The organism is Pseudomonas sp. AF32 (genome assembly GCF_022342325.2).
Taxonomy (GTDB): Bacteria; Pseudomonadota; Gammaproteobacteria; order Pseudomonadales; family Pseudomonadaceae; genus Aquipseudomonas; species Aquipseudomonas uvaldensis.
This window is the reverse complement of sequence record NZ_RQJK02000029.1, coordinates 1-55223: the sequence shown is the minus strand read 5'-3', so window position 1 is coordinate 55223 and position 55223 is coordinate 1. Positions and strand designations below refer to the sequence as shown.

The following is a 55223-nucleotide window of genomic DNA, read 5'->3' as shown; positions in this document are numbered from 1 at the left end:
ATCATCGTGCGCCTGGCCAATGGCCTGGCGGCCATCGAGCCGGGGGACGAGATCACGGCGATCAGCTTGTGTGGCATGGGCGGCGAGACGATTCGAGACATCCTGGACAGCGGCAAGTCGCGCATGAGCGGTCAGGAGCGGCTGATCCTGCAGCCTAACGGTGGTGAGCGGCCGCTGCGCCAATGGTTGATGAAGAATGACTACCGCATCCTCTTCGAGGACGTGCTGCGGGAAAACCGCTTCGACTACGAAATCATCGTCGCCGAGCGCGACGGGCCGGTGACGTACACCGCCGAGGAGCTGTACTTCGGTCCGCTGCTGATGCAGGCCCGCAGTCCGGCGTTCCTGCTCAAATGGCAACGCCTGCTGCGCCTGAAGGAAAAGACGCTGGTCCGCCTTGCCAAGGCGCAAGCCGTGCCCAGGGAGACGGTGGAGGACATCGCCCGGCAGGTTCGGTGGATCGAGGATTTATTGGCCTGAAGACAGTAGAAATAACGTTCTGGGGCGAGAAAAGTCAGATCATCCAGTGCTCAGTGACATGTCACTTCTTTGTGACAATTGGACTAATGGTCTATAGCTCAAAGCATGTCTGCCGATAGGCAAGTCAAATCCCGTACAAGGAGTGACCCCATGCAGTTCTTCGCCGACTTGGGCTTTCGCTGGAAGATCGCCCTGCCAGTCGCTTTCCTGGCTCTGCTGCTGGTGCTGATGGGGTGGTCGGGCATGCGAGGCATCGATCAGGTAACGGATTCCAGCACACGCTTGACCAAGCGTTATCTGCCGGCCATCAGCCTGTTGCTCAATGCCGACCGTGATCTCTACCAGGCGTTCGTGGCCGAGCGCAGTCTGCTGGCGGGTAATGCGGGCGATCATGCGCAAGCGCTGCGCACCAGCCATGCCGAAAACCTGAAGCAAGCCTATGACCGCGTGCACAAGTATGCCGCGATGCAACCGGGTGCCGAGGCGCAAGTCTTGGTCAAGCAGTTCGATGACAGCTATGCACAGTGGTCGCAGGTTTCGCGCCGGGTGGTCGAGCAGGCCGAAAGCAATCTACAGGCGGCCAGCGCTTTGAGTTTCGGTGATAGTGAACGCCAGTTCGATACCATGCGCGACGCCATCGACAAGTTGGGCGAGCTGGAAGACCAGGCTTCGAACCAAGAGGGGCAGGCGGCGATTGACCATGGCGAGGCGGTAGGCGTGCAGCAGGGGGGTATTCTGTTGGTCGGCCTGTTGGGCTGCATCCTGCTGGTGGTGGTCCTGCCGCTGGTGGTGTTGACGCCGATGCGTCGGTTGCTGCACCGCGTCGAGCAGATTGCGGAGGGGGGCGGCGATCTGAAAGGGCGCCTTGAGGTCCGTTCGGCTGACGAGTTGGGGCAGTTGGGCGGCGCCTTCAATCGTTTCCTCGACAAACTTCAGCCTCTGATTGCCGAGGTTGGTCGAGTGACGGGCGAGGTCGATGCAGCGGCACGTACCATGGCCAGCATGGCCGCGACCAACGATCGACTGATCAGCAGCGAACATGCGGCGCTCGATCAAGTCAGCACGGCCGCGACCCAGATGAGTGCGGCCGTGCATGAGGTGGCCCATAACGCGGTGAGTGCGTCGGACGCTGCGCAGCAAGCCAGCAGCCAGTCCCGCAATGGCACCGAAGTGGTCAGCAGCACCATCGAATCGATCCGTCAACTGGCCCTTGAGGTGGAAAGCGCCTCGGACACCATCGAGGCGCTGGCTCAGGAAACCTCCAGTATCGGCGCGGTGCTCGAGGTGATTCGCGGTATTGCCGAGCAAACCAACCTGCTTGCGCTGAACGCAGCCATCGAGGCCGCACGGGCCGGTGAGCAGGGCCGTGGCTTCGCTGTTGTGGCCGATGAGGTGAGAGCCCTGGCGGCGCGTACCCAAGACTCGACCAAAGACATCCAGGTTCGTATCGAACGATTACAAAGCGGCGTCTCGAAGGCTGTGCAAGCCATGCAGGTAGGCAGCAGCAAAGCCCGCGACAGTGTCGAGCGCGCTGCCGGTGTCGATCAGGTACTCAGCGGCACCAGCGGTTCTATACAGCGAATCAACGATATGGCGGCGCAAATTGCCAATGCCTGCGAAGAACAGAGCAGTGTGACCGAGGAGATTGCGCGCAATATCTCCGACATCCGCGACCTGTCCAACGAGGCGGCGGAGAACTCCGCCCAGAGCATGCAGGCCAGCCAGCAGCTCTCCAGTCTGTCGAGGAATCTGGCCGAATTGACTGGCCGCTTCCGCGCCTGAGTTGGACGCGAACGTGACCACACCCAACTCCCCATCGGCGCTCATCCAAGAGCGCCTTCGAGCCTTGCATGGGGACGGTTACGTTCTGTTGCCTGCTGTGCTGAGCCCTGCGCAGATCGCCAGTCTGCGTCAGGCAATCGATCACCTCACACCCATGCACTGGGACTACAGCGGCGTCATCGACCACTACAAATGTGTCTTCAATCGCGACCCGTTGTGGCTGCCATTTCTGGATATGGACGGGGTGATCGAGCTGGCCGAAGCTGCGCTGGGGGATGATTGTCACATCATCGGCCAAACAGCCTGGCGCTGCCATCCCGGTTTCGTCGGGGCTCCGTTGCACGTGGATTATCTGGCGATGGCATTGCCGCCGGGCCTGCTCGCGGATCCAGCCTTCGAGCTGCCGATGCAGATTGTCACCGCACAGTTTTATCTGGATGACATCGATGCCGATTTGAGCCCAACGCGTGTCATTGCTGGCAGCCATCGGGCGGGGCGGGCGCCTATGGCGGGTGAGACGCAATGGGCGGGACATTCTGCGCAGCCGGTCTTATGCAAGGCGGGCGACGTGCTGGTGCTGCGTAGCGAGTTGTGGCATGCGGGCAGTGACAACCGGACCACCGATCGCACCCGTTACCTGCTGCAAGTGCATTATGGCCGGCGTATGGTCGCGCAGAAGTTTTCGCCTTACTTGCACTGGCAGTTCAACCCTGTCGTCCTGGCTGCCGCAACACCTCGCCAGCGGCGCCTGTTGGGCGATCATCGTGAAGCGGAATACGATTGACGCCTTGCCGGGCTGCCCGTTCAGACCCAGACATCGTTGTCCGCGGTTCGCTCATGGGCTTCGCCTGTGTTGATGACCCCGCGAGGTTCGATCAGCAACACCTTCACTTCCCGAGCGGCGCTGGGCCGGTGCTCGACGCCTTTCTTGACCACATACATTTCGCCTGCGCCCAGTGTCACCGAGCCGTCGCGAAAATCGATACGAAGCTCCCCCTCCAGCACGATGAAGGTTTCATCGGTGTCGGCATGGGAGTGCCAGATGAAATCGCCTTCAAGTCGGGCGACCTTGAATTGGTAGTCGTTCATTTCAGCCACGACTTTCGGTGCCCACTGATCCTGGAACAGGGCGTATTTCTGGATGAGGTTGATGGGTGAGTGCCTGGTCATCGAGGGGGCTCGCTTTGGACTGGAGAAGGCCGTAAAAAAGTTGTTCGCCAGGCGTGGAGCCCGGCGGAGCAGCTAGTAGGACGTCGGCGTAACGCTGCGTCAGATTTCCTTCACAGGCGTCTCGCCCTGCACATTCTTGATCAACCCGATGACGTGAAGGCAGTCTGCCTTGTTCACATAGGATTCGCCGCTGGCGATCGTTTCGTGGTTGCCGGCCCTCAAGCGCCAGCGCCATTGGCCTTTGCCGCTGCTCGGGGTACCTCGGGTCTGTCTGTAGATTTCAAAATACATCGGTTCGCTCCCTGCGATTTACTTGTTCAAGACATGTTTTGAACATGACGTCGAAAGACTAGCCAAGATGAAAATTTTCGCTATCGCAAATACGTTTCCAAGGGTTATGAGATATTGCCATTGATGACAGCATCAGGGGGGCGACGGATGAACCGTAACGAATTGCGCAAGGCCGATATCAATCTGATGGTGGTTTTCGAAACACTCATGCTTGAGCGCAACGTGACCCGGGCGGCGGAAAAACTGTTTCTCGGCCAGCCGGCCATCAGTTCGGCCCTCAATCGGATGCGTGCGCGGTTCAATGATCCATTGTTCATTCGTATCGGCCATCGCATGGAGCCCACGGCCCGCGCCGAGGAGATCTTCCAGCATCTGTCGCCGGCGCTGGATTCACTCTCGGCAGCGCTGAGCCTGACCCATGATTTCGATCCCGCCAGCAGTAGCATGACCTTCCGCATCGGCCTGTCGGATGATGTCGAGTTCGGCCTGTTGCCGCCGTTGTTGCGCAACCTGCGGCACGAAGCGCCGCAGGTGGTGTTCGTGGTCCAGCATGTCGATTATTGGCGAATCCCGGATTTGCTGGCGTCGGGCGACATTACCGTGGGCATCAGCCAGACTCGGGGTCTGCCGGCCAACGCCAAGCGAAAACTGTTGCGACAGATTCAGCCTCGGGTATTGCGCGCCGATGTGTCGGATACGCCCCTGACGCTGGACGAATACTGTTCACGGCCTCACGTGCTGGTTTCCCATACCGCCAACGTTGCCGGTCTCGCTGATGAATGGCTGGCCGAGATCGGACGCAAGCGGCACGTCGTCCTATCGGTGCCGCAATACAGCGCGTTGCCGGCATTGCTGGCCGGTACCGATATGATCGCCAGCCTGCCGGACTATACGGCCGTCGCAATGGCCGCCTCGGGTCAGCTGTTCAACGAACCCTTTCCCTTCAAGACCCCGACCCTGGATTTGTCCATGGTCTGGCTGAGCCATGTCGACAATGACCCGGCTGAACGCTGGCTGCGCTCCCGGCTGGAGGCGTTCATGGGGGACGCCGAGGCTGTGGGTGCGGGAGCAAGGTATGTTCGCGATGAAGCCAACCAGGTTCCCGGGCAGACGCGCTAACCCCATCGCGGGCAAGCCTTGCTCCCACTCTCGCTCGATCCCGCCAAAGTGTTCTGTGCTTGAGAATTAAGTCGGGGTATGGTGGCGTCGACTGGAATTCACACCGCCCCTTTTCGAACCGGAGTCGAACACATGCCTCACCTGCACCTTGAGTACACCGCCAACCTGCCCGAGCTGAATGCCGATGTGGCGTTGCTGCGCTTGAACAACGCACTGGTCGCCTCCGGTCAGTTCGCAGCCGAGTCGGACATCAAGAGCCGAGCCACGAAGCTCGAGCACTTCCGGGTTGGTACCGGTTTGGGCGAGCGGGGATTTGTACACGTGAAACTGTCCTTGCTGAGCGGCCGCTCTCCAGAGATAAAGAAGCAATTGGCGGACAGCCTGCTCGTCGTGGTCCGGGAGCTGGGCCCATGGCCGACTGGCCTCAACGTGCAGTGCAGCGTAGAGATCGTCGACTTGGACCGGATACCTTACGCGAAGGCCGTCATCGACAACTGACGCGCTGTCGTCACGTCCGGTGCAAGCCTGGAGCATCTGTTGATGCAGCCAGACCGTCTGGCGGCGAGCCGCTCGTACCGGCGTGACATGAATTGATGCTTTGCAGGATGGTGCGCACATGGTCGTACATGCCTACGGCTTTATAGGTAGGACGCATGCCGCTGCGAGTATTGATGAACAGTTCGTCCTTGAAACAGGTCCGCAGTTTCTTCAGGCAGTAGCTGACCGTTGACTGACTGACACAGAGTGCTTCGGACACGCCGGTGACACTGCTTTGCTCGTACACGGCGCTGAACACCATGAGGTCCTGCATATCGAGCTTTCTGAGGGCGTTACTGTTCAGCATCCATTGCTTCTCGCTGTGCTCCTTGCGCGGATCTTGCGCAAACCAGATCGGTGATCCTAACGGAACGATGGTCCCAAGTGAATGCCGCGCAGGCGGTTTCACGGTCGGGAACGGGACAGATAATGTAGGGAATACGACAGGCACGATAGCGGTCGGGACCTGGTTCGGTTGTCGACCAGGCGCCTGGGGTGTATCGCTTAAAAAATAATTTAGTAGCAACTTTTTCACGAAAAATTGATGGTGGCTTACCTAAAGTTCAGGTTGCCGTGAAAACGAGTTTTTCACACTTTATTCCGGCAATTATTTTCGAAAAGCAACTTTCAGGAAACCGTCAATCATCATGCTGCCTATTAAAGCCGTGCGCCCCGAGTGGGTGACGCTGATCGCCAGTGCCTTCTTGTTAGTTGCCTTCAATATTGTTTTGTGGGAACACCTGCTGACCATCACGGCGGCCGATGGTCGGGGTGTGCTGGTATGCCTGGCATTCGGCGCGATGATTCTCGGGGCTTTCAACCTCGTGCTGACCTTCGTGGCGTTCCGTCCACTGCTCAAGCCCTTGCTGGTATCGCTGTTTTTAATCAGCGCCGGTGTCACCTATTTCATGGCCCAATACGGCGTGCTGATGGATGCTGGCATGTTTCGCAACTTCGCGGAAACCAACGCTACGGAAGTTCGCGATCTATTGTCATTTAAGTTGTTTGCCTACTTGGGGCTGCTGGGCGTAGTGCCGTCCTGGTTATTGTTGAAGACACCTGTCGAATATCGCCGGTGGCCCAGAGAGTTGTTAAGCAAGTTGATCGTCGGCGTGGCGTCGGCGGCGATCATCGGTGTGGTTGCCCTGGCCAACTATCAGGGGCTGTCGTCGTTGTTTCGCAATCATCACGAGTTGCGCCTGATGCTCGTGCCAAGCAACTACATCGGCGCGGCGTTCGGGTACTTGCACGAGCAGGTCGCTTCCGCCGAACAGCCGTTCATCAAGCTGGGGGAGGATGCGAGTCGTAACCCGGCCTGGCAAACCCACGCCCGCAAATCCCTGACAGTACTGGTGGTGGGTGAAAGCGCCCGCGCCGAGAACTTCGGCATCCTTGGCTATAACCGCGACACCACGCCGAAACTGAACCATGAGGCGGGCCTGATCGCCTTTACCGATGTGCATTCCTGCGGTACCGAAACCGCCGTGTCAGTGCCGTGCATGTTTTCCAACATGGGACGCAAGGGCTATGACGCCAGCAAGGCGAGGAACGAAGAGGGCTTGCTGGACGTTCTCAAGCGTGCGGGCCTGGAAGTGATCTGGCGGGACAACCAGTCCGGCTGCAAGGGCACCTGCGACCGGGTGACCGTGCAGGACGTGAGCAATCTCAAGGACCCGGACCTGTGTGCCAACAGTGAATGTCGCGACGAGATCCTGTTGCAGGGATTGCAGCATTTCATCGATACGCTGGACAAGGACACGGTGCTGGTATTGCACCAGATGGGGAGCCACGGACCGGAATACTTCAAGCGCTACCCCAAGGAATACGAGCATTTCACTCCGGTATGCGAAAGCAACGCGTTGAACAATTGCAGTCGCGAAAGCATCGTCAACGGTTACGACAACACGCTGGTGTACACCGATCATGTGCTATCGACCCTGATCGACCTGCTGCGGGCCAATCAGGATAAGGTCGACACGGCAATGTTGTATCTGTCGGACCATGGCGAGTCCCTGGGCGAATACAACCTGTTTCTTCATGGCACGCCCTACATGCTGGCCCCGGAGCAGCAGAAACACGTGGCGATGCTTGCCTGGTTCTCCGATAGCTATCAGAAGTCCTTTTCGGTCGACACCCACTGCCTGCAACTGAGTCGGGACAAGCCTCTGACCCAGGACAACCTGTTCCACTCGATGCTCGGGTTGCTGGAAGTCAGCAGTCAGGTCTACAACCCGGACCTGGACATGTTCGCCAACTGTCGCGGCGCCGTGATCGACGGTGTGCTGGCTCGCCAATGACATTATTTCTCGCAGGATCGTTCTGTTCTTCATCAAACTGATCCTGTGAGTCGCACGCGGCATCACCTGTCGTGCGATAAATCCGAATGTAGGACTATTCTTGCCGTTGCGAAGGCGATTTCTCTCAGGCTCTTGCTCTATGGATGCTCGCAATCGCTGACGGCGATATATACTGCGCGCCATTCTTCAAGGGAGAGCCGTGTGGCCATCGATATTCACTGGATTCGCGACAACGATAGCCTCGATCGGTTTTGCGCCGAATGGCAACAGTTGCCCTTCGTCGCTCTAGACACCGAATTCATGCGGGTCGACACCTTTTACCCTATCGCCGGTCTCCTGCAGATCGGCGATGGCACGCGTGCCTACCTGATCGATCCCTTGACCATCGATAACTGGCAGCCCCTGGCGGCATTGCTGGAAAGCCCGGCAGTGCTCAAGGTGTTGCATGCCTGCAGCGAAGACCTCGAAGTGCTGCTGCGCCTGACGGGCAGCCTGCCCGCGCCGTTGTTCGATACCCAACTGGCCGCCGCCTATCTGAACCTGGGCTTCTCCATGGGGTATTCGCGGCTGGTGCAGGACGTACTGGGCATCGAGTTGCCCAAGGGGGAGACCCGTTCCGATTGGCTGCAGCGGCCACTGTCCGAGACGCAGATCAGCTACGCGGCTGAAGATGCCGTGCACTTGGCGGAAGTTTTCGTACAACTACGCCCCAGGCTCTCCGACGAGAAATACGCCTGGGTCCTGGAGGACGGCGCCGAGCTGGTTGCTAACCTGCGCCGCGAAGTCGATCCCTACGAGGTCTATCGCGAAGCCAAGCTGGCCTGGAAACTGTCCCGGGCGCAATTGGCCGTGCTGCGCGAGCTGTGTGCCTGGCGTGAGCGGGAAGCGCGGGCTCGGGATCTGCCGCGCAATCGCATCATTCGCGAACATTCGCTGTGGCCCCTTGCCCGTACGCAGCCGGATAACCTCGGTGCGCTGGCAAAAATCGAAGACATGCATCCGCGCACCGTGCGTCAGGATGGCGAATTCCTGCTGAACCTCATCCAACGTGCCGCCAGTGTGCCGCCCGAGCAGTGGCCGCCGGCCGTACCCGAGCCGTTGCCGATCGAGGCCTCGGCGCTGGTCAAGCGTCTGCGGGCGCTGGGGCAGGCTGAAGCCGAACGGCTGGGAATTGCCCCGGAGCTGATGCTGCGCAAGAAAACCCTCGAAGCGCTGATCAAGAGCGGCTTCCCCGAGGGGCCTTACCAATTACCCGATTCGCTGCGTGGCTGGCGCCGCGAATTGATGGGCCAGGCGCTGCTGGACAGCCTGGCCACTGCCGGAGAACAGCCTTGAAACGAATCTGCTCCATTTACCGCAGCTCGAAGAAGAACGAGATGTACCTGTATGTGCTCAAGAGCGATGCGCTGGCGCGTGTACCCGAGCCCTTGCTGGCTGCCTTCGGCAAAGCGACCCACGTGTTCGACCTGGTGCTGAGCCCCGAGCGGCAGTTGTCCCGGGAGGACATCAACAAGGTGCTGGAAAACCTCGATACCCAGGGGTATCACCTGCAGATGCCACCGGCTGAAGACGAGTACATCGAGCATCTGCCAGAAGAGTTGCTGCGACGCAACGATCCGGTCTGACGCGCTCCTGAGGCGCCCGTCCTGGGGCCTCTTGAAACACATTGGATTTTTTTGACGTTCGCCGCATGGATGGCGCGACACTCTGTCGGCGGTCGTTTGCACTGTTTTTGAAAGGTTTGATTCATGCGCGTTCTGATTGCCGAACACGACCACGCGGTGTACGCCCAGTTGCTGCGTCAGGCTGCACCCGATATCGAAGTCCTGACCAGCGGTGACTCCGCCGAACTGTCGCGCCTGGCCACCGACTGCCCGGTCTGGCTCGGCCAACCCGATCTGCTGGCGACCCTGCTGCGCCAGGGCCATCGACCCCGCTGGCTGCAGTCAACCTGGGCGGGCATTACGCCGTTGCTGGCCGAGGGCCTGACCCGGGACTACCGCCTGACCCGCGCCGTGGGGATCTTCGGCCAACTGATGGCCGAGTACGTGCTGACCTATATGCTCGGCCACGAACGCGAGGTGCTGGCGCGTCTGGTCAGCCAGGTGGAGCGCAAGTGGGACAATCGCCAAGGGCAGGGCCTGGCGGGTCGCAAGGTGTTGATCGTCGGGACCGGTGATATCGGCCAGTGCGTGGCAAAGTTCCTCGTACCGTTTGGTGTGCAGCTCTATGGCATTGCCAGCGAGGCTCGGGAGTTGGCGCCTTTTGTCGAAGTCGGCACGATGAAGGACCTGCCGCGCCTGGTGGGCGAGGTGGACTATGTCATCAACCTGCTGCCCAACACGCCCCAGACCCATGATGTGTATGACGCGGCGCTGTTCAAGCAATTCAAGCCTACCGGACTGTTCATCAATGCCGGACGCGGGGTGGCCGTGGTGGACGCGGACCTGGTGCATGCCTTGAAGGAGGGGCACCTGGCCGGTGCGGTGATCGACGTTTGCCGCCAGGAACCGCTGCCGCAGCGTCACCCGTTCTGGACGGCCTGGGGCCTGTTGTTGACTGGCCACAGTTCGGCTCCGACCTCGCCACCGATGATGGCGCAGTTATTTCTGGAGAACCTGCGGGCTTACCAGGCGGGCGAAGCTCTGCGCGGGGAAGTGGATTTCGCCCGGGGGTACTGACGCCCCCCCGACACATTGTGGGGATGCCACAGAGTTTGCGCACGCCACAGATCCCATTGTGGGAGCGAGCCTGCTCGCGATGGCGGTGCATCAGTCACCACCGTGCTGGCTGGTCTGATGCTATCGCGAGCAGGCTCGCTCCCACAGTTCGGACTACGCAGGGTCAGAGGGTGAAATCGCCTTCGGCCACCAGCTCGCTCAGTGGCCGGCGCGGGCTTGGCGTCTCGCGGGCCTGGAGGTATTCGGCCAGGGTGGATTTGTCCCCCAGCTTGCCGATCGCCACCGCCGCGTGCAGCGCGTAGCCTTCGGGAATCTTCAATTCCTGGCGGGTCAGTTCGTGGTCGAAGCCGGCCATGCCGTGGGTGTGCCAGCCACTGAGGCTGGCTTGCAGCGCCAGGTGGCCCCAGGCTGCGCCCGTGTCGAAGGTGTGGCACAGCGCCGGGGTTTCTTCGCTGGCGCCAGGGACGGCAAAGGTGGTTTTTGACGCAACGATGACCAGCGCCGAGGCATGCTGGGCCCAGCCACGGTTGAATTCATTGAGCAGGCCCAGGAAACGTTCCCAGTTCGGTGTGTCGCGACGTGCAAAGAGGAAGCGCCACGGTTGCGAGTTATAGGCCGACGGCGCCCAACGTGCCGCCTCGAAAAAGCCCAGCAGGGTTTCTTCGGCGATCGGCTCGCCGGTAAAGGCGCGGGGGGACCAGCGCTCGATGAATTGAGGATGGATGGTGTAATCGGCAATGCGAGGATTGGCGCTCATGGGGATTACCTGACGGGGTTCGGGAAGGGGAATGACGAAACCTACTTCCCGACGCACGGCCTGACAAGTCCCGGCCTACCGACAGTCGCCAATGCTTGGCCTGGCGAGGCCCCGGCACTAGACTGTCGGCCTTTTCACCACTTGATGTCGATGCTCGAACCATGGCCGCCAAAGTCGAACCCTTCTGGATACGCAAGACCCTCGATCAGCTCGATGCGCAGGAGTGGGAATCGCTGTGCGACGGCTGTGGCCTGTGCTGCCTGCAAAAGCTCGAAGATGAAGACGACAACAGCGTCTACTACACGCGCATCGCCTGCAAACTGCTGGATCTGAAGACCTGCCAGTGCACGAACTACCCCAACCGCCGTGAATTTGTTCCTGATTGCATTCAACTCACGCCGGGCAAGGCCGATGAATTCAAGTGGCTGCCGCCGACCTGCGGTTATCGCCTGGTCAGCGAGGGCAAGGATCTGCCGTTGTGGCATCACCTGGTTTGCGGTGACCGCGACGCCGTGCACCATGAACGCATTTCTCAGTCCGGGCGCATGTTGGCCGAAGGCAGCGTGGCCGAGGAATACTGGGAAGACCATCTGATTTTTCGCGCCGGCTGAACCGCCGGGCGTTGCATCACCGGGGAGCCTCCATGTCGGCAGTATTTCAGCCCGGCTGCGGTGGCCAAGGCCGTGTTGCTGCAGGAGCTGGACCGGGAAATCCGCTTGAAAAACCGCAACAAGTGTTCGCTCGATGATGTGTTGAGGGGGGCGATGCGACCATCGAGGGCCCATCCAGAATGCTCTCACTAAGCTGCACGAATTCCTTGGTATCCACCGTCATCGCGAGCAGGCTCGCTCCCACACTGACCGAGTCGAACGCAGATAATGTGTCAACACAGCCCCCATGTGAGAGCGAGTCTGCTCGCGATGAGGCCATCAGCCCAAACGCAAACCATCAGAGCCCGGCTTTCGGCGAAACCAGCGAATCATTTCCCGTCACCGTAGCCGTGCCAGTCGCCGCTTCGGCGTTGGCCTTCATGCGGGTCAGTTCATCACCGGCCTGCTCGATTCTTGCCCGAGCATTGCGCAGGTTCTGACGATTTTTCTCCAAAAGGGTCTTTGCCGAGCAGTGCCCGGTAATACCCCGCGCCAGCGCCATGCCGCCAATGGCCAGTTGAGCCAGACCGATGATGCCGCCACGACGCAAGCCCTTGCCCATCATCAGCACACCGCCGGCCAGCGAGCCAGCACGCTCCCAGCCGTGTACGTTCTGCACGGGGTGGGACTGGAAAGGGGTGGTCTCGATCGGCTCGAACGGATTGTTAACGCTCATGGTCTGTCTCCAGTGTGGGAATGTGTATAAAACTGACTGCCAGAGCGAATCCGTCGTTCAATGGAATTTCACACCGGTCAGCGGAATTGCGGGCCCGAGCGGGTGTTGTTGCCTTTGGCCATGCGGTCATACAGCACGACGTTGACGGTGGCGGCCAGGTTCATGCAGCCGTTGGTGGGTATGTAGATCACGTCTTCGCACCAGTCGCGGATGTCTTTATCCAGCGAGCCGTCTTCGGGGCCGAAGATATACAACGCCCGGTCCGGGTGAGTGTATTCAGGCAGGGGACGGGCGCCCTCCACCAACTCCACGGCCACTGGCACGCAGCCCAGGGGCAGGATTTTTTTCAAGTCGTCGATGCCGATCAGCGGGATGTCGTAGTGGACTTTCTTGGTGTCGGTGACGAAGTCGGCGGCGCGTTCATAGCGCTTGCCGGTGTAGAACACCGACGCCACGCTGTAGCAGCCGGCGGCACGCATGACCGAGCCGACGTTTTCCGGTGACTTGGGGTTGAACAGACCGATGCAGCTGTAGCGTTTGTTGGCCACGGGCGGAGTGCCTTTGGGGAAAAGGCGCGATTATACGGGGAATGGGGAGAGGGCGGCAGGTTCGAGATTGGCGGCGGATGTCGGACCGCTTTCGCGAGCAAGCCCGCTCCCACAGTGGAATGTGTCCCCTGTGGGAGCGGGCTTGCTCGCGAAGAGGGTCTGCCAGACCCTGCAGATGGCTCAGTGCCTTGCCGGCTACTCGTCTTTCTTCATCAACCCAGCCAGCGCCGCAAACGGGTTGTGCGTCGCCTTGGCGATTTTCGGCGTGCTCAGGGAGCCGTCGCCGAAATATTGCTGGTCGGTGTAGCGCGAATGTTCGTTGTCGTGGCAATACAGGCACAGCAGTTCCCAGTTGGAACCGTCCTGTGGGTTGTTGTCGTGGTTGTGGTCGCGATGGTGGACGGTCAGTTCGCTCAGGCGCTTGCCGGAGAACTCACGGGCGCAGCGGCCACACACGTGGGGGTACATTTTCAGGGCCTTGTCGCGATAGCCCATCTCCCGGTCGCGCTGGGCGTTGGCGAGGATCCGGTCCAGCTTGGAGGTGTTGGACGGCGGCGTTGACGAACTCATGGATTCACCTTGCAGATAAAGACTGATGACGGTTGAACGAAGTTTAGCTCAGCCCTTGAGCTTCTCGGCAATCCAGATGGTGTGACGGGTGCCTTTGTTGCCATGGGCGAACACTTGCACCTCTTCGGCTTTGAAACCGGCTTTTTTCAGCTTGGCCGAAAACTGTCGATCGGCACTGGCCGACCAGACCGCCAACACCCCCTTGGGCCGCAGTGCCCTGGCGCAGGCGACCAGGCCAGCGGCCGAGTACAGCCAACTATTGGCTTCCTGGGTCAGACCTTCGGGGCCGTTGTCGACATCCAGCATGATCGCGTCGAAACCCTGGGGCTCGCTCTGGAGTACCTTGGCCACATCTTCCATGCGGATCACGGTGCGCGGGTCCGACAGGGGCCGGCCGGCCTTTTCACCGAGGGGGCCACGATTCCACTCCACCACGCCGGGTACCAGCTCGGCCACCACCACCTCAGCGTTCTTGCCCAGATGCTTGAGGGCCGAGGCGAGGGTGAAGCCCATGCCAAGGCCGCCGATCAACACGCGCGAGCCCGGCCGGCCGGCGACTTTGCGGCAGGGGATCTCGGCCAGGGCATCCTCGGAACCGTGCATGCGCGTGTTCATCAACTGCCCGCCGTCACCGCCCTGGATCTTGATGACGAAGTCTTCACCGTATTCGAACAGGCACAGGGCGCCGCCGTTGTCGGGAATGGGCGTGGTATCGAGCAGAACGAAACGTTTCATGGAAGTCTCATGAGAAGGGCGGATCGGCGCAGTTGGGACTAGCCTGAAGGTGACAGTAGCCACGGAGCCATTGATGAAGTGCATCATTGTAACGGCCATTGCCTTGGCGGCGCTCTCGATAAGTGACGCGCAGGCCCAGCAGCCGACGATTCCAGTGAGCCCACCGAGCATCCCCGGTTCGCCCGGCACCGCTACCCCCATGCCTTATCCACCCATCACTCCCGGCGGCGTGCCCAAGGCCGGACCCGGAAGCGCCGGACCGCCCTTACTGCCACCGATCGAAATGCCGAGGCCGCCCAAGGATCAGCCGATACCGGGGATGGAGCCGATAGCGCCGAAGATCAAGTCGCCCGGCGGATGAAGCAAGGTGGGTGAAAAAAACCTGTGGGAGCGAGCCTGTGGGAGCAAAGCTTGCTCGCGATTACGGCGGCCCATCCAGCATCGATGTAACTTGACCCACCGCTATCGCGAGCAGGCTCGCTCCCACAATGGCCTGCGGTGCCACAGACTCGCGGTCACACCTGCTGCGACAGCAACTGCCCATCCGCCATTCGCAGGCGCTTGGACAGGGATACAGCGAGGGCGCGGATGATTTTTGCGGCCACCTTGGGGGCGTCGTTGATCATTTTTTCCAGGGAGTCCTTGCCCAGGTTCAGCAATTGGCAATCGCTGGCCGCGATGCAAGTGGCCGAGCGCCGTTCGCCGTCCAGCACGGCCATTTCGCCGAATGCCCGGCCGCTGCGCAGGGTGGCGATGGTCACGGGTTGGCCGTCTGGGCCGATTTTCTGCACGGCCACCTGGCCGGTGTGGATGATGCACATGAAGCTGCCGGCATCGCCCTCGCGGAAAATCGCTTCGCCCTGGGCGATGGTACTGATGCTGAAGTAACCCGACGCCGCGGCAAAGTCGACAGGCAGCAACGGGTCGAACAGACCGCAGTCCATCAACCATTCGCGAATTTCGTTGTTCAGTAAGGTGGGTTCTGGCATGTCGTCACGGTCTTTTTCTTGTGTCTGTTGCGGTTTTGGGTTGATTGTCAGGCCGGCGACTGCCCTTTGTGGGAGCGAGCCTGCTCGCGATGACGGTGTGTCAGTCAACCATGAAGCTGGCTGATCGAGTCTCATCGCGAGCAGGCTCGCTCCCACAGGGGATCATGTCACTGGCGGGGCGGCGTGAGTTTAAGACTCGTAAGCCGTGCGAAGTTCCTCACCCCCGCCCCAGAATCTTCAACACAAACGCATATTCGAGCGCTACGTCACGCAACCCCTGGTAACGTCCGCTCATTCCACCGTGGCCTGCGCCCAGTTCGGTCTTGAGCAGCAACGGATTGTCGTCGGTCTTGGTGGCCCGCAATTTCGCCACCCACTTGGCTGCTTCCCAATATTGCACACGGCTGTCGTTGTATCCGGCGATGACCAACATCGCGGGATAAGCCTGGGCACTGACGTTTTCGTACGGGGCGTAGGCCTTGATCCGATCATAGACCTGAGGATCCTCGGGGTTGCCCCATTCGTCGTATTCGGTGACGGTCAATGGCAAATCCGGGTCGAGCATCGTGTTGAGCACATCGACGAACGGCACTTCGGCGATGGCGACCTTGAACAATTCCGGGCGTTGGTTGAGCACCGCGCCGATCAGCAGTCCACCGGCGCTGCTACCACTGATTGCCAACTGGTCGGCGGTGGTCAGCCCGTTGGCGATCAGGTGCTCGGCACACGCGATGAAGTCGCTGAAGGTGTTGTGCTTGTGCGCTTGCTTGCCGGCGCGATACCAGGCTTCTCCCAGCTCGCCGCCTCCGCGTACATGGGCAATGGCAAACGCCACGCCCCGGTCGAGCAGGCTCAGTCGTGCATGGGAAAACCACGGGTCGAGGCTTTCGCCATAGGCGCCGTAGCCATACAGGTACAGCGGCACCGGCTGGCCGAGGGCTTCGCGCTTGATCACCAGGCTGATGGGCACTTGCGTGCCGTCCGGGGCCGTTGCCCAGAGCCGTTGGCTGACGTAGGCATCGGCGTCGAACGGGCCCAGTACAGGGGTTTGCTTGAGTACGATCTGCTCCCCGCTGGCCAGGTCCAACTGGCGAATCTGCGCCGGACGGTTCAAGGCTTCATAGCGCAGGCGGGTGCGGTCGCTGGAGAATTCCAGGCTGTTCTGCACGTGCAGGCTGTAGGCCGCGTCGGGTAACTGCACCCGATACGCGGGCAGACCCTGTGGGTGAACTTCAATGATGGGCAGGCCACCTTCGCGCAGGCTCAGGGTCATGGCGCCCGCGTTCAGGCTCAGACCGTCGATCATGACCGTGTCGCTGTGGGGGATCAGGTTCTGCCAGTCGGCTTCGACCGGCGCCACGCCGGTGTCAGGGGCCTGGTACAGGGCGAAATTGATCCCATCGCGGTTGCTGCGGATCAGCCAGGTCCATTGTCCATCGAGCAGGCCGTGGTCGACGTCGTATTCATGGTTTTCCACCCGGGGCGCCAGGCAGGTGAACGGCTGCTGGGGTTGCGTCGCGTCGAGTACCCAGACTTCACTGGTAGTCTTGCTGCCCAGGGACAGAATCAGCTGGCGTTCGGAACTGGAGCGGTAGCAATGCAGGAAAAAGCGTCCGTCCGGTTCATGGAACACTTGCTCGGCGGCGGTGCCATCGAGCCGATAGCGCCAGAGCTTGTGAGGGCGATGGGTGTCGTCCAGCTCGCCGAAAAACAGTGTCAGGCTGTCATTGGCCCAGGTCATGCTGCCATCGCAGTTTTCGAAAGACAGTTCGCTGACCTTGCCGTTGGACAATTCCTTCACGAACAGGGTGTAGATCTCATCGCCCGAGGTGTCCTGGCTGTAGGCCAGGCGCTGATGATCGGGGCTGATGCTGAAAGCCCCCAGGGAAAAGAACCCGCCACCGGCCAGTTCGTTGGGGTCCAGCAGCAATTGCTCGCGGCTCTCGTCCACCGTCAGGCTGTCGTCGGCCGGACGTGGGCAACGGTAGTGGCGCGGGTATTCGTCACCGGCCGTGGTACGGGTGTAATACAAATACGGGCCCCAGGGTGAGGGCAGGGACAGGTCGGTCTCGAGGATCCGGCCCTTGATTTCCTGGAACAGGGTTTCGCGCAGTTCGGCCTGGTCGGCGAGTTGCGCCTCCTGGTAGCTGTTTTCAGCCTTGAGGTAATCGAGCACGGCCTCGGTGTCGCGCTCCTGCAGCCAGGCGTACGGATCGACACCGATATCCCTGCGGGCCATCGGGGCGTTGGAAACGTGGGCGGATAAGGGCATGAAAGACTCTCGAACGTTGTACGAAAAAGGACAGGTGGACGTTGCGTTTAGTTCTGTGGGTCGGTCGAACTGTCCACAAAGGTCACCGGGCAGACGCCGGGGCAGCCTGAAGAGCGAAAAGCCGTTACTATAAGCGTCTATTTGCCTGCCTTGCCATGGACACCATGACCGAGAACGACTATCTGATTGCCTGGGGCCTCTACGCCTTCGCCGCGCTGGGCTGCCTGCTGGTATGGATGCGCATGACGCGCTGGATGTGGCGTTGGTTGCGCGAGCCGTTGCGGCTGCTGATGGCCGTGTTGCTGTTCAGCCCCACCATTGTCGACCCGGTGAAGGCAAAGGTTGCTCCGGCCCTGGCCATCGTTGCCCTGGACGTCTTGTTCAAGGTCGGCAACAACGCCTGGCGGGCGGTGTCCGATCTGTTCATGTACGGCATGATCGCCTTTGGCCTCTACCTGATCGTCGTGCTGATCCGCTTGCCCATCGAGCGTGCAGCCAATGCCCGCAAGGAGCGCGACGCTGCCGCGAAAGCCGCTGCCGCCGCCGATGACGCGCAGGATGAGCCGCCCTTCGGTGTGGCCGGCGACGATCGCTACGGTCGACCGCCGGTGCCCAGCAACCCCCAGCGTTCGCGTATCGAACCGCGTCTGTAAACAGGCCTGCCTTCAAGCGAGAGTTCGAGCATGTGTGAGTTATTGGGCATGAGTGCCAATGTGCCGACCGACATCGTGTTCAGCTTCACCGGGCTGATGCAGCGCGGTGGCAGGACCGGCCCGCACCGGGACGGCTGGGGCATCGCGTTTTATGAGGGCCGTGGCCTGCGCCTTTTCCAGGACCCGGCGGCCAGCAGCGAGTCGGAAGTGGCGAACCTGGTGCAGCGTTATCCGATCAAGAGCGAAGTGGTGATCGGGCACATCCGCCAGGCCAACGTCGGCAAGGTCTGTCTGTCCAACACCCATCCGTTCGTGCGCGAATTGTGGGGCCGCAACTGGTGTTTCGCCCATAACGGCCAGCTTGCCGACTTCCAGCCTCCAACCCGCTTCTACCGTCCGGTGGGCGATACCGATAGCGAAGCGGCGTTCTGCGATCTGCTCAACCGCGTGCGCCAGGCCTTTCCGGAACCGGTGGAGGTGGAACAGTTGCTGCCGTCACTTATCCAGGCCTGCGCCGAATACCGCAGCAAGGGCGTATTCAATTGCCTGCTCAGCGATGGCGACTGGCTGTTCTGCTATTGCTCGACCAAACTGGCCCAGATCACCCGTCGTGCGCCGTTTGGCCCGGCGCGGCTCAAGGACGTGGACGTGATCGTGGATTTCCAGGCCGAAACCACGCCCGACGATGTGGTCACGGTGATCGCCACCGAGCCCCTGACCGAAAACGAAACCTGGACCCGCTACGAACCGGGCCAATGGAGCCTGTGGCGACGCGGCGAATGCGTCAGCCAGGGCCGCACCGAATAAGGACGTCACGTTATGTTGCTCAGTTATCTACGGCTTGTGTTGTTTGCGGTGGGCCTGCTGGTGGGCGTGCAGGTACCGGGTTTCGTCAACGATTACGCCAAGCGGGTCGAGGCGCACCTGATCGAGGCGCAGACCGGCCTGCGCGGCTTCCAGGACACCGCCAACCAGTTTTTCAAAGGCGACATGCAGGCGCTGGTGGCCCATTACCGTGCCAGCGAAGACCCGATCTTTCGCAGCGATGCCGACAGCCTGAACACCTTGCTGGTGCGCCAGCAGGCGTTGGACAAGCAATTCCAGGCGATGCAAGGGCCGTGGTACATCCGTTTGCTGCAAGTAGCGTTGGCCGCTGATCCGGAGATCCGCAAGGAAACCTGGAACGGTTACAGCTACCAGATCCTGCTGACCCCAGAGGCCATGATCTGGGGCATTGGCGGGGCCATGCTGCTGTCGTTCGGCCTGGAATGCCTGTTCCGTCTGATCGACTGGGTGGTGCTGGGCGGCAAGCGCCTGCGCCAGAGCCGACCGATCGAAGAGCGCGACCTGCGCGGGCTCTGATGTGGCGAGGGGATTTATCCCCGCTGGGCTGCGAAGCGGCCCCCTGTGCAGCAATGGAAATGATCCTGCCTGACACACTGTGGTGGCCCTGCAGGGGCCGCTTCGCGCCCCAACGGGGATAAATCCCCTCGCCACAAGGGCCCAGCCAGACCCGTCATCCTGACCCATCAAATTTTTCTTATGACCCGGCCAGGGATTTACTCGTTGGACGCGACGGCGCGCGCGCTCAAGAATCGGGGGAACCGGTCTCTGCGCTTTGCATCGTCGAGGCCCGATAACAATAAAACCGTGGAGAACCACCATGAGTGCACCCGACACCCTCGGCGTCCCCAAAACCCAGGCCCGCTCCGGCCCGTTCGACTGGTATCGCGACATCAACCAGCAGGAGCGCCGCACATTCTGGAGCTGCAAGATCGGCTACGCCCTGGACGGCATGGATACACAGATGCTCAGTTTCGTGGTGCCGACTCTGATCGCGATGTGGGGTATCACCACCGGTCAGGCCGGGCTGATCCACACCAGTACCCTGATTGCCTCAGCCATTGGCGGCTGGGTGGCGGGCATTCTGTCGGACCGTATCGGTCGGGTGCGCACCCTGCAGCTGACGGTGTTGTGGTTCGCCTTCTTCACTTTCCTGTGTGGATTCGCCCAGAGCTATGAGCAACTGCTGATCGCCCGTACGCTGATGGGCTTCGGCTTCGGCGGCGAATGGACGGCCGGCGCGGTATTGATGGGGGAGGTGATCCGGGCCAAGGATCGCGGCAAGGCGGTAGGCATGGTGCAGTCGGGTTGGGCGCTGGGCTGGGGCATGACAGCGATTCTGTATGCGCTGCTGTTTTCGGTGTTGCCGCCTGAGGATGCCTGGCGTGCCTTGTTCATCCTCGGCATCGTCCCGGCGGTGTTCGTGATTTTTGTTCGTCGGCTGGTCAAGGATCCGGAAATCTATAACCAGACCAAGGCCCGTGAAGCGTCCAGCAATTCTGCGAAATTCTACGAGATTTTCGCCCCTGGCATCCTGTTTACCACCGTTCGTGCTTCGCTGTTGACCACTGGCGCCTTGGGGGGCTATTACGCCATCACTTCCTGGCTACCGACGTTTCTCAAGAATGAACGCGGCTTGAGCGTCCTGAGCACCGGCGGGTACCTGGCGATGGTGATCGTCGGTTCCTACGTCGGCTATGTCATCAGCGCGTACCTGTCGGACATCCTGGGGCGCAAGAAGAACTTCGTTCTCTACGCCATCGGCTCGTTCACCATCGTGTTGCTGTATACCCAGGTGCCGGTGAGCAATGATGTGATGCTCTGGCTGGGCTTCCCCCTGGGATTCTTCGCTTCCGGTATGTTCAGCGGCATGGGCTCGTTCCTGACTGAGCTGTTTCCCACGCGCATCAGGGGCTCGGGCCAGGGTTTTTGCTACAACATCGGCCGTGCGCTGGCGGCATTGTTCCCACTGTTGATCGGCCTGCTGAGCCAGAAAGTGCCACTGAGCGTAGGCATCGGTGCTTTCGCGGCGGTGTCCTACGGCGTGGTGATCCTGGCGGCCCTGAGCCTGCCGGAAACCCAAGGCAAGCAGCTGGAAGCCAAGTAACGGTTAATCTGTGGGGCACCGGCCCCTGCTTAAATCTACAGGAGCGTTCACGTGAACCGCCTGCTATTGAATTGCGACATCGGCGAAAGCTTCGGCAGTTGGACCATGGGCCTGGACGCCGAGGTGATGCCTTTCATCGACTGCGCCAACATCGCCTGCGGTTTCCACGCCGGCGACCCGAGCACCATGCGCAAGACCGTCAGCCTGGCCCTGAGCCATGGTGTGCGGATCGGCGCGCACCCGGCCTATCAGGATCTGGTGGGGTTCGGCCGGCGCTCCATGGCCTATACCGCCCAGGAACTGCAAGACCTGCTGCATTACCAGATCGGTGCCCTCGACGGTACCTGCCGGGCCCAGGGCGGTCGGGTCAGCTACGTCAAGCCTCACGGCGCGATGTACAACGACATGATGGCCAATCCGGCGCAACTGCGCGCCGTGATCCAGGCGGTCGCCGCCTATGACCGGGAACTGCCGCTGATGCTGATGGCGACCCGGGACAACAGTGCCGCCCAAGCCCTGGGGGATGAATACGGCCTGACCCTATGGTTTGAAGCCTTCGCCGACCGTGCCTATGACCGCGCTGGGCATCTGGTCTCGCGGCAATTGCCAGGGGCTGTGCATCACGAGGCCGAGGTCATCATCGCTCAGGCCCTGACCATTGCCCGTGGCGGTGCGCTGAGCGCCAGTGACGGCAGCGAGTTGAGCCTGAATGCCAACACATTGTGCGTGCACGGTGACAACGCCAGCTCGGTGGCTGCCGTACGGCGCATCCGCGAGGCACTGGATCGGCAGAGCGCACCATGAAGCCATGTGTGGAGGTGGTGGCGGTGGACTGCCTGATGGTGCGCCTGTTCGATGAAATCGCCGAGGCCAACATGCCCTGGATGCTCGCCGCCGGTGAGCGCCTGCGGGCGGTGTTCGCCGAGCGTCTGATCGACCTGGTGCCGTCCTATACGACGCTGATGGTGCATTACGATCTGCTGGCGCTGAGCCCGGCCGAGGCGAAGGAATTGATCGACGAGGCGCTGAATAACCTGTCGCCCGACGATCGCACCGCCGGCCAGCGCCATGTACTGCCAGTATGGTACGACCTCAGTGTCGGGCCGGAGCTGGCGCTGCTGTCCCGACGTAGCGGTCTGACGGTGGACCAGGTGATCCGCACCCATAGCGACCGTGAGTACCAGGTGTTCGCCCTGGGTTTTGCACCGGGGTTCGCTTTCATGGGGCTGGTGGACGAAGTGCTGGCCGCGCCACGCCTCGGTACGCCACGCAAGCGGGTGGCGGCGGGCAGTGTCGGGATCGCCGAGCGTCAGACCGCTGCTTACCCGGTGGTATCGCCCGGCGGCTGGAACCTGATCGGCCGCACGCCGGCCCGATTGTTTGACCGTGAACGTGATGGCTACAGCCTGATGCAACCCGGCGACACGGTGCGTTTCTCACCTGTGGAGCACGCCGAATTCATCGCCCTGGGGGGTGATGACACACCGCTGGAGGCCCAGTCATGAGCCGTCTGTCGATCGAGGCCAGCACCCCGCTGTGCCTGTTGCAGGATGCCGGCCGTTTCGGGGTGAGGCATCTGGGCGTGACCCAGGGCGGCGCGGCAGATTGGTTGTCGATGAGTTGGGCCAACTGGATGCTGGGCAATGCGCTGGACGCCGCAGTGGTGGAGATTACCCTCGGCGGCTTCACGGTGGTGGCCGAAGAGGATTGCGTGTTGGCGCTGGCGGGGGCAGACCTGGGGGCGCGGATCGATGGCCAGCCGGTCGCATCGTGGCGATTTTTCAGCCTGCGCAGGGGACAGGTGCTGTCGCTGACCCAACCGGTGCTCGGAGCCAGGGCCTATCTGGCGGCCCCCGGCGGGTTCGATGCGCCTGCGGTGCTCGGCAGTCGGGCGACGGTGGTGAGGGAAGAACTCGGTGGCCTGGACGGACAGGGGCGGGCGCTGGACCGCGGTGAGCAGCTGAGTTATTGCGGCTTGGCGACGTGCCGACCCATGCCGCACTCACGGATTCCGGATTTCCAGCAGCAGGCGCCGCTGGATCTGATCCTCGGGGCGCAGAATGGCGCATTCAGTGGACGGAGTCTGTTCGATGCGTTCAATACGGCCTGGACGCTGGACAGCCGCGCCGACCGCATGGGCATCCGGTTGTTGGGCACGCCGTTGGAGTATCAGGGTAGTGCGATGATTTCCGAAGGCATTCCCCTTGGCGCCGTGCAGGTGCCGCCGGACGGCCAGCCGATCGTGCTGCTCAACGACCGGCAAACCATCGGCGGCTATCCGCGCCTGGGGGCTTTAACGCCATTGGCATTGGCTCGACTGGCGCAGTGCCTGCCGGGGGCGCAGGTGCGGTTGCGGCCGGTGGTGCAGGAGGTTGCGCATTGGCAGCAGGTCCAGTATTTGCGCAGTCTTCAAGGTAGCTAGGAGCTTCGCGAGCAAGCCCGCTCCCACACTGGATCTTGTAGACGACATAGATCCACTGTGAGAGCGAGCCTGCTCGCGATGAGGCCAGATCAGGCGCCCAAAACTACTTGGACAAAAACCGCATCCCTTCCTCCAACCCCCGCAACGTCAGCGGATACATCCGGTCCTCCACCAGCTCCCGCACGATATTGGTCGAGGCGGTATAGCCCCAGGTGTCCTTGGGGTAAGGATTGATCCAGATGAGCTTTTTGTACGTCTCCATGAAGCGCTGCATCCACACATAGCCCGCTTCTTCATTCCAGTGCTCGACACTGCCGCCGGCCTGGGTGATTTCATAGGGCGCCATGGCCGCGTCGCCGATGAAGATCACTTTGTAGTCGGCACCGTACTTGTGCAGTAGATCGTGGGTCGACGTACGCTCCGAGGTCCGGCGCAGGTTGTTCTTCCACACCGACTCGTAGATGAAGTTGTGGAAGTAGAAGTATTCCAGGTGCTTGAACTCGGTCTTGCAGGCCGAGAACAGTTCTTCGCAGATTTTTACGTGGGCATCCATCGAACCGCCGATGTCGAACAGCAGCAGCAACTTGACGGAGTTGCGCCGTTCCGGGCGCATCTGGATGTTCAACAGACCGGCATCCCGGGCGGTATGGTCGATGGTGCCATCGATGTCCAGCTCTTCGGCCGCCCCCTGACGGGCGAACTTGCGCAGGCGGCGCAGGGCGATCTTGATGTTGCGAGTGCCCAGTTCCACCTGGTCGTCCAGGTTCTTGTACTCGCGCTGGTCCCAGACTTTGACCGCCTTGCCCTGGCGCTTGCCGGCGTCACCGACGCGGATACCTTCGGGGTTGAAGCCGCCGGAGCCAAACGGGCTGGTGCCGCCAGTGCCGATCCATTTGTTGCCGCCGGCATGGCGCTCCTTTTGTTCCTCCAGACGCTTCTTGAATTCTTCGATCAGCTTGTCGAGGCCGCCCAGGGACTGAATCTGTGCACGCTCTTCGTCGGTCAGCGAGCGCTCGAATTCCTTGCGCAACCAGTCTTCGGGAATCAGTGCCTGAAGGTGATCGTCGAGTTTCTCCAGGCCATTGAAGTAGGCGGCGAACGCCCGGTCGAACTTGTCGAAATGCCGCTCATCCTTCACCAGGATTGCCCGGGACAAGTAATAAAACTCGTCCATGTCAGCGAAGATCACCCGCTGTTTCAGTGCGTTGATCAGGTCCAGCAATTCGCGCACCGACACGGGCACCTTGGCCGCGCGCATTTCATTGAACAGGTTGAGCAGCATGGCAATCGCCCTCGCTCTTGTTAAACGAAGAGGGTTTCAGCGAGTGCCGCGACGGCTCATGAACGCCAGGCGCTCGAGCAGTTGCACATCCTGCTCGTTCTTGACCAGAGCACCGGCCAGCGGCGGAATCGCCTTGGTCGGATCGCGCTCGCGCAGGACTGCTTCGCCGATGTTGTCGGCCATCAGCAACTTGAGCCAGTCCACCAGTTCGGAAGTGGAAGGCTTTTTCTTCAGGCCCGGCACCTTGCGCACGTCGAAGAACACGTCCAGGGCTTCGCTGACCAGGTCTTTCTTGATGTCCGGGTAATGCACGTCGACGATTTTCTGCAGGGTGACACGGTCGGGGAAGGCGATGTAGTGGAAGAAGCAGCGACGCAGGAAGGCGTCCGGCAGCTCTTTTTCGTTGTTGGAAGTAATGATGATGATCGGGCGCTGCTTGGCCTTGATGGTTTCATCGGTCTCGTAGACGTAGAACTCCATCTTGTCGAGTTCTTGCAGCAGGTCGTTGGGGAACTCAATGTCGGCCTTGTCGATCTCGTCGATCAGCAGGATCACCCGTTCCTCGGACTCGAACGCCTCCCAGAGCTTGCCCTTTTTCAGGTAGTTGCGCACGTCATGGACCTTGTCCACGCCCAGTTGAGAGTCCCGCAAGCGGCTGACCGCATCGTACTCGTACAAGCCCTGGTGGGCCTTGGTGGTGGATTTGATGTGCCAGGTGATCAGGCGCGCGCCGAAGGACTGCGCCAGTTGCTCGGCCAGCATGGTCTTGCCGGTGCCCGGTTCGCCCTTGACCAGCAGCGGGCGCTCCAGGGTGATGGCGGCGTTGACGGCCAGTTTCAGGTCATCGGTGGCGACGTAGGCGCTGGTGCCTTCGAACTTCATCTGCAATTCCTCGAGCGGTGACGCCGGCCTGGACGAGGCGGGGCGCGTAATAAAATGCCATGCCCGACTATAACGCGACGTCCCGCCGACTGTGAACGCAGACGCCGTATTCAGTCTCTGAATGGAGCGTCACATGTTGACTCAGTCTCGGCCGCTTGCCAGTATTGCATATCGCCAATTTGGCGATATGTTGGGGTGCATGTTATCTGGATGCGTTGGCGCAGAACGCGGCGGACGAAAACACCCGCATCTTCGTTGACTGGCGTGCCCGCACCGGTCTGCCATTGAATAAAGCGGCCGAAGCCCTTGGGGTCAGCGCTCGCAGCATCAGTCGCTATAGCAGCGGCCGTGAAGCCGTTCCGCGTTCGCTGGCGCTGGCGTGCCTGGGGTGGGACTCGCTGCAGCGTGGATCAGGGGTGGTGGCGGCAGAGCAGACGGGGCGCTACACCGTCACACGTAAGCCCTAGGCTCTGTCTGAAAAGCCTTGATACTCGTTGATGCTGCGTTGAAAACCGGCTCGTGCGCGAGTCCGATCGGAATGCTCATTTACTCTAGTAAAGTCGAGCGCGACCCCGGCCGTTCCTCGCCGTTTTTCGCCTTGCCTGACCTTCGTCTCAAGACTTTTCAAACAGAGCCTAGTCGGTGGAGGGTGCCGGTTGTTCATAACGAGCATTGAACGCCTGGACGAAACCGTTGCGCAGTATCTGCAGGAAGGCTTCGAAAGCGCTGATGTCCTGTTGATGCACATTGCCGCTGAGCTCTACGCGGGTGGCGAACTGGTTCTTGCGCTGGTTCTTGAGCGCCGTCTCGCCGGTGCCGACCAACGCTTCCCAGATTGAGCGGAAGATGTTCTTTTTCTCGTTCTCCACATCCTGCTGCCAGTCGAAAACATCCACATCACGCAACAACGGCTTGATGTAGCCACTGAGCCTGGCGTTGTTGGCCTCCGCCTCGATCACCAGGTCGCCGTGGCCCGCGTTGAAGTCGAATTTGCCGTAGGCTGCGGCAAAATCATTCAGGCGCTTGAGTTCGATGTTCCGGGCCCGCAGGCGGAAATCGAAATCCTCGAAATTGCTCAACGGGTCGAACGTGGCCTGTACCTCCAGCGGAGCATGTTCGGCCACCAACGCCTTGCCTTCGAATCGGGCGTCGCGCTTGCCTTCGGTGTCGACCACATTGGTCAGGTTGTAAATGCTGGCATCGACGTTGGTGGCCCGCAGATTGACCGGTGGTTTGGAGTTGAAATTGCGGAACGTGACCTTGCCGTCATTAATGCGGACTTCATTGAGGGTGATGGGCAGCAGTTTGCTCAGTTGTTCGCGCCAGTCGGTGCCCTGGCCCGTCTGGGAGTTCTGCCGGTTGCCACCGCCGTCGACGAAGTTCACCTCCGGATGGGCGAACGTCACTTCGGCCACCACCGCATGGTCGTACCACAACGAATGCCAGCTCACGGACAAATCGATCAGCGGCGCATCGACGAACGGCACCGGAACCTTGCCATCGACCTTGACGATTTTCAGCCCGTTGATCCGATAGGCCCCGCGCCAGAGTGCCAGGTCCACATCGGTGATTTGCCCGCGGTAATCGCCCATGTCGGCCAGCCGCTCGTTGAGGTAGTCGCGTACCAGATAAGGCAGGGCCAGATGCAAGGCCACCAGCAGCGCGACGATGGCGGCCACGGTCCACAGTGGCCAGCTGTATCGACGTTTCATGTCATTGAGTCTCCAGCATGTTCTCCAGAACACCCCCAAAGCCATTGACTGTTGTAACACCTGGACGTTCGGTGCAACTGGACGCCCACCGGCAACAGGCATACCTTTAGGCGCTTGAATTCACGCCGCATTAAGGACCCCGACATGAGCCGCATATACGCTGACAACGCCCATTCCATCGGTAATACGCCCCTGGTGCAGATCAACCGGCTCGCCCCGCGCGGTGTGACCATCCTGGCCAAGATCGAAGGGCGGAACCCGGGTTACTCGGTCAAGTGCAGGATTGGCGCGAACATGATCTGGGACGCGGAAAGCACAGGCAGGCTCAAGCCGGGCATGACCATCGTCGAACCCACGTCGGGCAACACCGGCATCGGCCTGGCGTTCGTGGCCGCCGCCCGTGGCTACAAGCTGATGCTGACCATGCCGGCCTCCATGAGCATCGAACGTCGCAAGGTGCTCAAGGCCCTCGGCGCCGAGCTGGTGCTGACCGAGCCGGCCAAGGGCATGAAAGGGGCCATCGAGAAGGCCGCCGAGATCGTGGCCAGCGATCCAGCCACCTATTTCATGCCGCAGCAGTTCGATAACCCGGCGAACCCGGCCATCCACGAAAAAACCACCGGTCCGGAAATCTGGAACGATACCGACGGCGCGGTGGATGTGTTGGTGGCGGGCGTGGGCACGGGTGGCACCATTACCGGAGTGTCGCGGTACATCAAAAACACCTGCGGCAAGCCGATCCTGTCGGTGGCCGTAGAACCAGAGAGCTCGCCAGTGATCACCCAGGCGATGGCCGGCCAGGAAATCAAGCCCAGCCCCCACAAGATCCAGGGGATCGGCGCGGGGTTCGTGCCGAAGAACCTTGACCTGACGATGGTCGACCAGGTGGAGCGGGTCACTGACGAGGAATCCAAGGCCATGGCTTTGCGCTTGATGCAGGAGGAGGGGATACTTTGCGGAATCTCCTGTGGCGCGGCGATGGCCGTGGCCGTGCGCCTGGCGGAAAAACCGGAAATGCAGGGCAAGACCCTGGTGGTGATCCTGCCGGATTCCGGCGAGCGGTACCTGTCGAGCATGCTGTTCAGCGACCTGTTCACCGAACAGGAGACCCAGCAGTAACGCCCCATTGAATGAAGGTCCTGAGCTGGCGCGAGGTTTGATTGGCGTCAGCCCGGGTTCAGCTCACCCGTGTTAGAAGGGTTTGTTGCGGTAGTTGGCGTTGCGTAAGTTGTTTTTTGAAAAGGAGTTTTGAAAATGACCGTTTCGTTTGTCGCCAAGGCGTCGGTCTTGCTGCTTTTCCTGGGCAGTACACTTTATGTGCACCTGCGCGGTAAGGCTCGCTTGCCGGTGTTGCGACAGTTCGTCAACCACTCGGCGTTGTTCGCCCCTTACAACACCTTGATGTACCTGTTTTCCGGGGTGCCTTCCAAACCTTATCTGGACCGCAGCAAATTCCCGGAGCTGGATACGCTCAAGGATAACTGGCAGGTTATCCGCGACGAAGCCATGCGCCTGTTCGATGAGGGATACATCCGCGCTGCAGAGAAGAACAATGACGCCGGCTTCGGTTCGTTCTTCAAGAAAGGCTGGAAGCGCTTCTACCTCAAGTGGTACGACAAACCATTGCCATCGGCGCAATTGCTGTGTCCCAAAACCGTCGAACTGGTCAACCGCATTCCCAACGTCCGGGGCGCAATGTTCGCCCTGCTGCCGGGTGACAGCCACTTGAACCCGCATCGCGACCCGTTCGCCGGCTCGCTGCGCTATCACCTTGGGCTTTCCACGCCCAATTCCGACGATTGCCGGATCTTCGTCGACGGCCAGATCTATGCCTGGCGCGATGGCGAAGACGTGATGTTCGACGAAACCTATGTGCATTGGGTCAAGAATGAAACACCGCAGACCCGTGTGATCCTGTTTTGCGATGTCGAACGGCCGCTGAAAAGTCGGCTGATGACCCGCCTCAACCGTTCCATCAGCGCCTTCCTTGGGCGTGCCACTGCACCGCAGAACCTGGATGACGAACATGTCGGCGGTATCAACCGGGCCTATGCCTGGAGCAAGTCATTCAGCGATGGCATCAGTGGCCGGGTCAAGCAATGGAAGCGCAAGCATCCCAAGGCTTACCGTGTGATGCGGCCGGTACTGGCGGTAGCGGTGCTGACGGCATTGGGCTACTGGTTGTTCGTTTGAGCATTGCATTACGCCTCGAGCGCTGGTTATAGTCGGCGCTCTCCGGGTCCTCGAACCCATCCTTTCCAGAGATCGGCTCATGCCTGTATCCCCAGTTGTCGCGGTTGTGGTTCCAGCGTTGAACGCTGGCGTCGTGCCGTGGGGGAATCAGCAACGTGGGCAGGTCGGTCAATACCCTCCACCTGTCAGTAGCCCACCGGTGTGCGCCGTCGTATCACCGCCGGGTGTTGGCGTCCAGGGCTGATCGGCAGTCGTTGCCGTTTCCTGCGCCCGCCTGAAAAAACTACTGAATTTCAGCTCCGGCTGAGTTGGCTTTTGCCTGATAACAGGTGGTATTCATGTTTTCCCTATCCAGAAACGCCTTATTGGCGGCGGCTTCCACGAGCCTGTTCGTTCTGCTGTGGAGCAGCGGGGCGATCTTTTCCAAACTGGGCCTGGCCCATGCTTCGCCTTTTGCTTTCCTGCTGATCCGCTTTTCCATCGCCCTGTGTGCGCTGGTGCTGTTGATCCCGGTGTGCAAGTTCAAGTTACCCAGAATCGGCAAGCCGATGCTGTACGCGGCGGCCACCGGGTTTGTGCTGCTGGGGGCCTATCAGATTTTCTATCTGTTGGCGTTGCAGATGAATGTCACGCCGGGTGTCATGGCGACGTTGATGGGCGTACAGCCGATCCTGACCGTGGTGCTCATCGAGCGCCAGCGTTCCTGGCAGCGGATGTCCGGTCTGATGCTGGGGTTGGCGGGTCTGGTCATGGTGGTCTACCAGGGCATCGGCCTGGCCGGTATGTCCCTGGCTGGAATGCTGTGTGGACTGCTGGCGCTGCTGAGCATGACGGCCGGTTCGATCATGCAGAAACGCATCACCGAAAATCCCCTGGGCACGCTGCCCGTTCAATACCTCGCCGGGCTTGTGCTGTGCGCGGTGTTCGTGCCGTTTCAACCGTTTCACTTCGAGCACAGCGCGGGTTTCATCGTGCCGGTGGTGTGGATGGCGCTGGTGGTCTCAGTGCTGGCAACGCTGTTGCTGTACCGGTTGATCGCACGGGGCAACCTGGTGAACGTCACCAGTCTGTTCTATTTGGTACCGGTGGTGACGGCCATCATGGATTACCTGGTGTTTGGCAACCGGTTGGCGTTGCTGAGCGTACTGGGGATGGGGCTGATCATCGTTGGATTGGTGTTCGTGTTTCGTAAAAGTGGCTGACCGTTAGAGTCTCGTCAGCCGGACGATCGCTATCGCGAGCAGGCTCGCTCCCACAGGAGGTACGCGTTACTGATGTGGGAGCGAGCTTGCTCGCGATGGCATTTTCAGCTGCGCCGATAAACTACCGGCCAGCCGCCTCGACCGGCTTCACCGCCCCAGGCTTCAACACCAGCCACAATGCCGCCGCGATCAGCACTCCGCCATACAGATGCGCCATGCCCAGCGGCTCATCCAGCAGCAACGCCCCCCACAGCACGCCGAACGGCGGTATCAGGAAGGTCACGGTCATGGATTTCACCGGGCCGATGGCACTGAGCAGCCTGAAATAAAGGATGTAGGCCAGTGCGGTACACACCAGGCCCAAGCCCAACAGCGACAGCCAGACGCTCCAGCCCCCCCAACTGGCCGGTGGCTGGCTGATGACGCTGTAGCCGAACAATGGCAGCAGAAACAACGTGGCACCGAACATGCTGCCCAGGGCCGAGAGGCGGCTGTCGAGCCCGCCTTGATGATCGAGCCAGCGACGGGTCAGGAAGCCGGCGAAGCCATAACAGGTGGTTGCCATCAGGCAGGCGAGGGCGCCCATCAGCAGTTGCAGGTCGAAGGCCACTGGCCCTGCGCCGGTCAGGATGCCCACGCCCAAGAGGCCGAGGAACACGCCGCTGACCTTCGCCACGGTGAGCTGTTCGCTGAAGAACAGTCCGCCGATCAACACGCCCATCAGAGGTGTCGTGGCGTTGAAGATCGCTGAATAGCCGGCCGGCAGCACCTGGGCCGCCAGGGAATAGAAGGTGGCCGGGATGCCCGAGTTGATCAGGCCCAGTACCATCACCACTTTCAGCTTGCCACGAAAATTCCAGTCGACACGCATCAGCGCCAGGATCACCAGCAAGCCGACGAAGGCGATGGAGACGCGAAAGAAGGCGGTGGGGATCGTGCCGATGACCGGGGCGATGATGCGCATGAACAGGAAGCTCGCGCCCCAGATGGCAGCCAGTGACAGCAGGCGCAAGATGTCGACGAGGTTCACAAGTCATTCCTTCCTTGATGGGCTGGCCAGTGTCGCCGTCCTCCAGGCCGATGGCAACGGTTGCGTTGCCGCCTGATTGGCCTCTAAGCTCAGTCGCCAATAACAAGATGACCCGTCGAGGTTCCCGATGCCCCAGCCATGGCCCGCCACCGAAATCGCCCGTTCGATTCTCGACGGTTTCGACGATTATCGTGAGCATTTCCGGCAAATCACCGATGGCGCCCGGGCCCGGTTCGAGCAGGCCCGGTGGCAGGAGGCGCAAGCGGCTTCGGCGGCGCGGATCAATTTGTATGAAGAGAAAGTCTTCGAAACCGTCGCTCGGCTGCGCAAGGCTTTCGACCCCGACGCGCTGATGGACGTCAGCTGCTGGCCTCTGGTGAAAAGCGCCTACATCAGCCTGATCGACCTGCGTTTCGACGATGAACTGTCCGAAACCTGGTACAACTCGATCTTCTGCGGCCTGTTCAGCCACGACCTGATCAGCGACGGCACGATGTTCATCCACACCACCCGGCCCAGCCTGCGCCGGGCCCGTGCTGCCCAGACCCGCACCTACAAGCCTCAGGGCCAACTCGACCGGATGCTGGCGCAGATCTTCGCCGATTACCGTTTCAGCGAGGACTATGCCGACCTGCCGGGTGATTTGCAGCGTCTTGAAGCCCAGCTGCGAGAGAACCTGCCGGACTGGGTCTGCAAGGACCCCGAGCTGACGGTGGAGCTGTTTTCTTCGGTGCTCTATCGCAACAAAGGCGCCTACCTGGTGGGCCGGATCTACACCCGCGATGACCAATGGCCCCTGGTCGTTCCGCTGCTGCATCGCGAAGGCCGGGGCATCCAGATCGACGCGCTGATCACGGACGAGGCCCAGGTGTCGATTATCTTTTCGTTCACGCGCTCCTACTTCATGGTGGATGTGCCGGTGCCCGCGGAGTTCGTCGGCTTTCTCAAGCGCATCCTGCCGGGCAAGCACATTGCCGAGCTGTATACCTCCATTGGTTTCTACAAGCATGGCAAGTCCGAATTCTATCGGGCCTTGATCAATCACCTGGCCAATACCGACGACCAATTCATCATGGCCCCCGGTGTGCGCGGCATGGTCATGAGCGTGTTCACGCTGCCGGGTTTCAATACCGTTTTCAAAATCATCAAGGACCGTTTTTCCCCCTCGAAAAACGTCGACCGGGCCACGGTGATCGAGAAGTACCGACTGGTGAAAAGCGTCGACCGGGTAGGGCGCATGGCCGATACCCAGGAGTTCGCTGACTTTCGCTTCCCCTTGAGCAAGTTCGAGCCAGCGTGCCTGGAGGAGTTGCTGGAGGTCGCGCCGTCGACGGTGTCGGTGGAGGGCGACACGGTGTTGATCCGCCACTGCTGGACCGAGCGGCGCATGACGCCACTGAACCTCTACCTGGAGAACGCCAGCGAAGCCCAGGTGCGTGAGGCACTGGAAGACTATGGCCTGGCCATCAAGCAATTGGCGGCGGCCAATATCTTCCCCGGAGACATGCTGCTCAAGAATTTCGGCGTGACCCGTCACGGCCGCGTGGTGTTCTACGATTACGATGAAATCTGCTTCCTGACCGAAGCCAACTTCCGCCATATTCCCCAGCCGCGCACGCCGGAGGATGAAATGGCCTCCGAGCCCTGGTACTCCATCGGACCGCTGGACGTCTTTCCCGAGGAGTTTCCGCCGTTCCTGTTCGCCGACGCGGGGCAGCGCAAGTTGTTCGACCAGATGCACGGCGAGCTGTACAACGCCGACTACTGGAAAGGCCTGCAGGAGGCGATCCGGGCCGGGAAGGTAATCGATGTGTTCCCGTACCGGCGTAAGGGATAGAAGCAGCGTCAAGCTTCAAGCGGCAAGTTTTGAGTTTCCGGTCAACGCAGCTTGCAACTTGCCGCTTGCAGCTTGAAACTTGCCGCTGCTCCTTTTCCCCCTTGCGTACCTGATGACTGACCAAGCCCCCGCTATCGACAAGCTGCTGAAAAACCTCGACCACGCCATGCTCGCCGACCGTCACCGGTTGCGGCGCCAGTTGCTCGAGCTGCGCAAGAAACCCGATGAGGCGAAACTCGCCCAATGGGTGACGCGCATGCAGGCGTCCTGTGATCAGGTGCTGGCGCGCAAGGCCAGCCTGCCGGTGATCCGCTACGACGACAACTTGCCGATCGCCGCCAAGCGCGACGAGATCAAGGAGGCGTTGCTCAAGCATCAGGTACTGATCATCGCCGGTGAAACCGGCTCGGGCAAAACCACCCAACTGCCGAAGATCTGCCTGGAAATCGGTCGCGGCCAGCATGGCTTGATCGGCCATACCCAGCCACGCCGTATCGCTGCCCGCAGCGTCGCCAGCCGCGTGGCCGAGGAACTGGGCACGCCGCTGGGCGCGTTGGTGGGTTATCAGGTGCGGTTCGAGGACCAGAGCGACGCCAACACGCTGGTCAAGCTGATGACCGACGGGATCCTGCTGGCCGAGACTCAGAATGACCGTTACCTGGAACGCTACGACACCATCATCGTCGACGAAGCCCACGAGCGCAGCCTGAACATCGACTTCCTGCTGGGTTACCTGAAAACCCTGCTGCCGCGCCGTCCGGACCTGAAGGTCATCATCACCTCGGCGACCATCGACCTGGAGCGCTTCTCCAAACACTTCGATGACGCGCCGATCGTCGAGGTTTCCGGCCGTACCTTCCCGGTGGAAACCTGGTATCGCCCACTGACCCTGGAGCAGGACGAAGAGGGCAATCGGGTCGAGGATGACCTGACCGTCGACCAGGCGATCCTCGCCGCCCTCGATGAAATCGCCGCCCATGAGCGCAGCGAGCGCCGCAGCCCGGGCGATGTGCTGGTGTTCCTGCCGGGCGAACGGGAAATCCGCGACGCGGCGGAGATGCTGCGCAAGGCCCAGCTCAAGCACACCGAAATCCTGCCGCTCTATGCGCGTTTGACGCCAGCCGAGCAGCAGCGGATTTTCCAATCCCACCCGGGGCGGCGCGTGGTGCTGGCAACCAACGTCGCCGAAACCTCGCTGACCGTACCGGGTATCCGTTACGTGATCGACAGCGGTACCGCGCGCATCAGCCGCTACAGCTATCGCGCCAAGGTCCAGCGCCTGCCCATCGAGGCCATTTCCCAAGCCAGCGCCAACCAGCGCAAGGGTCGCTGCGGGCGGGTCGAGCCGGGGATTTGCGTACGTTTGTACAGCGAGGAAGATTTCCTCGGCAGGCCGGAATTCACCGATCCCGAGATTCTGCGTACCAACCTGGCGGCGGTGATCCTGCAGATGCTGCACTTGCGCCTGGGCGAGATCACCGACTTCCCGTTCATCGAACCGCCGGACGGCAAGGCCATCAGCGACGGTTTCAACCTGCTGCAAGAATTATCGGCAGTGGACCGCAACGGCCAGCTGACACCGCTGGGCCGCCAGTTGGCGCGCTTGCCGGTGGATCCGCGCATGGGTCGCATGCTGCTGGAAGCGGCGAAGCTTGGCAGCCTTCAGGAAGTGCTGATCGTCGCCAGCGCCATGTCGATCCAGGATCCGCGCGAACGCCCACCCGAGCGCCAGCAGGCCGCGGATCAGGCTCACGCTCAATGGAAAGACACGGATTCGGATTTCGCCGGGCTGGTCAATCTGTGGCGCGGTTTCGAAGAGCAGCGTCAGGCCCTGACCGCCAGCCCGTTGCGCAACTGGTGTCGCAAGAACTTCCTCAATTACCTGCGCCTGCGGGAGTGGCGCGATTCCCATCGTCAACTGAGCCTCATCTGCCGCGACATGCAGTTGAGCCTCAACAAAGAGCCGGCGGACTATCCGAAGTTGCACAAAGCGGTGCTGTCGGGCCTGCTCAGCCAGATCGGCCAAAAGACCGAAGACGGCGATTATCTCGGTGCTCGTCAACGGCGCTTCTGGGTTCACCCCTCGTCGGGCCTGGGCAAGAAACGTCCGCAATGGCTGATGACCGCCGAACTGGTAGAAACCACCAAGCTGTATGCACGCATGGTCGCCAAGATCGAGCCGGACTGGATCGAACCGCTGGCCGGACACCTGATCAAGAAAAACCACTTCGAACCCCATTGGGAGAAGAAGCGCGGGCAGGTGGTGGCGTATGAACAGATCACCTTGTTCGGGCTGATCGTGGTCGGACGCCGGCCGGTGCATTACGGCCCGGTGGACCCGGTGGTGTCGCGGGAGCTGTTTATCCGCGAGGCGTTGGTGCGCGGCGAGATCCAGTCCCGGGCCAAATGCCTGGGAGCCAACACCAGGCTTCTGGAACAACTCGACGAACTGGAAGCCAAGGCGCGCCGCCGCGACATCCTGGCGGACGAAGAAACCCTGTTCGCCTTTTACGACGCACGGTTGCCGGCCGAGATCCACCAGACGGCGACCTTCGACAGCTGGTATCGCATCAACAGCCAGAAAGACCCACAGTTGCTGATCATGCGCGAAGAGGACGTGCTGGCGCGTGACGCCAGCGAAGTCACCGCCGCGCATTTTCCCGACACCTTGCGCGTCGGCGACCTGACCTTGCCGCTGAGCTATCACTTCGAACCCAACCACCCCCGCGACGGTGTGACCCTGCGGGTGCCGGCGCCGCTCTTGCCGATGCTGCCGCCGGAACGCCTGGAATGGCTGGTACCCGGAATGATCGAGGCCAAGTGCATCGCCCTGGTGCGCAACTTGCCCAAGGCCCTGCGCAAGAACTTCGTGCCGGTCCCGGATTTCGTCAAGGCCGCGCTGCAACGCATCACTTTTGCCGAAGGCTCATTGCCCCAATCCCTGGGCCGCGAATTGCTGCGCATGACCGGGGCGCGGGTGAGTGACGAAGCCTGGGCTGAGGCGGCGCAGCAGGTGGAAAGCCACCTGCGCATGAACCTGGAGATCGTCGACGGCCAGGGCAAGTTTCTCGGTGAAGGCCGCGACCTGGCCGAATTGACGGCGCGGTTTGCCGAAGCCAGCCAGGCTGCGTTGGCCGTGCCGCAAACGGCCAAGAGCCAGGCGCCCGTGGAGGCGAAGGTCTTCGCGCCGGTGGCGGAAAAAACCCAGCAGAAGATTGCCGGGCTGTCGATGACAGTGTATCCGGCGCTGGTGGAAGAGGGCGGCGTGGTCAAGGAGGGCCGTTTCCCGACGCCCGCCGAAGCCGAATTCCAGCATCGCCGCGCCTTGCAGCGCTTGCTGATGCAGCAACTGGCGGAGTCGGCCAAGTTCCTGCGGGGCAAGTTGCCGGGACTGACCGAGCTGGGCCTGCTCTACCGCGAGCTGGGGCGTATCGACAGTTTGGTGGAAGACATCCTGCTGGTGAGCCTCGACAGTTGCGTGCTGGAAGGCGAGGCGAGCCTGCCCCGCGACGGCGCCGCGCTGGCTTCCCTGGCCGAGCGCAAGCGTGGTGGCTGGACGGAGCACGCCGAGCGCCTGGCGAAGCTGACCCTGGACATCCTCAAGCTCTGGCACGGCCTGCAAAAACGCTTCAAAGGCAAGATCGACCTGGCCCAGGCCGTGGCCCTGAATGACATCAAGCAGCAGCTCAGCCATTTGGTGTACCCGGGTTTCGTGCGCGAAACCCCGCATCAATGGCTCAAGGAACTGCCACGTTATCTTAAGGCCATCGAACAGCGCTTCGAGAAACTGGGCAGTCAAGTACAAAAGGATCGGGTCTGGAGCGGCGAGTTGTCGACGCTCTGGACCCAATACCAGGCCCGCGCGGGCAAACATGCCCAGGAAGGCAAGCGTGATCCGCAACTTGAACTGTACCGCTGGTGGCTGGAGGAATACCGGGTGTCGTTGTTCGCCCAACAGTTGGGGACCAAGGTGCCGATTTCGGACAAGCGCCTGAGTAAGCAGTGGGGGCAAGTGGAGCCTTGAAGCTGACGCAAACTCTGTGGGAGCGGGCTTGCTCGCGAAGGCGTAGTGTCAGTCACCCGATAGGCTGAATGTGCCGCCGTCTTCGCGAGCAAGCCCGCTCCCACAGGGGTTTTGTGTCTGGATCGATGGAGAATGGGCCAAACGCCAGCGTTTATGGCAAACTTCGCGCCTATAAGTGCCGGTCCCGTGGTTTTGAGCTTCAATGCCTACGGGCGGATCGGAATAAAGCGAGGCCAGGTCTGCTTCCCCGGGATGGGAAAAGACCCTTTGCGTGTTGGCACGATTGTGCCAATGCTTTCTGCCTGAACAGATCAGAGACACGACCATGCATAACGTCGTCATCAGTGGCACCGGCCTGTACACCCCGGCCAACAGCATTTCCAATGAAGAGCTGGTGCAATCCTTCAACACCTACGTCGCGCAATTCAATGCGGACAACGCCGAGGCCATCGAGCGCGGCGAAGTGGAGGCCTTGACCGAATCCAGCGCGGCGTTCATCGAGAAGGCCTCTGGCATCAAGAGCCGCTTCGTCATGGACAAGGACGGCATTCTCGACCCGCAACGCATGACCCCACGCCTGCCGGAGCGCTCCAATGAGCAGTGGTCGGTACTCTGCGAAATGGCTGTCGGCGCCGCGAAACAAGCCCTTGAGCGTGCCGGGCGCACCGCCGCCGACATCGATGGCGTGATCGTCGCCTGTTCCAACTTGCAGCGCGCTTACCCGGCCATCGCCATCGAAGTGCAGGAAGCCCTGGGCATCGACGGTTTCGGTTTTGACATGAACGTGGCCTGTTCCTCGGCAACTTTCGGCATCCAGGCCGCGGCCAACAGCGTACAACTGGGCCAGGCGCGGGCGATCCTGATGGTTAACCCCGAAGTGTGCACCGGCCACCTGAACTTCCGCGATCGTGACAGCCACTTCATTTTCGGTGACGCAGCCACCGCCGTGATCATCGAGCGGGCGGACCTGGCGACTTCGCCGTATCAGTTCGACGTGGTCAGCACCAAACTGCTCACCAAGTTCTCCAACAATATCCGTAACAACTTTGGCTTCCTCAACCGGGCGGCCGAGGAGGGGATCGGCACGCGGGACAAGCTGTTCGTCCAGGAAGGTCGCAAGGTCTTCCGCGACGTCTGCCCGATGGTGGCCGAGCTGATCGGGGTTCATCTGGAGGAAAACCAGCTGGACGTCGGCGAAGTGAAGCGCTTCTGGCTGCACCAGGCCAACCTGAGCATGAACCACCTGATCGTGCGCAAGCTGCTGGGCCGCGAAGCAACCGAAGAGGAAGCCCCGGTGATCCTCGACACCTACGCCAACACCAGCTCGGCCGGTTCGGTGATTGCGTTCCACAAGTACCAGGACGACCTGCCCAGCGGCGCGGTTGCGGTACTCAGCTCGTTCGGCGCCGGGTATTCAATTGGTAGTGTGATTCTGCGCAAGCGTTGATCTTGTGGTTAGAGATCTTTCTGTGGTGAGGGGATTTATCCCCTCGCCACAACGACATTTGCCATGTGAGAGGTGGAATGACCGCCAGCGGCGACACCCAACTGCTCAAACGCCTCCTGGCCGGCGAGCAGCAGGCCTACAAAGAGCTGGTCAGCACCTACCAGGACGCGATGCGCGCCGTGGCATTCGCCATTGTAGGCAGCCGCCATGCCGATGAAGTCGTGCAGGACGCCTGGCTGTCGGTGGTGCGCAATCTCGGCGGGTTCCAGGGGCGTTCCAGCCTCAAGACCTGGCTGCTGACCATCACGGCCAACGCGGCCAAGGGACGCTACAAACAAAATCGCCGCGAAGTACTGCTCGACGATCTGCCGTCGCCTCACGGCAGCCTCGGCGATGATCGCTTTGCCGCCGATGGGCACTGGCTGCTGGCGCCGTTCGCCTGGCATCAGGACACGCCGGAAGCGCTGCTTATGGAGAGCGAATTACGTGATTGCCTTGAACACACCGTGCTCAGCCTCTCGGAGCTGCAAGGCAGTGTGTTGACCCTGCGCGAGCGCCAAGGGCTGGAGTTGGAAGAAATCTGTAATCTTCTCGACCTCTCGCTCTCCAACGTACGTGTGCTGTTGCATCGCGCCCGACTGAAGGTCTTCGCAACTGTTGAACATTTCGAGGAAACCGGCGAATGCTGACCTGCAAGGAACAAGTAGCGCGCTCCAGTGATTACCTCGACGGACAACTGACCTTCCGTGAACGTCTGATGGTGCGCCATCACCTGATGTTCTGCCCCAATTGCCGGCGATTCATCCGCCAGATGCGCCTGATGCAGGCGACCCTCAGGAAGCTTCCCGAAGCACCGGTGCCGAACCTGGACCACCTCGCCGAAAAACTCGCCGCCGAGCGTCGTAGAGACCATCGCTAGACCCCGGGACACCCCGATCCTTGTGGGAGCGGGCTTGCCCGCGAAGGCGTAGTGTCAGGCACCTGATAGGCTGAATGTGCCGCCGTCTTCGCGAGCAAGCCCGCTCCCACAGGGCCGTCGCTGTCTTTGATTATTCACTTTCGAAGTAAAAAGTTCCGCTGTCATGAAATCTTTATGTGATGGCAACCTGCCTGACACAACCGGCCGCCAAGATCCCCTCCCAACACCAGCGGGCCCGTTTCCGCGTGTTTTCTAACGCATAGACTACCAACAGGGGAATTCTTCGATGATCCGTAAGCACTTCGCAGGTTTTGCCGCCAGCGCGCTGGCAATGGCAGTAACCGCCCAGGCTTTCGCCGGCACCGTCACCACCGACGGCGCCGATATCGTGGTCAAAACCAAGGGCGGCCTTGAAGTCGCCACCACTGACAAAGAGTTCAGCTTCAAGCTTGGCGGTCGTTTGCAGGCTGACTACAGCCAGTTCGATGGGATCTACACCGACAACGGCAACTCGGCCGACGCCGCTTACATCCGTCGCGCTTTCCTGGAACTGTCCGGCGTGCTGTACACGGATTGGGCCTACACCATCAACTACGACATGTCCCACAACAGCGGCGACTCCGACAACGGCTACTTCGACGAAGCATCCCTGGCCTACAACGGCTTCAAGCCAGTCTCGATCAAAGTCGGTCGCTTCGACCCCGATTTCGGTCTGGAAAAAGCCACCAGTTCCAAGTGGGTGACTGCGCCTGAGCGTAACGCCGCCTACGACCTGATCGACTGGACCAACAGCCACCAGAACGGCCTGGGTCTGCAAGCGTCCAGCACTTTCGCCGATTCGTTCTACGCCTCGGCCGGTGTGTTCAGCAAGGACACCGACGACACCGACGGCGACAGCGTCAAGCAAGTCAACGGCCGTTTCGTATTCGCCCCGATGCATGACGCCGGCAACGTGCTGCACTTCGGTGTGAACGTGGCATCGCGTGACGTTTCCGACACCGTATTCGACGCACGCTATCGTTCCCGCCTGGGCATGCGTGGTGTTGAAACCCTCGGCGGCAACGATGCCGGTCCGAACGGCAACCGTCCTGTACTGGGCGGCGCCAACAACTCGCCAGCTGGTTCCTACGACCGCGATACCGCGTTCGGTCTGGAAGCCGCCTTTGCCATGGGCCCGGCCTCGATCCAGGGTGAATACATCACTCGCAAGACCAAGGCTGACGCCGACGGTTTCGAAGACATCAAGGGCCACGGTTTCTACGTTCAAGGCGCCTACACCCTCACCGGTGAGGCCCGCGGTTACAAGGTCGGCAAGTTCGACGCCATCAAGCCGCAGAACAAGTCCATCGGCGCCTGGGAAGTGTTCTATCGCTACGACAGCCTGACCGTCGAAGACGACAACATCACCACCGCCAGCGCAACTCGCGACGTGGGCGATGCCGAGGCCAAGGTGCACAACCTGGGCGTGAACTGGTACGCCAACGAGGCTGTGAAAATCACCGGCGCCTACATCAAGGCCAAGACCGACAAGGTCACCAACGCCAATGGTGACGACGATGGTGACGGCTTCGTGGTCCGTGCCCAGTACGTGTTCTGAATCGCGCTGACCTGATACAGAGCTCTTTCTTCATCCGTTAAAGCTCCTTTCAACCCCGCTACGGCGGGGTTTTTTTATCGTGTGCCGGTCAAGATCGGCGATACTCGCCCCATCCGCAGTCTGGAGATCGGGGAACCGCATGCCGCTACACGTCCTGGACAACCTGTCCGCCATCGCGCCGCATGAGTGGGACGCGTTGGTGCCCGTCAATCAACCGTTCCTGCGTCACGCTTTCCTCGGCGCATTGGAGGACAGTGCCAGCCTCGGGCCGCAATCCGGCTGGCAACCCGAGCATTTGTTGCACATCGAAGAGGGTCGTCTGATGGCGGCCTTGCCCAGCTATCGCAAGTGGCATTCCTACGGTGAATACGTGTTCGATCACGGCTGGGCCGACGCCTGCGCTCGGGCCGGCATCGACTACTACCCCAAGCTGTTGACGGCGGTGCCGTTCAGCCCGGTCAGCGGGCCGCGGCTGCTGGCGGCGCGGCTGGAGGATGGTCTGGAGCTGCTTGGCTGCCTGCCGGGTTACCTGGAGATCGAGGGGCTTTCCAGCGCCCACATCAACTTCACCGACACCTTTACCGACACGGCGCTGGCCGGGCGGGAGGGTTGGCTGCAGCGGATCGGCTGCCAATATCACTGGCAGAATCGCGGTTACCGCGACTTTCAGGATTTTCTCGACGCCCTCAGTTCCCGAAAGCGCAAGCAGATGCGCAAGGAGCGCGAGCAGGTGGCGGGGCAGGGGATCGAATTCGAATGGCTTGCGGGGCATGAACTGGACGAGGCGCTGTGGGATTTCGTCTACGCCTGTTACGCCAATACCTACGCGGTGCGTCGCCAGGCGCCGTACCTGACCCGCGCGTTTTTCAGCCTGTTGGCCGAACGCATGCCCGAGGCGATTCGCGTCGTCCTGGCCAAACAAGGCCCCCGTCCCGTGGCGATGGCGTTCAGCCTGGTGGGCGGCGACAGTTTCTATGGGCGTTACTGGGGTTGCCTGGCGGAGTTCGACCGCCTGCACTTCGAGACCTGTTTCTACCAGGGTATGGATTACGCGATTGCCCAGGGCTTGCAGCGCTTCGATGCGGGGGCTCAAGGTGAGCACAAATTGATACGCGGGTTCGAGCCGGTGATTACCCGGTCGTGGCATTACCTGCGCCATCCGGGGTTGAAAGCGGCGGTGGAGGATTTTCTCGTCCGTGAACAGGAAGGGGTGTTGGCCTATGCCGAAGAGGCGAGGGCAGCGCTGCCGTATCGGCAGTGCTGATATCCCGAGGCTGATACCCGAAACCGTGGGAGCGGACTGTCTGATCTAATCAGTCAATCCCCACAAAACCTCCGGTCTGATGCTGCCACAACCGCGCATATAACCCGCCATGGGCCAGCAGTTCGGCATGGCTGCCGGTTTCGGCGATGCGGCCGTTCTCCAGCACTACGAGGCGGTCCATCCGGGCGATGGTCGAGAGGCGGTGGGCGATGGCGATCACGGTCTTGCCCTGCATCAGCGTTTCCAGGCTTTCCTGGATCGCGGCCTCCACTTCCGAGTCCAGCGCCGAGGTCGCTTCGTCCATGATCAGGATCGGTGCATCCTTGAGCAGGACCCGAGCAATGGCGATGCGCTGGCGCTGGCCACCGGACAGTTTCACGCCGCGCTCGCCCACATGAGCATCGAAGCCGGTACGGCCCTGGGCGTCGGAAAGCAACGGGATGAACTCATCGGCACGGGCCTTGTGTACCGCTTCCCAGAGTTGCGCGTCGGTGGCGTTGGGTTTGCCGTAAAGCAGGTTGTCGCGAATCGAGCGGTGCAGCAGGGAGGTGTCCTGGGTGATCATGCCGATCCGCTCGCGCAGGCTTTCCTGGCTCACTTCGGCGATGTCCTGGCCGTCGATGAGAATGCGGCCGCCTTGCACGTCATAGAGACGCAGCAGCAGGTTGACCAGGGTGGATTTGCCCGCACCGGACGGGCCGATCAGGCCGATCTTCTCGCCGGCCCGGATGGTCAGATTCAGGTCGCTGATCACGCCGCTTTTTTTGCCGTAGTGGAAGTCCACATGCTCGAAACGCACCTCGCCACGGGCCACCGCCAGCGGCTTGGCGTGTTCGCGGTCGGTGACACTGACCGGCTGGGCGATGGTCTCCAGGCCGTCCTGGACCATGCCGATATTTTCGAAGATGCCGTTGACCACCCACATGATCCAGCCGGACATGTTGACGATGCGGATCACCAGGCCGGTGGCCAGGGCAATGGCGCCGACGCTGATCAGCGACTGGGTCCACAGCCACAACGCCAGGCCGGTGGTGCCGACGATCAACAGCCCGTTCATGCTGGTGATGACCACGTCCATGCTGGTCACTACGCGGCCGGCCAACTGGGCCTTTTCGGTCTGTTCCTGGATGGCTTCGCGTGCGTACTGTTGTTCGAAGTTCGTGTGGGCGAACAGCTTGAGAGTGGTGATGTTGGTGTAGCCGTCGACGATCCGGCCCATGAGCTTGGAGCGGGCGTCGGACGACACCACGGAACGTTCCTTGACCCGCGGCACGAAGTAATAGAGCGCGCCGATGTAGGCGGCGATCCACAGCAGCAGCGGGATCATCAGGCGCCAGTCGGCTTCGGCGAACAGCACCAGCGAACTGATGGCGTAGATCAGCACGTGCCACAGCGCGTCCACGGCCTGTACCGCTGAGTCGCGCAGGGAGTTGCCTGTCTGCATGATGCGCTGGGCGATGCGCCCGGCGAAATCGTTCTGGAAAAAATTCAGGCTCTGCTTGAGCACGTAGCTGTGATTCTGCCAGCGGATCAGGCTGGTCATGCCGGGGCTCAGGGTCTGGTGCACCAGCAGGTCATGCAGCGCCACGAAGATTGGCCGCAAGATCAGCGCCACCACCGCCATCCAGGCCAGTTCCAGGCCGTGGATCTTGAAGAAATCGACGTTGGGCGTGCCTTGGGCCAGGTCGATGATGCGGCTCAGGTAGCTGAACAGCGCGACTTCGATCAATGCGCCGACCAAGCCCACCACCAGCAGGACGGCGAAGCTTGGCCAGACTTGTTTCAGGTAATACGTGTAGAAGGGCAGGACGCGGTTCGGTGGGGCCGAGCTGGGGGCGTCGCGGAAGATGTCGATCAGTTTTTCGAAACGGCGGTAAACCATGAATTAACAGCCCGGGCAGGGCTCTCCTTTGTGCTGTGAGCGGCGCATGATCAGCCGCCGCTCAGGCTTGCCCTGTGTGTTCAGTCGATGCGTTTGGCCGACTTGATGATCACAGGGTCGATCGGCACGTTTTGCATGCCTTGTTTGGTGGTGGACTGGGAGTTGACGATGATGTCCACGACATCCATGCCCTTGACCACTTTGCCGAAGACCGCGTAGCCGGCGTCACGGCCCGGATCAAGGAAGGCGTTGTCTGCCACGTTAATGAAGAATTGGCTGGTGGCCGAGTTAGGGTTGGACGTGCGAGCCATCGCCAGCGTGCCGCGAACGTTATGCAGGCCGTTGCTGGCTTCGTTCTGAATCGGGGCCTTGGTGTCCTTCTGTTGCATCTGCGGGGTAAAGCCACCGCCCTGGGCCATGAAGCCCGGGATCACCCGGTGGAAGATCGTGCCGTTGTAGAAGCCGCTGTCCACGTACTCAAGAAAATTTTTCGTACTGGCGGGCGCCTTGACCGGGTCCAGTTCGATTTCGATCTGGCCGTTGGTAGTCTCCAGCAGTACGTGCGGCGCCTTGGCCGGCTGCGCCGCCATCAGATTGGCGGCAAACAGAACAGTGCCGGCGGCGAGGGCGATTTTTTTCAGCATGGGTCAGTGATCCTGATGGGTAGAGTCGACTGCGATCAGAAAGTCGAGCAGGGTTTGGTTGAAGCGTTCGGGTTGATCCAGCGGGGTAGCGTGCCGTGAATCGGCGATCACTACCAGCCGTGCATCGGGCAGCAGCTTTACATAGGCTTCTTTCACTGCCACCGGGGTGTAGTCGTGATCGGCACAGATGACCAGGGTTGGACAGGCAATTTGCGAAAGTCGTTCCTGAACCCCCCAACCCACGACGGCATCGAAGCTGGCGAGATAAGCATGTTTGTCGTTCGTTGCCCAGCGCCGGGCCATTTCCAGTCGTAACTCGGTCTGTTCGGGTTTGGGAAACAGTTTGGCGCCCAGGGCCTTGCCGATGGTTTCCAGACTGAGGAGGCGCATCAGGCTCCAGCGCTTGAACCATTGCCAGCAATCGTCGAGCGTACGGACCTTTACCTGGGGCGCGCTGTTGACGATGCACAGGCTCTTGACGAGACCGGGCTCGTCCACCGCCAGCTGGAAGGCGATCATGCCGCCCATGGACCAGCCCACCAGATGCACCGGACCCAGGCCGAGGTGTTCGATCAAGGCGATCAGGTCGGCGCTGAAGCCTTCAATGCTGTAGTGCCCGCGAGGTTTGTCGGAGCGGCCGTGGCCGCGCACGTCCACGACGATCAGGCGGTAGTGGGCGGATAACACCGGAATCTGTTTCTCCCAGTCCCGCGTACTGGAGCCCAGCCCATGGACCAGCAGCAAAGGTGCGCCATGGCCGTACTCCTCGTAGTGCAGGTTGCAATCTTCATGAGCGAAATAGGCCATGGGCGAAGTCCTTGTCAGGCTTGTTCAGGGGCGGCGAACGGCGCATCCAGCGGCGCGGTGTCGAAGGTGCGCAACAGTTCGATGAGAATCTGGGTAGCCGGGCCCAGGGGTTTTTCCTTGTTCGAAAAAAGATAGAAGGTGGAGTTGCGGCTGCCTCCCTGTTCCAAGGGTAGACGCTTGAGCAAACCCTCCTTGAGCTCGCGCTCGATCATGTGCCGGGGCAGCCAGGCGAAGCCCAGGCCACTGCCGACGAAGGTCGCGGCGGTGGCCAGGCTGCCGACGGTCCAGCGCTGTTCGGCACCCAGCCAGCCGACGTCCCGAGGCTGCTGGCGACCGGAGTCGCGGATGACCACCTGTAGCTGGCTTTCCAGGTCCTGGAAGCTTAGCTCGCGATTGAGTCGATGCAGAGCATGTTCGGGATGGGCCACCGCGACGAACTCCACGTCGCTCAATTCCGCCCCCAGGTAGCCGGGGATGCTGAAGCCGCTGATGGCCAGGTCCGCTACGCCTTCGAGTAACACTTCCTCGACCCCCGACAGCACTTCTTCTCGCAGGCGCACCCGGCAGCCGCGGCTCTGCGGCATGAACGCCGTCAGGGCTCGCACGAGGCGCGCGGAGGGGTAGGCAGCATCGACCACCAAGCGCACTTCGGCTTCCCAGCCTTGCTCCATATGATGGGCGAGGTCCTCCAGTTGGCTGGCCTGTTTCACCAATTGCCGGGAACGACGCAGCAACACGCCGCCGGCTTCGGTCAGTACGGCCTTGCGTCCATCGATGCGCAGCAGCGGCACGCCGAGCTGATCCTGCATGCGCGCCACGGTGTAGCTCACCGACGACTGGGAGCGATGCAACACTTCGGCGGCCTGGGCGAAACCGCCGTGGTCCACCACGGCTTGCAACGTTCGCCATTGATCAAGGGTCACGCGGGGCGCTTTCATATTGAGCTCCTCTTGTCCTAAGCTGGCGGTCCCTGGGTGGAGACTGCCGAATGAAGAAAATCTGTTGCGCGTTGCTGGCCCTGTTGCCGCTGACTGCCTTTGCCTACCCCATCGATGTGGAAAAACACCTCGAAGGGGTGAGCATCGACTACACCCCCTACGACACCGATGCCGATATCGGTTCCATCCAGGTCAACAACTACGGCAACACCGACGCGGCCTGTACCGTGCTGTTCCGCAATGGGCCCGAGGCGCCTCGCACCCGCAAGATCGAAGTCGCCGCGGGTAAATTCAAGAACGTTACCGCCAAGTTCAACCGTGACATCATCAAGCTGCGTATTGTGCTGACGTGTAAGCCGAAATGACCGGATGCAAGGCGGCGACACAACGCTTGCCTAGCTTATAAACGAATTTATCGATTGTTTGCAGCAGTTATTTGCGCTTTTTCATCGATAAGGTCACGTTTAACCTTCACTCCATCGACTGACAACATTTTCCGATGGAGGCTACATCCCATGTCCCGCGTTCTGATCATCGAAAGCAGTGCTCGCCAGCAAGACTCGGTTTCCCGCCAACTGACCCAGACGTTCATCAACCAGTGGAAAGCCGCCCATCCGGCCGATGAAATCAGCGTCCGCGACCTGGCCGTCAACCCGGTGCCTCATCTGGACGCCAACCTGCTGGGTGGCTGGATGAAGCCTGTCGAGCAGCGCAACGACATCGAGAACGCGTCGCTGGAGCGCTCCAACCAGTTGACCGATGAGCTGCTGGCCGCCGATGTCCTGGTCATGGCCGCGCCGATGTACAACTTCGCCATCCCCAGCACCCTGAAAGCGTGGCTCGACCACGTGCTGCGTGCCGGCGTGACCTTCAAGTACACCCCAACCGGCCCGCAAGGCCTGCTGACCGGCAAACGCGCCTTCGTCCTGACTGCCCGCGGCGGGATCCACGCCGGTGCCAGCTCCGACCACCAGGAACCCTACCTGCGTCAGGTCATGGCGTTCATCGGTATCCACGACGTGACCTTCATCCATGCCGAAGGCATGAACCTGGGGGGCGACTTCCAGGAGAAAGGTTTGAATCAGGCCAACGCCAAACTGTCCCTGGTCGCTTGATCCGTTAATCCTCGGGTAATCGTCAGGTGGCCTACTGACCTGGCGCTTCCCTTCAAACCGTTTTGCGCATCGAACCTCCCTTTGCACTTATTGCTCCTGAGTGCCGTAGCCCGATCGAACGCTTTAGCGAGATCGGGCTTTTTTTGCCCGCGATCCCGCAACGACGCAGATCCCTTGTGGGAGCGGGCTTGCTCGCGAAGGTGGTGGGTCAGTTGACACCTGATTGACTGACCCACCGCTTTCGCGAGCAAGCCCGCTCCCACATGGAGGGTGTGGTGTTCATGGGACTTGTGTTCGCCGCCAATCTTTTTGGGAACTGAGCAGGCTCGCTCCCAAAGGTCAAAACCGCTATCTTCGCCGCCATCCGAAACGAGGGGCGTATGGGCTATCTACTTTTTGTGACCTTGATCCAGGCATTTTCCTTCAGCCTGATTGGCGAATACTTGGCCGGACATGTCGACAGTTACTTTGCGGTGCTGGTGCGGGTGGTGCTGGCGGGGCTGGTATTCATCCCGTTGACGCGCTGGCGTCAGGTGGAACCGTCGTTCATGCGCGGCATGCTCCTGATCGGCGCGTTGCAATTCGGCGTGACCTACGTGTGCCTGTACCTGAGCTTCCGAGTACTGACCGTGCCCGAGGTGCTGCTCTTCACCATTCTCACGCCGCTGCACGTTACGTTGATCGAAGACGCCCTGAATCGCCGTTTCAATCCCTGGGCGCTGATCGCGGCGCTGGTGGCCGTGGCCGGTGCGGCAGTGATTCGTTACGACCGGGTCAATCCGGATTTCTTCATGGGCTTCCTGTTGCTGCAACTGGCCAACTTCACCTACGCGGCCGGGCAGGTGCTGTACAAGCACTTGGTCGCCCGCCACCCCAGCGACCTGCCGCACTACCGACGGTTCGGTTATTTCTACCTCGGCGCGTTGGCGGTGGCATTACCGGCCTTTTTGCTGTTCGGCAAGACCAACTTCTGGCCCGAAGCCCCGCTGCAATGGGGCGTGCTGGCGTTCCTCGGCCTGGTGTCCACCGCGCTGGGGCTGTACTGGTGGAACAAAGGTGCGTGCCTGGTCAGCGGCGGGACGCTGGCGGTGATGAACAATCTGCATGTGCCGGTGGGGCTGTTGCTCAATTTGCTGATCTGGAATCAACACGAGGAGCTGGGGCGGCTGTTTCTCGGCGGTGCTGTCATCCTGGCGGCGGTGTGGATCAGTCGGTTGGGCCTGCGCAACGCCCAGGCTACTTAGTCGCCAACTGCTCCACCAGAAACTCAACGAACGCTCGGGTTTTCTGCGGCAGGCGCCGGGCTGACGAATACACCGCATTGATGCTGATCGCCGGTGCCTGCCATTCGCACAGCACCGGCACCAGGCGCCCGGCAGCCAGGGCGTCTTCGACGATGAAGTCCGGCAGCAGCGCAATGCCCATACCGGCCTCGGCGGCCTGGGCCAGCAAGTCGCCGTTGTTGACGTGCAGGGGACCTGTGACCGTCACCCGTTGCGTCTCCTTGCCATTGCACAGTTGCAGGCTCACACCACTTTGCAGATAACCGTAGTTGAGGCACTGATGGGCGCGTAGGTCCTGGGGTGTCTGGGGGACGCCTGCGCGCTCCAGATAGGCGGGGGCGGCAACCATGATTCGCGGTGCCGGGGCCAGTTGCCGGGCGATCATGGTCGAGTCGGGCATGCTGGCGATGCGGATGGTCACGTCGAAGCCGCCGCGCACCGGATCGACCTGCTGGTCACTCAGCACCACTTGCAGCTCGATGTTCGGATGCCGCTCGTGGAACAGCGGAATCAACTTGCCCAACCGGCGCAGGCCGAACGACATCGGCGCGTTGACCCGCAACACGCCGCGCAACTCACCAATCCCGTCCCGTGCCCGTTGTTCGGCTTCATCCAGTGCCGCCAGGACTTCCCTTGCCGCTTCGAAATACTCTGCACCCGCTTCGGTGAGGTGCAGGCTGCGGGTGGTGCGTTGCAGCAGTTGCACGCCAATCGCTTCTTCCAGCGCCTGGATCTGTTTGCTGACTTTCGACCTTGGCACGTCCATGGCACGGGCGGCTGCGGCGAAGCCATTCTCGCCGACCGTGACGACGAACGCGCGCATGCATTCGATGCGATCCATGATTGTCCCTTTTTTAGAATCAATGATTCTCGATTTTAGGTAATTGTCCCTTTAAATGCGAGCCCCTAAAGTAGCACCCATGCCGACGACATCACCGCCGAAGCGAACGTCGACTTACCTTAACCACTTGAAATCTCGACATTAAAAAGGAACACACCATGTCTAACCGCGAACTGCTGAACTCAACCAACTCCGCCCTGATCCTGATCGACCACCAGCCACAAATGGCCTTCGGCGTGCAATCGATCGACCGCCAGACGCTGAAGAACAACACCGTGGGTTTGGCTAAAGCCGCAAAGATCTTCAACGTGCCGACCATCTACACCTCGGTGGAAACCGAAAGCTTCAGTGGCTACATCTGGCCTGAACTGCTGGCGGTGCACCCGGACCAGAAACCCATCGAGCGCACCTCGATGAACTCCTGGGAAGACAAGGCCCTGGTAGACGCGGTGAAAGCCACCGGTCGCAAGAAACTGATCATCGCCGCGCTGTGGACTGAAGTCTGCCTGACCTTCCCGGCGCTGGAAGCCCTGGCTGAGGGTTACGAGGTGTACATCGTCACCGACGCCTCTGGCGGCACCACCAAAGAGGCTCACGACATGTCGGTACAACGCATGATTCAGGCCGGAGCGGTGCCGGTGACCTGGCAGCAAGTGCTGCTGGAATACCAACGCGACTGGGCGCACAAAGAGACTTACGAGGCGGTGATGCAGTTGGTACTGGAACACAGCGGCGCCTACGGCATGGGCGTGGACTACGCCTACACCATGGTCCACAAGGCCCCGCAGCGCCAGGCCAAATAATTAGCCAATAGCCACCAACCCCTGTGGGAGCGGGCTTGCTCGCGAAAGCGGAGTATCAGTCGATATCTGATTGACTGACCCACCGCCTTCGCGAGCAAGCCCGCTCCCACAAAGGGTTCCGGGTTTCAGATGACCTCTTTCTGTGGTTCGGGAATATGACTCGCCCCCAACACCGCCGGCAACACCCCCGAACGCAAATCCATGCCGCTCGGCTGCTGATACAGGTGCAACCCGAACTCCGGCATCACCGCCAGCAGGTAATCGAAGATGTCCCCCTGGATACGCTCGTAATCGGCCCACACGGTGGTGCGGGTGAAGCAGTAGATTTCCAGCGGAATACCATGGGCCGTGGTCTGCAGTTGCCGGACCATGCACGTCATGTTCGGCTGGATCTCGGGATGGCTCTTGAGGTACGCCAGGGCATAAGCTCGGAACGTACCCAGGTTGGTCATCCGCCGGCGGTTGGCCGACATCGCCGCGACGTTGCCCTGGGCTTCGTTCCAAGCCTTGAGTTCGGCCTGTTTGCGGCTGATGTAGTCGGTCAGCAGGCGCACCTGGGTCAGGCGCTGCTCTTCCTCATCGTGCAGAAAACGCACGCCGCTGGCGTCGATGAACAGGCTGCGCTTGATCCGTCGCCCACCGGACTGCTGCATGCCGCGCCAGTTCTTGAACGATTCGGACATCAGGCGCCAGGTAGGAATCGAGACGATGGTCTTGTCGAAGTTCTGTACCTTGACCGTGTGCAACGTGATGTCCACCACATCACCGTCGGCGCCGACCTGGGGCATCTCGATCCAGTCGCCGACCCGCAGCATGTCGTTGCTGGTCAGTTGCACGCTGGCGACGAACGACAGGAGCGTGTCCTTGTATACCAATAGAATCACCGCCGACATCGCACCCAGGCCCGAGAGCAGCAACAGCGGCGAACGGTCGATCAGGGTGGCGACGATGATGATCGCGCCGAATACATACAGCACCATTTTCGTCAGCTGTACGTAACCCTTGATCGAGCGGGTACGCGCATGCTCGGTGCGGGCATAGACATCCAGCAGGGCGCTGAGCAAGGCGCTGATGGCCAGCAGCATGAACAGAATGGTGAACGCCGTGGCGACATTGCCGAGGAACACCAGGCTGGTCTTGTTGAGACCGGGCACCAGGTGCAGGCCGAACTGGATGATCAACGAGGGCGTGGTCTGTGCCAGGCGATGAAAGACTTTGTTCTGGCGCAGGTCGTTGACCCAGTGCAGGGCCGGTTGGCGACCGAGCAGCTTGGCGCCATGCAGGATCAGGTAACGCGCCACGCGTCCGAGGACCAGCGCAATGACCAGCAACAGCGCCAGAGCGAGGCCCGAATGCAGGAGCGGGTGCTGGTCGAGGGCACCCCAGAGGTCTTGAAGGTTGAGCCAGAGCTGTTTGATATCCATGGGCGAAACGGTTCTTCTGTGAGCGCGACGAAGCGAATTAGAGCATTTAACCCCGGTGAAGTGACCGTTGATGGCGGACTCGTTGATAAAAACACGCTGATTTGTCGCCGTTTGCACAAAGAAACTCGGCCTTCGCGCTCGAAACCGTTACCCTATGCAGCTGTTTTTTTGCATTTCTTCGAGGTAGCACCCGTGTTTTCCGAATTCGCCCTGCACGAACGCCTGCTCAAAGCCGTGGCCGAGCTTAAATTTGTCGAGCCAACGCCCGTGCAGGCAGCGGCCATTCCGCTCGCGCTGCAAGGGCGTGACCTGCGGGTGACGGCGCAAACCGGCAGCGGCAAGACCGCCGCGTTCGTGCTGCCGATCCTCAACCGCCTGATCGGCCCGGCCAAGATCCGCGTCAGCATCAAGACCCTGATCCTGCTGCCGACCCGTGAACTGGCCCAGCAGACCTTGAAGGAAGTGGAACGCTTTTCCCAGTTCACCTTCATCAAGTCCGGCCTGATCACCGGCGGCGAAGATTTCAAGGTTCAGGCCGCCATGCTGCGCAAGGTGCCGGACATCCTGATCGGCACGCCGGGACGGATGATCGAGCACCTGAACGCCGGCAACCTCGACCTCAAGGAAGTCGAAGTGCTGGTGCTGGACGAAGCCGACCGCATGCTGGACATGGGCTTTGCCGAAGACGTGCAACGTCTGGTGGACGAGTGCAGCCAGCGTCAGCAGACCATGCTGTTCTCCGCCACGACCGGCGGCTCGGGGCTGCGGGAGATGGTCGCCAAGGTGCTGAACAACCCTGAGCACTTGCAGCTCAACGCGGTCAGCCAGTTGAACTCCACCACCCGCCAGCAAATCATCACCGCCGATCACAACCAGCATAAAGAACAGATCGTGAACTGGTTGCTGGCCAACGAGACCTACGAAAAAGCCATCATCTTCACCAACACCCGGCTCATGGCCGACCGCATCTACGGCCGCCTGGTGGCTCAGGAATACAAGGCCTTCGTGCTGCACGGCGAGAAGGACCAGAAGGATCGCAAGCTGGCCATCGACCGTCTCAAGCAGGGCGGCGTGAAAATCCTCGTCGCCACCGACGTTGCTGCCCGCGGCCTGGACGTGGAAGGCCTGGACATGGTCATCAACTTCGACATGCCCCGCAGCGGCGATGAATACGTACACCGCATTGGCCGTACCGGCCGCGCCGGTAACGACGGTCTGGCGATCTCGCTGATCTGCCACGGCGACTGGAACCTGATGTCGAGCATCGAACGCTACCTCAAGCAGAGCTTCGAGCGTCGCACCATCAAGGAAGTCAAAGGCACCTACAGCGGACCGAAAAAGGTCAAGGCTTCGGGCAAGGCCGCCGGCACCAAGAAGAAAAAAGTCGACGCCAAGGGCGACAAGAAGAAAACCGCCGCCAAGGCCCCCACCAAGCGCAAAACCGCCAACCGCCCGAAGACCGAGGCCCCGGCGCTGGTCAGCAAGGACGGCATGGCCCCGCTCAAGCGCCGCAAGCCACAGGCGCCGGCGGCGGAGTGACACGGCGATAAGCTTCATAAAAAAACCGGACCCTGGGTCCGGTTTTTTTTATGGGGGTGATGGAGCGCTCAGCCAGCCTTCCTTTCCGCCGCTTCCAGCTCTTGCAGACGCTTATCGATCAACTGGCATTTGTCCGGCAGATCCTGGCTGGACGTTCCCAGGTCCATGGCCTGCAATTCGTCGTTCATTTCCTTGGCCTTGGCCGGATCCTGCTCGGTGAGCTTGGCGACCTTGTCGGCCAATTGTTCGCGTTTGATGGTCGCTTCCTCGGGCGTGCAAGTGGCCCAGGCGGGCAGGGCGCAGGTCAGGGCGGCGGCGAGGGTGAGCTTCATGAGGGTTTTCATGGGGTGGGCCTCGTATTCCTTGTTGGGCGGTAATGGGTTGAGGCTCGGGTTGGGTTGAAAGTTCATTAGCCGGAGGGGGGCGGTGCGGCTGGCGGAGATGTCTGTCGACTTCAGGGGCAACTTCCGGCTTTCAAACGGGACGTTTCGTACCTGAAAGACCGAGGGGGCTGATTCCCGATAAACGGTCGGGGTTATACCTTGGGCGTCCCACTATTTAATTGACGTCAAGATGATGGCTATCTAATATCGCGCCGCTATTTTGATATCACTTCCGCTCGAGGGATCGAACATGTCCTCACCCGCCCTTTGGGCGAGGTTGTGCCTGGCTTTGCTGTGCCTTTCTCCGCTGACATGCGCTCAAGCTGCCCCTACGCCTGGTGACACCGACCTGATCCGCGAACGCCAGAACCGTTTGCTCGAAGAGCAGCGCCGTCGTCTGGAAGAACTCAAGGACCTGCCCGGTCAGGAAGTGAAGCCGACTCAACCGACGGCGCCGGCCGATACCCGTTGCTTCCCCATCAAGACCATCGAACTCAAGGGCGCCGACAGTCTTTCCGCCCGTGAGCGCGAGCAATTGCTCAAGCCCTACATTGGCCAGTGCCTGGGCGTGCCGCAGCTCAATGAACTGCTCAAGG

General features: G+C 61.0%; 54 protein-coding genes and 3 pseudogenes (1 of these 57 running past the window's edge). 36 read left to right on the top strand and 21 right to left on the bottom strand.

Going from position 1 to position 55223, the window contains the following annotated elements:
* From EGM97_RS23390 to EGM97_RS23375, 4 genes and pseudogenes are all read left to right on the top strand, one after another.
* Nucleotides 1-480: the 3' portion of a tRNA (adenine(22)-N(1))-methyltransferase gene (locus EGM97_RS23390; RefSeq protein ID WP_238964236.1), read on the top strand. It extends 213 nt beyond the left edge of the window; 480 of the gene's 693 nt are visible here — the last part of the coding sequence; its start codon lies beyond the left edge, outside the window; its stop codon occupies nt 478-480.
* Nucleotides 481-585: 105 nt separating this feature from the next.
* Nucleotides 586-1404 (top strand): annotated as a pseudogene (locus EGM97_RS23385) (HAMP domain-containing protein); the annotation flags it as partial.
* Nucleotides 1405-1473: 69 nt separating this feature from the next.
* The gene (locus EGM97_RS23380) at nt 1474-2262 is read left to right on the top strand and encodes a methyl-accepting chemotaxis protein (RefSeq protein ID WP_477788858.1); all 789 of its coding nucleotides are present in this window, start codon (nt 1474-1476) and stop codon (nt 2260-2262) included.
* 13 nt (nt 2263-2275) lie between these two features.
* Complete coding sequence (locus tag EGM97_RS23375; protein WP_238964234.1) at nt 2276-3046, top strand: phytanoyl-CoA dioxygenase family protein; 771 nt, start codon at nt 2276-2278, stop codon at nt 3044-3046.
* Between the two features lie 20 nt (nt 3047-3066).
* Here the strand turns inward: EGM97_RS23375 and EGM97_RS23370 are convergent, their stop codons facing one another.
* Both EGM97_RS23370 and EGM97_RS23365 read right to left on the bottom strand, forming a co-directional pair.
* Nucleotides 3067-3432 (bottom strand): cupin domain-containing protein, encoded by a 366-nt coding sequence (locus EGM97_RS23370; RefSeq protein ID WP_238964233.1) that lies wholly within the window; start codon nt 3430-3432, stop codon nt 3067-3069.
* A 99-nt stretch (nt 3433-3531) separates the two neighbouring features.
* On the bottom strand, nt 3532-3723 hold the full coding sequence (locus EGM97_RS23365; RefSeq protein WP_210643310.1) for a YegP family protein: 192 nt from the start codon (nt 3721-3723) through the stop codon (nt 3532-3534).
* A 147-nt stretch (nt 3724-3870) separates the two neighbouring features.
* On the opposite strand from EGM97_RS23365, the gene EGM97_RS23360 reads away from it, so the two are divergent.
* Complete coding sequence (locus EGM97_RS23360; protein WP_238964232.1) at nt 3871-4842, top strand: LysR substrate-binding domain-containing protein; 972 nt, start codon at nt 3871-3873, stop codon at nt 4840-4842.
* A 132-nt stretch (nt 4843-4974) separates the two neighbouring features.
* On the top strand, nt 4975-5340 hold the full coding sequence (locus tag EGM97_RS23355; RefSeq protein WP_238964231.1) for a 5-carboxymethyl-2-hydroxymuconate Delta-isomerase: 366 nt from the start codon (nt 4975-4977) through the stop codon (nt 5338-5340).
* Nucleotides 5341-5398: 58 nt separating this feature from the next.
* On the opposite strand, the pseudogene EGM97_RS23350 reads toward EGM97_RS23355, so the two are convergent.
* Nucleotides 5399-5686: pseudogene (locus EGM97_RS23350) on the bottom strand (LysR family transcriptional regulator); the annotation flags it as partial.
* 340 nt (nt 5687-6026) lie between these two features.
* On the opposite strand from EGM97_RS23350, the gene EGM97_RS23345 reads away from it, so the two are divergent.
* The 4 genes from EGM97_RS23345 (at nt 6027) to EGM97_RS23330 (ending at nt 10357) form a co-directional block, all read left to right on the top strand.
* On the top strand, nt 6027-7676 hold the full coding sequence (locus EGM97_RS23345; protein WP_238964230.1) for a phosphoethanolamine transferase: 1650 nt from the start codon (nt 6027-6029) through the stop codon (nt 7674-7676).
* 201 nt (nt 7677-7877) lie between these two features.
* Nucleotides 7878-9011, top strand: coding sequence for a ribonuclease D (gene rnd / locus EGM97_RS23340; protein WP_238964229.1), 1134 nt, complete (start codon nt 7878-7880; stop codon nt 9009-9011).
* Entirely contained in the window at nt 9008-9301 is a 294-nt protein-coding gene (locus EGM97_RS23335) for a YcgL domain-containing protein (protein ID WP_053155846.1), read from the top strand. Before rnd ends, EGM97_RS23335 begins: the two co-directional genes overlap by 4 nt.
* A 123-nt stretch (nt 9302-9424) precedes the next feature.
* The gene (locus EGM97_RS23330; protein WP_238964228.1) at nt 9425-10357 is read left to right on the top strand and encodes a D-2-hydroxyacid dehydrogenase; all 933 of its coding nucleotides are present in this window, start codon (nt 9425-9427) and stop codon (nt 10355-10357) included.
* A gap of 163 nt (nt 10358-10520) precedes the next feature.
* Here the strand turns inward: EGM97_RS23330 and EGM97_RS23325 are convergent, their stop codons facing one another.
* Nucleotides 10521-11114 (bottom strand): nitroreductase family protein, encoded by a 594-nt coding sequence (locus tag EGM97_RS23325; protein WP_238964227.1) that lies wholly within the window; start codon nt 11112-11114, stop codon nt 10521-10523.
* A 161-nt stretch (nt 11115-11275) separates the two neighbouring features.
* On the opposite strand from EGM97_RS23325, the gene EGM97_RS23320 reads away from it, so the two are divergent.
* Nucleotides 11276-11725, top strand: a complete 450-nt coding sequence (locus EGM97_RS23320; RefSeq protein ID WP_238964226.1) for a YcgN family cysteine cluster protein — start codon at nt 11276-11278, stop codon at nt 11723-11725.
* A gap of 337 nt (nt 11726-12062) precedes the next feature.
* Here the strand turns inward: EGM97_RS23320 and EGM97_RS23315 are convergent, their stop codons facing one another.
* The 4 genes from EGM97_RS23315 to EGM97_RS23300 all read right to left on the bottom strand — a co-directional run bounded on the left by EGM97_RS23315 (nt 12063) and on the right by EGM97_RS23300 (nt 14293).
* On the bottom strand, nt 12063-12440 hold the full coding sequence (locus tag EGM97_RS23315) for a YgaP family membrane protein (RefSeq protein ID WP_238964225.1): 378 nt from the start codon (nt 12438-12440) through the stop codon (nt 12063-12065).
* Nucleotides 12441-12517: 77 nt separating this feature from the next.
* The gene (locus EGM97_RS23310; protein WP_238964224.1) at nt 12518-12988 is read right to left on the bottom strand and encodes an RNA methyltransferase; all 471 of its coding nucleotides are present in this window, start codon (nt 12986-12988) and stop codon (nt 12518-12520) included.
* Between the two features lie 195 nt (nt 12989-13183).
* Nucleotides 13184-13558 carry a YajD family HNH nuclease gene (locus EGM97_RS23305; RefSeq protein WP_238964223.1) on the bottom strand — a complete coding sequence of 125 codons (375 nt, stop codon included), beginning with the start codon at nt 13556-13558 and terminating at the stop codon, nt 13184-13186.
* Between the two features lie 48 nt (nt 13559-13606).
* Complete coding sequence (locus EGM97_RS23300; protein ID WP_238964222.1) at nt 13607-14293, bottom strand: spermidine synthase; 687 nt, start codon at nt 14291-14293, stop codon at nt 13607-13609.
* A gap of 73 nt (nt 14294-14366) precedes the next feature.
* Between EGM97_RS23300 and EGM97_RS23295 the strand changes: the two genes are divergently transcribed.
* Nucleotides 14367-14654, top strand: coding sequence for a hypothetical protein (locus EGM97_RS23295; protein ID WP_238964221.1), 288 nt, complete (start codon nt 14367-14369; stop codon nt 14652-14654).
* Between the two features lie 154 nt (nt 14655-14808).
* Here EGM97_RS23295 and EGM97_RS23290 read toward each other — a convergent pair whose 3' ends face one another.
* Together EGM97_RS23290 and EGM97_RS23285 are read right to left on the bottom strand one after the other, a co-directional pair.
* Entirely contained in the window at nt 14809-15282 is a 474-nt protein-coding gene (locus EGM97_RS23290) for a cyclic nucleotide-binding domain-containing protein (RefSeq protein WP_238964220.1), read from the bottom strand.
* 217 nt (nt 15283-15499) lie between these two features.
* Complete coding sequence (locus EGM97_RS23285) at nt 15500-17554, bottom strand: S9 family peptidase (protein ID WP_238964219.1); 2055 nt, start codon at nt 17552-17554, stop codon at nt 15500-15502.
* 155 nt (nt 17555-17709) lie between these two features.
* Between EGM97_RS23285 and EGM97_RS23280 the strand changes: the two genes are divergently transcribed.
* From EGM97_RS23280 to EGM97_RS23250, 7 genes are all read left to right on the top strand, one after another.
* Nucleotides 17710-18207, top strand: coding sequence for an MFS transporter (locus EGM97_RS23280; protein ID WP_238964218.1), 498 nt, complete (start codon nt 17710-17712; stop codon nt 18205-18207).
* A 30-nt stretch (nt 18208-18237) separates the two neighbouring features.
* Nucleotides 18238-19014 (top strand): class II glutamine amidotransferase, encoded by a 777-nt coding sequence (locus EGM97_RS23275; protein WP_238964217.1) that lies wholly within the window; start codon nt 18238-18240, stop codon nt 19012-19014.
* Nucleotides 19015-19026: 12 nt separating this feature from the next.
* Nucleotides 19027-19569, top strand: coding sequence for a DUF2937 family protein (locus tag EGM97_RS23270; protein WP_238964216.1), 543 nt, complete (start codon nt 19027-19029; stop codon nt 19567-19569).
* Nucleotides 19570-19870: 301 nt separating this feature from the next.
* Nucleotides 19871-21157 carry an MFS transporter gene (locus EGM97_RS23265; RefSeq protein WP_238964215.1) on the top strand — a complete coding sequence of 429 codons (1287 nt, stop codon included), beginning with the start codon at nt 19871-19873 and terminating at the stop codon, nt 21155-21157.
* A gap of 51 nt (nt 21158-21208) precedes the next feature.
* Nucleotides 21209-21961 (top strand): 5-oxoprolinase subunit PxpA, encoded by a 753-nt coding sequence (locus EGM97_RS23260; protein WP_238964214.1) that lies wholly within the window; start codon nt 21209-21211, stop codon nt 21959-21961.
* Complete coding sequence (gene pxpB, locus EGM97_RS23255) at nt 21958-22662, top strand: 5-oxoprolinase subunit PxpB (protein WP_238964213.1); 705 nt, start codon at nt 21958-21960, stop codon at nt 22660-22662. The genes EGM97_RS23260 and pxpB overlap by 4 nt, the downstream gene beginning before the upstream one ends.
* Nucleotides 22659-23579 (top strand): 5-oxoprolinase subunit C family protein, encoded by a 921-nt coding sequence (locus tag EGM97_RS23250; protein ID WP_238964212.1) that lies wholly within the window; start codon nt 22659-22661, stop codon nt 23577-23579. The genes pxpB and EGM97_RS23250 overlap by 4 nt, the downstream gene beginning before the upstream one ends.
* A 103-nt stretch (nt 23580-23682) precedes the next feature.
* On the opposite strand, the gene EGM97_RS23245 is transcribed toward EGM97_RS23250, so the two are convergent.
* Nucleotides 23683-24861 (bottom strand): vWA domain-containing protein, encoded by a 1179-nt coding sequence (locus EGM97_RS23245; RefSeq protein ID WP_238964211.1) that lies wholly within the window; start codon nt 24859-24861, stop codon nt 23683-23685.
* A 36-nt stretch (nt 24862-24897) separates the two neighbouring features.
* Nucleotides 24898-25743 carry an AAA family ATPase gene (locus tag EGM97_RS23240; protein ID WP_024780422.1) on the bottom strand — a complete coding sequence of 282 codons (846 nt, stop codon included), beginning with the start codon at nt 25741-25743 and terminating at the stop codon, nt 24898-24900.
* A gap of 203 nt (nt 25744-25946) precedes the next feature.
* Here EGM97_RS23240 and EGM97_RS23235 point away from each other — a divergent pair.
* A pseudogene (locus EGM97_RS23235) lies at nt 25947-26210 on the top strand (helix-turn-helix domain-containing protein); the annotation flags it as partial.
* Between the two features lie 168 nt (nt 26211-26378).
* Here the strand turns inward: EGM97_RS23235 and EGM97_RS23230 are convergent.
* Nucleotides 26379-27455 carry a DUF748 domain-containing protein gene (locus tag EGM97_RS23230; protein WP_238964210.1) on the bottom strand — a complete coding sequence of 359 codons (1077 nt, stop codon included), beginning with the start codon at nt 27453-27455 and terminating at the stop codon, nt 26379-26381.
* Between the two features lie 144 nt (nt 27456-27599).
* Here EGM97_RS23230 and cysK point away from each other — a divergent pair, with 144 nt between their 5' ends.
* The 3 genes from cysK (at nt 27600) to EGM97_RS23215 (ending at nt 30850) form a co-directional block, all read left to right on the top strand.
* Nucleotides 27600-28574 (top strand): cysteine synthase A, encoded by a 975-nt coding sequence (gene cysK / locus EGM97_RS23225; protein ID WP_232775506.1) that lies wholly within the window; start codon nt 27600-27602, stop codon nt 28572-28574.
* Nucleotides 28575-28709: 135 nt separating this feature from the next.
* Complete coding sequence (locus EGM97_RS23220; RefSeq protein ID WP_238964209.1) at nt 28710-29648, top strand: aspartyl/asparaginyl beta-hydroxylase domain-containing protein; 939 nt, start codon at nt 28710-28712, stop codon at nt 29646-29648.
* A gap of 338 nt (nt 29649-29986) precedes the next feature.
* Nucleotides 29987-30850 (top strand): DMT family transporter, encoded by an 864-nt coding sequence (locus EGM97_RS23215; RefSeq protein ID WP_238964208.1) that lies wholly within the window; start codon nt 29987-29989, stop codon nt 30848-30850.
* Nucleotides 30851-30971: 121 nt separating this feature from the next.
* On the opposite strand, the gene EGM97_RS23210 is transcribed toward EGM97_RS23215, so the two are convergent.
* Nucleotides 30972-31880: a DMT family transporter gene (locus EGM97_RS23210; protein ID WP_238964207.1), complete on the bottom strand. Its 909-nt coding sequence runs from the start codon at nt 31878-31880 to the stop codon at nt 30972-30974.
* Between the two features lie 127 nt (nt 31881-32007).
* On the opposite strand from EGM97_RS23210, the gene aceK reads away from it, so the two are divergent.
* The 7 genes from aceK (at nt 32008) to EGM97_RS23175 (ending at nt 42968) form a co-directional block, all read left to right on the top strand.
* Nucleotides 32008-33717 (top strand): bifunctional isocitrate dehydrogenase kinase/phosphatase, encoded by a 1710-nt coding sequence (gene aceK / locus EGM97_RS23205; protein WP_238964206.1) that lies wholly within the window; start codon nt 32008-32010, stop codon nt 33715-33717.
* A gap of 112 nt (nt 33718-33829) precedes the next feature.
* On the top strand, nt 33830-37741 hold the full coding sequence (gene hrpA, locus EGM97_RS23200; protein WP_238964205.1) for an ATP-dependent RNA helicase HrpA: 3912 nt from the start codon (nt 33830-33832) through the stop codon (nt 37739-37741).
* Between the two features lie 325 nt (nt 37742-38066).
* A complete protein-coding gene (locus tag EGM97_RS23195; protein WP_238964204.1) occupies nt 38067-39188 on the top strand; it encodes a beta-ketoacyl-ACP synthase III in 1122 nt (373 codons plus the stop codon).
* A gap of 77 nt (nt 39189-39265) precedes the next feature.
* Nucleotides 39266-39877, top strand: coding sequence for an RNA polymerase sigma factor (locus EGM97_RS23190; protein WP_238964203.1), 612 nt, complete (start codon nt 39266-39268; stop codon nt 39875-39877).
* A complete protein-coding gene (locus EGM97_RS23185) occupies nt 39871-40107 on the top strand; it encodes an anti-sigma factor family protein (RefSeq protein WP_238964202.1) in 237 nt (78 codons plus the stop codon). The genes EGM97_RS23190 and EGM97_RS23185 overlap by 7 nt, the downstream gene beginning before the upstream one ends.
* 286 nt (nt 40108-40393) lie before the next feature.
* Entirely contained in the window at nt 40394-41704 is a 1311-nt protein-coding gene (locus EGM97_RS23180; RefSeq protein WP_238964201.1) for an OprO/OprP family phosphate-selective porin, read from the top strand.
* A 139-nt stretch (nt 41705-41843) separates the two neighbouring features.
* Complete coding sequence (locus EGM97_RS23175; protein WP_238964200.1) at nt 41844-42968, top strand: GNAT family N-acetyltransferase; 1125 nt, start codon at nt 41844-41846, stop codon at nt 42966-42968.
* Nucleotides 42969-43017: 49 nt separating this feature from the next.
* Here the strand turns inward: EGM97_RS23175 and EGM97_RS23170 are convergent, their stop codons facing one another.
* The 4 genes from EGM97_RS23170 to EGM97_RS23155 form a co-directional block, all read right to left on the bottom strand.
* Nucleotides 43018-44850, bottom strand: coding sequence for an ABC transporter ATP-binding protein (locus EGM97_RS23170; protein ID WP_053155765.1), 1833 nt, complete (start codon nt 44848-44850; stop codon nt 43018-43020).
* 80 nt (nt 44851-44930) lie between these two features.
* Complete coding sequence (locus EGM97_RS23165) at nt 44931-45494, bottom strand: peptidylprolyl isomerase (protein WP_053155763.1); 564 nt, start codon at nt 45492-45494, stop codon at nt 44931-44933.
* Between the two features lie 3 nt (nt 45495-45497).
* Nucleotides 45498-46301 (bottom strand): alpha/beta fold hydrolase, encoded by an 804-nt coding sequence (locus EGM97_RS23160; RefSeq protein WP_238964199.1) that lies wholly within the window; start codon nt 46299-46301, stop codon nt 45498-45500.
* A 14-nt stretch (nt 46302-46315) separates the two neighbouring features.
* Complete coding sequence (locus EGM97_RS23155) at nt 46316-47239, bottom strand: PA3225 family LysR-type transcriptional regulator (protein ID WP_053155756.1); 924 nt, start codon at nt 47237-47239, stop codon at nt 46316-46318.
* Nucleotides 47240-47289: 50 nt separating this feature from the next.
* On the opposite strand from EGM97_RS23155, the gene EGM97_RS23150 reads away from it, so the two are divergent.
* The 3 genes from EGM97_RS23150 (at nt 47290) to EGM97_RS23140 (ending at nt 49598) form a co-directional block, all read left to right on the top strand.
* A complete protein-coding gene (locus tag EGM97_RS23150; RefSeq protein WP_238964198.1) occupies nt 47290-47604 on the top strand; it encodes a 3-phosphoglycerate kinase in 315 nt (104 codons plus the stop codon).
* A 150-nt stretch (nt 47605-47754) separates the two neighbouring features.
* Nucleotides 47755-48354: an FMN-dependent NADH-azoreductase gene (locus EGM97_RS23145; protein ID WP_238964197.1), complete on the top strand. Its 600-nt coding sequence runs from the start codon at nt 47755-47757 to the stop codon at nt 48352-48354.
* Nucleotides 48355-48734: 380 nt separating this feature from the next.
* Complete coding sequence (locus EGM97_RS23140) at nt 48735-49598, top strand: carboxylate/amino acid/amine transporter (RefSeq protein ID WP_238964196.1); 864 nt, start codon at nt 48735-48737, stop codon at nt 49596-49598.
* On the opposite strand, the gene EGM97_RS23135 is transcribed toward EGM97_RS23140, so the two are convergent.
* Nucleotides 49591-50478 carry a LysR family transcriptional regulator gene (locus tag EGM97_RS23135; RefSeq protein ID WP_238964195.1) on the bottom strand — a complete coding sequence of 296 codons (888 nt, stop codon included), beginning with the start codon at nt 50476-50478 and terminating at the stop codon, nt 49591-49593. The genes EGM97_RS23140 and EGM97_RS23135 overlap by 8 nt on opposite strands.
* Nucleotides 50479-50636: 158 nt before the next feature.
* Here EGM97_RS23135 and EGM97_RS23130 point away from each other — a divergent pair, with 158 nt between their 5' ends.
* The gene (locus EGM97_RS23130) at nt 50637-51281 is read left to right on the top strand and encodes a hydrolase (RefSeq protein WP_238964194.1); all 645 of its coding nucleotides are present in this window, start codon (nt 50637-50639) and stop codon (nt 51279-51281) included.
* 125 nt (nt 51282-51406) lie between these two features.
* On the opposite strand, the gene EGM97_RS23125 is transcribed toward EGM97_RS23130, so the two are convergent.
* Nucleotides 51407-52705 (bottom strand): mechanosensitive ion channel family protein, encoded by a 1299-nt coding sequence (locus EGM97_RS23125; RefSeq protein WP_238964193.1) that lies wholly within the window; start codon nt 52703-52705, stop codon nt 51407-51409.
* Nucleotides 52706-52897: 192 nt separating this feature from the next.
* Here EGM97_RS23125 and EGM97_RS23120 point away from each other — a divergent pair, with 192 nt between their 5' ends.
* Nucleotides 52898-54244: a DEAD/DEAH box helicase gene (locus EGM97_RS23120; protein ID WP_238964192.1), complete on the top strand. Its 1347-nt coding sequence runs from the start codon at nt 52898-52900 to the stop codon at nt 54242-54244.
* A gap of 68 nt (nt 54245-54312) precedes the next feature.
* On the opposite strand, the gene EGM97_RS23115 is transcribed toward EGM97_RS23120, so the two are convergent.
* The gene (locus EGM97_RS23115) at nt 54313-54588 is read right to left on the bottom strand and encodes a hypothetical protein (protein ID WP_238964191.1); all 276 of its coding nucleotides are present in this window, start codon (nt 54586-54588) and stop codon (nt 54313-54315) included.
* 289 nt (nt 54589-54877) lie between these two features.
* Between EGM97_RS23115 and EGM97_RS23110 the strand changes: the two genes are divergently transcribed.
* On the top strand, nt 54878-55223 hold a 346-nt coding region (locus tag EGM97_RS23110), incomplete at its 3' end, for a POTRA domain-containing protein (RefSeq protein WP_477788857.1).

Excerpts from the sequence above, each read along its gene's own strand:
- EGM97_RS23380 (WP_477788858.1), top strand. The coding sequence starts at position 1,474 with ATGGCCAGCATGGCCGCGACCAACGATCGACTGATCAGCAGCGAACAT.
- EGM97_RS23370 (WP_238964233.1), bottom strand. The coding sequence starts at position 3,432 with ATGACCAGGCACTCACCCATCAACCTCATCCAGAAATACGCCCTGTTC.
- EGM97_RS23365 (WP_210643310.1), bottom strand. The coding sequence starts at position 3,723 with ATGTATTTTGAAATCTACAGACAGACCCGAGGTACCCCGAGCAGCGGC.
- EGM97_RS23360 (WP_238964232.1), top strand. The coding sequence starts at position 3,871 with ATGAACCGTAACGAATTGCGCAAGGCCGATATCAATCTGATGGTGGTT.
- EGM97_RS23355 (WP_238964231.1), top strand. The coding sequence starts at position 4,975 with ATGCCTCACCTGCACCTTGAGTACACCGCCAACCTGCCCGAGCTGAAT.
- EGM97_RS23345 (WP_238964230.1), top strand. The coding sequence starts at position 6,027 with ATGCTGCCTATTAAAGCCGTGCGCCCCGAGTGGGTGACGCTGATCGCC.
- EGM97_RS23330 (WP_238964228.1), top strand. The coding sequence starts at position 9,425 with ATGCGCGTTCTGATTGCCGAACACGACCACGCGGTGTACGCCCAGTTG.
- EGM97_RS23325 (WP_238964227.1), bottom strand. The coding sequence starts at position 11,114 with ATGAGCGCCAATCCTCGCATTGCCGATTACACCATCCATCCTCAATTC.
- EGM97_RS23320 (WP_238964226.1), top strand. The coding sequence starts at position 11,276 with ATGGCCGCCAAAGTCGAACCCTTCTGGATACGCAAGACCCTCGATCAG.
- EGM97_RS23315 (WP_238964225.1), bottom strand. The coding sequence starts at position 12,440 with ATGAGCGTTAACAATCCGTTCGAGCCGATCGAGACCACCCCTTTCCAG.
- EGM97_RS23305 (WP_238964223.1), bottom strand. The coding sequence starts at position 13,558 with ATGAGTTCGTCAACGCCGCCGTCCAACACCTCCAAGCTGGACCGGATC.
- EGM97_RS23300 (WP_238964222.1), bottom strand. The coding sequence starts at position 14,293 with ATGAAACGTTTCGTTCTGCTCGATACCACGCCCATTCCCGACAACGGC.
- EGM97_RS23295 (WP_238964221.1), top strand. The coding sequence starts at position 14,367 with ATGAAGTGCATCATTGTAACGGCCATTGCCTTGGCGGCGCTCTCGATA.
- EGM97_RS23290 (WP_238964220.1), bottom strand. The coding sequence starts at position 15,282 with ATGCCAGAACCCACCTTACTGAACAACGAAATTCGCGAATGGTTGATG.
- EGM97_RS23285 (WP_238964219.1), bottom strand. The coding sequence starts at position 17,554 with ATGCCCTTATCCGCCCACGTTTCCAACGCCCCGATGGCCCGCAGGGAT.
- EGM97_RS23280 (WP_238964218.1), top strand. The coding sequence starts at position 17,710 with ATGGACACCATGACCGAGAACGACTATCTGATTGCCTGGGGCCTCTAC.
- EGM97_RS23275 (WP_238964217.1), top strand. The coding sequence starts at position 18,238 with ATGTGTGAGTTATTGGGCATGAGTGCCAATGTGCCGACCGACATCGTG.
- EGM97_RS23270 (WP_238964216.1), top strand. The coding sequence starts at position 19,027 with ATGTTGCTCAGTTATCTACGGCTTGTGTTGTTTGCGGTGGGCCTGCTG.
- EGM97_RS23265 (WP_238964215.1), top strand. The coding sequence starts at position 19,871 with ATGAGTGCACCCGACACCCTCGGCGTCCCCAAAACCCAGGCCCGCTCC.
- pxpB (WP_238964213.1), top strand. The coding sequence starts at position 21,958 with ATGAAGCCATGTGTGGAGGTGGTGGCGGTGGACTGCCTGATGGTGCGC.
- EGM97_RS23250 (WP_238964212.1), top strand. The coding sequence starts at position 22,659 with ATGAGCCGTCTGTCGATCGAGGCCAGCACCCCGCTGTGCCTGTTGCAG.
- EGM97_RS23245 (WP_238964211.1), bottom strand. The coding sequence starts at position 24,861 with ATGCTGCTCAACCTGTTCAATGAAATGCGCGCGGCCAAGGTGCCCGTG.
- EGM97_RS23240 (WP_024780422.1), bottom strand. The coding sequence starts at position 25,743 with ATGAAGTTCGAAGGCACCAGCGCCTACGTCGCCACCGATGACCTGAAA.
- EGM97_RS23230 (WP_238964210.1), bottom strand. The coding sequence starts at position 27,455 with ATGAAACGTCGATACAGCTGGCCACTGTGGACCGTGGCCGCCATCGTC.
- cysK (WP_232775506.1), top strand. The coding sequence starts at position 27,600 with ATGAGCCGCATATACGCTGACAACGCCCATTCCATCGGTAATACGCCC.
- EGM97_RS23220 (WP_238964209.1), top strand. The coding sequence starts at position 28,710 with ATGACCGTTTCGTTTGTCGCCAAGGCGTCGGTCTTGCTGCTTTTCCTG.
- EGM97_RS23215 (WP_238964208.1), top strand. The coding sequence starts at position 29,987 with ATGTTTTCCCTATCCAGAAACGCCTTATTGGCGGCGGCTTCCACGAGC.
- aceK (WP_238964206.1), top strand. The coding sequence starts at position 32,008 with ATGCCCCAGCCATGGCCCGCCACCGAAATCGCCCGTTCGATTCTCGAC.
- hrpA (WP_238964205.1), top strand. The coding sequence starts at position 33,830 with ATGACTGACCAAGCCCCCGCTATCGACAAGCTGCTGAAAAACCTCGAC.
- EGM97_RS23195 (WP_238964204.1), top strand. The coding sequence starts at position 38,067 with ATGCATAACGTCGTCATCAGTGGCACCGGCCTGTACACCCCGGCCAAC.
- EGM97_RS23190 (WP_238964203.1), top strand. The coding sequence starts at position 39,266 with ATGACCGCCAGCGGCGACACCCAACTGCTCAAACGCCTCCTGGCCGGC.
- EGM97_RS23185 (WP_238964202.1), top strand. The coding sequence starts at position 39,871 with ATGCTGACCTGCAAGGAACAAGTAGCGCGCTCCAGTGATTACCTCGAC.
- EGM97_RS23180 (WP_238964201.1), top strand. The coding sequence starts at position 40,394 with ATGATCCGTAAGCACTTCGCAGGTTTTGCCGCCAGCGCGCTGGCAATG.
- EGM97_RS23175 (WP_238964200.1), top strand. The coding sequence starts at position 41,844 with ATGCCGCTACACGTCCTGGACAACCTGTCCGCCATCGCGCCGCATGAG.
- EGM97_RS23170 (WP_053155765.1), bottom strand. The coding sequence starts at position 44,850 with ATGGTTTACCGCCGTTTCGAAAAACTGATCGACATCTTCCGCGACGCC.
- EGM97_RS23165 (WP_053155763.1), bottom strand. The coding sequence starts at position 45,494 with ATGCTGAAAAAAATCGCCCTCGCCGCCGGCACTGTTCTGTTTGCCGCC.
- EGM97_RS23160 (WP_238964199.1), bottom strand. The coding sequence starts at position 46,301 with ATGGCCTATTTCGCTCATGAAGATTGCAACCTGCACTACGAGGAGTAC.
- EGM97_RS23155 (WP_053155756.1), bottom strand. The coding sequence starts at position 47,239 with ATGAAAGCGCCCCGCGTGACCCTTGATCAATGGCGAACGTTGCAAGCC.
- EGM97_RS23150 (WP_238964198.1), top strand. The coding sequence starts at position 47,290 with ATGAAGAAAATCTGTTGCGCGTTGCTGGCCCTGTTGCCGCTGACTGCC.
- EGM97_RS23145 (WP_238964197.1), top strand. The coding sequence starts at position 47,755 with ATGTCCCGCGTTCTGATCATCGAAAGCAGTGCTCGCCAGCAAGACTCG.
- EGM97_RS23140 (WP_238964196.1), top strand. The coding sequence starts at position 48,735 with ATGGGCTATCTACTTTTTGTGACCTTGATCCAGGCATTTTCCTTCAGC.
- EGM97_RS23135 (WP_238964195.1), bottom strand. The coding sequence starts at position 50,478 with ATGGATCGCATCGAATGCATGCGCGCGTTCGTCGTCACGGTCGGCGAG.
- EGM97_RS23130 (WP_238964194.1), top strand. The coding sequence starts at position 50,637 with ATGTCTAACCGCGAACTGCTGAACTCAACCAACTCCGCCCTGATCCTG.
- EGM97_RS23125 (WP_238964193.1), bottom strand. The coding sequence starts at position 52,705 with ATGGATATCAAACAGCTCTGGCTCAACCTTCAAGACCTCTGGGGTGCC.
- EGM97_RS23115 (WP_238964191.1), bottom strand. The coding sequence starts at position 54,588 with ATGAAAACCCTCATGAAGCTCACCCTCGCCGCCGCCCTGACCTGCGCC.